The following is a 56,161-nucleotide window of genomic DNA, read 5'->3' as shown; positions in this document are numbered from 1 at the left end:
GCCAACGCCAGGGATATGCCGAGGATGGCGGCACCTTCCCACAAGGAGACCTTGGGCTGACCGCTATAGACCAGCCAGTAGACCAGCAGCGGCCAGTGCCATAGGTAAAGGGAGTAGGCCAGTGATCCCAGCTCGACCAGGGGCCTGGTGGCCAGGAACCGGTTCGCCGCAGGTTGTGGTGTGTCGGTGGGCAGATTCGCCGCCGACAAGATGAGGACGAGTGTGGCGACGACGGGTACGAGGGCCAGCGGGCCCGGGAACTCCCGCACGCCGTTAATGAGCGCGCCACAGGACAGGATCGTCGCCAGCGCCGCGATGCTCAGGACCTGGCGAAGCCACATCGGCCAGCGGGTTCCGGCCACCAGCGCGCCCACCAGCACGCCGAGCAGCAACTCCCACGCCCGCGCGAACGTGTTGTAGTAGGCAATCGACTGGAAGTCGAGATGCGCGTAGATCGCGTACCCGAACGATGCGGCGGTCAGGCTTGCGATCACGGCCACCAGGACGGTGCGGATGTGCCTGCCGAGTGGTTTGCGCAGCAGAACCGCCAGCAGATACACCAACGCCAGGAAACCGACGTAGAACTGGCCCTGAACCGACATCGACCAGAGGTGCTGGAGTGGGCTGACCGACTCGCTGGCTGCCAGATAGTCGGCGGCGGTGTTGGCCAGCTCCCAGTTCTGGTAGTAGCCGAGGCTGGCCAGACTCTGCTCGGCGAACGTCTCCCACCGGGTCTCGGGTTGCACTAAGACGGTGAGTACGGCACAGGCCGCCAGCACCAGAACCAGTGCGGGGAGTAAGCGCCGGACCAGTCGCTTCAGTACCGGTACGGGGTTGAGCGAGGCTCCCTGTGTAGTCGCTGTGCGTAGTAGCTTGCTGCCGTAGAAGAAGCCCGAAAGGGTTAAGAAAACGTCAACTCCACCCGACACCCTGCCGAACCAGACGTGAAACACCGCGACCAGAAAAATCGCGATTCCGCGCAATCCGTCGAGGTCGTGCCGATAAAACGCCTTGCTGCTCTTGGGTTTTGGGGTGGCGTCCATCGCCGCGGTGGGAGGCACCTCGGGATCGGTCACGGGTTTGGTTGCTGAGACGAAGAACATTTTCGCCCCCAATGTACCCATGGTTGCCGAGAGTCTCCGCAGGTGCGCGCCAACGGCGTGTGCGCACGAGGCGAATGGCTCCGTGCCGAGGGTTTGTGACAGGCTCGATGATTGTGCCGAGGTTGACACCCGATGAAGTCGGAGCCGTCGATGCTGCGCATCTGTGGCATCCGTACAGCGGGATCGGTGATCCCGATGCCGCGCAACGGCCGCTGGTGGTGACCAGTGCGAGCGGTCCGAACATCACGGTGGTGCGTGATGGCCGATCGGTCGAGGTGCTCGACGCGATGAGCTCATGGTGGTCGTGCATCCACGGCCACGGCCATCCCGCTCTGGACCGTGCGGTGACCGAACAGTTGGCCTCGATGAGCCATGTCATGTTCGGTGGGCTCACCCACGAACCTGCCGCGCGCCTCGCCCAGCTGCTGGTGGAGCTGACTCCGGCCGGTCTGGAGACGGTGTTCTTCTGCGACTCCGGATCGGTATCGGTGGAAGTGGCGATCAAGATGGCGCTGCAGTACTGGCGCAGCCTGGGGCTGCCCGCCAAACATCGTCTGATGACCTGGCGCGGGGGGTATCACGGCGACACCTTCGCCCCGATGAGCGTGTGCGATCCGGAAGGCGGCATGCACTCGCTGTGGACCGATGTGCTGGTCGAGCAGGTCTTCGCCGAGAAGGTTCCCCACGCGTACGACGACGAGTACACGCGGCGTTTTGAGGCGGAGCTGACCGAGCATGCCGCCGAACTGGCGGCCGTCATCGTCGAGCCGGTGGTTCAGGGTGCCGGCGGAATGCGGTTCCACGATCCGCGCTATTTGGCAGAGCTGCGCGCCATGTGCGACCGGCACGGTGTGCTGCTGATCTTCGACGAGATCGCGACGGGCTTCGGGCGCACCGGTGAGCTGTTCGCAGCCGACCATGCCGGGGTCAGCCCCGACATCATGTGTGTGGGTAAGGCGATGACCGGTGGCTATCTGACCCTGGCCGCGACGCTGTGTACCGCGAAAATCGCGCGCACCATCAGTGACGGTGCGGCGGGCGCGCTCATGCACGGACCGACCTTCATGGCCAACCCGTTGGCCTGCGCGGTAGCGGTCGCTTCGATAGAACTGCTGCAATCAGGGGATTGGAAATCGCGGGTTACGGCGATCTCCGAGGGCCTGCGCAGCGGCCTGGCGCCCGCTGCTGATCTCGATGGAGTTGCCGATGTGCGGGTGTGCGGCGCCATCGGGGTGATTGACATGCAACTGCCCTTGGGTCAGCAGGGCATGCGCATCGCCACCGATGCGGCGCTCGACGCCGGGGTGTGGCTGCGGCCGTTCCGGACCTTGATCTACACGATGCCGCCGTACATCTGCAGCGAGGACGAGATACAGCGGATCGCCGATGCGATGGTGCGTGCGGCGGCGGCGGCGGGGGCCGCGTCGCCAGGCCGAACGCCGTGACGGGGGCTTCCACGTGTGCGCTAACCTGAACACCGTTCAGGAGAGGAGGCGTCGGTGGTCGAGGCATCATCACCGCTTGCCTGGTTGGGTGAGGTGGAGCGTCAACGGGAAGCCGCAGGACTGCGTCGGCGGCTACGTACCCGCAGTGCCGCCGAGCCCGAGATCGACCTGGCGTCCAACGACTACCTGGGCCTGGCGCGACACCCGGAGGTGATCGAGGCCGGCGTCGAAGCCTTGCGGGTGTGGGGTGCGGGCTCCACCGGTTCGCGCCTTGTCACCGGCAACACCGAACTGCATGAAGAGCTTGAGCGGGAGCTCGCCGACCTCATGGGCACACAGTCGGCACTGGTCTTCTCCTCGGGGTACACCGCCAATCTCGGTGCGGTGGTAGCACTTTCCGGTCCGGGAACGCTCATTGTCTCCGATGCGCGCACGCACGCCTCGCTGATCGATGCTTGCCGCCTGTCGAGGGCGCGCGTTGTGGTGACGCCCTATCGCGATACGCAGGCGGTGGCCGCGGCCCTGGCGCAACGCCCCGAGGAACGCGCACTTGTCCTCACCGATGCGGTCTTCAGTGCCGATGGCGCACTCGCACCACTGACCGACCTGTACGGGGTCTGTCGCAGTCACGCAGCGGTGCTGTTGGTCGATGAGGCGCACGGGCTGGGTGTACGCGGAGCCGGTGGTCGCGGGCTGGTCGCCGAAGTAGGTCTTGCCGGACGTGAGGACCTCGTCGTCACCGTCACGCTTTCCAAGGCCCTGGGTAGCCAGGGTGGGGCGGTGTTGGGCTCGGAGGCTGTTCGCGCACATCTGGTCGACGCCGCGCGGCCGTTTATCTTCGACACTGGTCTCGCTCCAGCCGCGGTCGGGTCGGCGCTGGCGGCGTTGCGCCTGATGGCTGCCGAGCCGGAACGGGTTCACGCCGTCCTTGACCACGCGGCCACGCTCGGTCAGTGGTGCGGTTTGGCGGATAGACCTGAGTCCGCTGTGGTGCCGGTGGTGCTGGGAGACCCCACGGTCGCGTTCAACGCCGCCAAGGCATGCCTGGAGCAGGGTGTCCGGGTGGGCTGCTTCCGTCCGCCGTCGGTCCCCGAAGGGCAGTCACTGCTGCGCCTGACGGCGCGCGCTTCCCTCACCGATGCCGATATGGATCGGGTACGTGAGGTGCTCGCCGGAGTATTGGCGCTGGCCCGCCGATGACGGTCCTCCTGGTCACCGGAACATCGACGGGAGTGGGGAAGACGGTGGCCACCGCGGCGCTGGCCGCGGCCGCGGTGAGCCAAGGCGTTGAGGTGACGGTGTGTAAGCCGGTGCAAACCGGCGAGGACCGTGACGCCGACGAGGTTGCCCGGCTGTCCGGGGTGACACGCGTCGAGACCTTGGCGCGTTATCCCGAACCGCTTGCTCCGGTGGCTGCGGCATCGCGGGCGGGCCTTCGCCTGCTGGACCACGTGCAGATGGCCACGGCGATATTCGCCCTCGACCGGCCCGGAGCACTGACGCTGGTCGAAGGCGCGGGTGGCCTGCTGGTGGAGTTGGCCGCTGGGGGGAAGACCCTGCGCGATCTGGCGATTGTTCTGGACGCGCCGGTGCTGGTGGTAACCACCGCTGACCTGGGCACGCTCAACCACACCGCTCTCACGCTGGAGGCGCTGGCGGCGCAGTCAGTGCCCTGTGCCGGCCTGGTGGTGGGGAGTTTCCCGGCAGAGCCGGATCTGGCGCAGCGGCTCAATCGTGAGGACCTGGCGAACCAGTTCCAGACGCCGGTGCGTGCGGTGATTCCCGAGGGGGCCGGACGGCTGATGCCCGCGGTCTTCGCCGAGATGAGCGTCGCGCTCTTCGACCCGCAGTGGGTCAAGGAGCTGGTGGCCTCTAACTGATCGGGCTGGACTGGCGGGCCAGCTGGCCGATGCCGTCCACCAGAAGGCGCACGCCAAATCCGAACTGTGCGGTGGGGTCCGTCAGCCCCGCGCCGTCGGTGAGCAATGACTGGCCGTCTTGCAGCGCACCGGCCGAATCCCACTGCAGCCGGGACTGCTCGTCGGCGACATAACCCAAGACGTAGTAGACGATGCTGCGGGCGGCCAGGGCGGCCGGTACCGCGCCCAGTCCGGAGGTGCCGGCGGCCTCGGCCAAGCGGTTCACCACCGTGATCATGTGGGAGGTCTGGCCGGAGGCGAAGCTCGCCGACACCAGCTCCGCTCCGTCCTTGTGGGATAGCAGAGCGTCACGCAGGGCGGCACACAGGAATTCGATGCGCTGCTGCCAGGGCACATCGCGACAATCAGTTTCGGCCAAGGGCGCCAGCACGTGATCGGCGACCGCGCCGAGCAGCTGCTGTTTGTTCGCGAAATGCCAGTACAGCGCGCTCGGCGCGATATCGAGCTCACGAGCCAGCCGGCGCATCGTGAGATCCGCGATCCCGTAGTCGTCGAGAATCGCGGTGGCCCGGCGCACCAGGTCGTATCGGTTCAGCGGGGCGGCGCGCCCCTTGTTTGGCTCGGTGATGGCCATACTCTAACCTGAACACCGTTCAGGATTGAGTATCAGGTTTGGACCTAGTGAGGAGCGCTGCGTGACTCAGGCAGCCGAAGCAACCACCGCGGGCGATACGGATCGCGACATACTGGCTACCGCCCGTGAGCAGGTGCTCGAGCAGGGGGTGGGCCTGACGCAGGATCAGGTCCTGCGCGTGCTCCAGCTTCCCGACGAGCGCCTCGAGGAGCTGCTCGCACTCGCGCACGAGGTCCGGATGCAGTGGTGTGGCCCCGAGGTTGAGGTCGAGGGCATCATCAGCCTCAAGACGGGTGGCTGCCCCGAGGACTGCCATTTCTGCTCGCAATCCGGTCTCTTCGCTTCTCCGGTACGCAGTGCATGGCTCGATATCCCGAGCCTGGTCGAGGCCGCAAAGCAGACCGCGAAGTCCGGCGCCACCGAGTTCTGCATCGTGGCCGCGGTTCGTGGCCCCGACGAGCGCTTGCTGGCTCAGGTCGCTGCCGGTATCGAGGCCATTCGCAATGAGGTCGACATCCAGATCGCCTGCTCGCTGGGCATGCTGACTCAGGAGCAGGTGGATCGCCTCTCGGCAATGGGCGTGCACCGCTACAACCACAATCTCGAAACAGCCAAATCGCACTTCCCGAACGTGGTCACCACGCACAGCTGGGAGGAGCGCTGGGACACCCTCCGGATGGTTCGCGAGGCGGGCATGGAGGTCTGCTGCGGCGGCATCCTCGGTATGGGTGAGACCCTTGAGCAGCGCGCCGAATTCGCCGCCAACCTGGCCGAGCTGGAACCCGATGAGGTTCCGTTGAACTTCCTGAACCCGCGCCCCGGAACGCCTTTCGGAGATCTAGAGGTGCTCCCGGCCGCTGACGCGCTGCGCGCCGTTGCCGCGTTCCGTCTCGCGCTGCCGCGCACCATGCTGCGCTTCGCCGGCGGTCGTGAGATCACCCTCGGTGATCTGGGTGCCAAGCAGGGCATTCTGGGCGGTATCAACGCCGTCATCGTCGGCAACTACCTGACGACACTGGGCCGTCCGGCCGAGGCAGACCTGGAGCTGCTCGTCGATCTGCAGATGCCGATCAAGGCACTCAACAGCAGCCTGTGACCAATAGCCTGTACGTGATGGGTACAGAACCGGTGGCCGCCGGTAAGTACAACGTGTACACCGGCGAATCAATGGACGGGTCGACTGGTCTGGTCATGCCGACGGCGGCACAGCTGGGCTTGGAGCCGCCGCGATTCTGTGCGGCGTGCGGGCGGCGGATGATCGTGCAGGTGCGCCCGGATGGTTGGCACGCGAAGTGTTCACGTCATGGTGAGGCGGACTCCAAGCAGCTCGAGCAGCGATGAGCGCCGGCGAAGAGCCACGGGTAGCGATGAGCGTCGGCGAAGAGCCCGCGACTGTCACCTCGGCGGTCGTGGATCAGGCTGTCGCGCCGCGTTTTTCACACGTCAAGGCGGCCACGGTGGTTTTCGGTGTCCTGGGCGTTGCAGGGGTATTGGTGGGGGCGCTGTGGAGCGTCCTCGCACCGGGTGTGCACGGCGCCATCGCCGATACCCGGGACAACGGCCGCGTGTTTGTTCATCTGGGCAATCAGGCCGACAACTTCTTCATCGCGACCACGCTGCTGACGGGGATGGCGGCGGTGGTTGCGGTGGTCGTATCGGCCGCGGCCTGGCAGTGGCGGGCGCATCGTGGCCCGGTGATGGTGGGCGGGATCGCCTTGGGCGCCCTGGCAGGCTCGGCGCTCGCGGCCGGTGTCGGGGCCGCACTGGTCCGGTTACGTTACGGGGCGCTGGATATCGCCGGTGCTCAGCTCGACGAGGGACATCGGATCAAGTATGTCGTCGAGGCTCCCGCTGTCTTCTACGGTCACACGCCCGCTCAGATCGCCGTCACCCTGGCGCTGGCTCCGTGTTTGGCGGCGGTCACGTACATGTTCTGTGTAGTGGCTTGTGTGCGTGACGATCTCGATGCCTGGCCACCGGTGACTGGCCCGCTGTACCGGGTGCCCGTGACCGTCCCGCCGGTCGACGGCGTCAACTCGACGGCCTAGTTTCGTCGAGGCCCAGCGCGCGTGCGGTGACCCGTACGGAGTCGGTGACGGCCGCCGTATCCCAGACGGGGCCCGCGGCACCCGGGATCGCGGTGAACATCGTTGTGCGCCACGACGTGTGCCAGCGCTCCGGGAAGCAGCGTTGGAGGGCCTCGAGCATGATCGGAACCGCCGTGGAGGCGCCGGGGGAGGCGCCCAGTAGCCCCGCGATGGTGTGGTCCGCGTTGACCACCAGTTCGGTGCCTTGCTGGAGTACGCCCACGCGCCGGCGATCGGGCCTGATGAGTTGTGCCCGTTGACCTGCCGGGACAAGCGCCCAATCGCCCGGTTCGGCGGTGGGGTAGTAGCGGCGCAACTGAGCGAATCGTTGACGGGGGCCCGCCACCAGCTGTGTGATCAGGTATCCGATCAGTGAAAGATTCTGGACGAGCGCGGCCGCGATCACATGCATGTTGTGCCAGCGCACCGTGGTGAAGAAATCGATCCATCGGCCGTGTTTGAGGAGCTTGGTGCTGAATGTCGCGTAGGGGCCGAACATCAGATACGGCCGCCCGCCAACCAGGCGTTTGTCCAGGTGCGGTACCGACATCGGCGGTGCGCCGACGGGTGCCTGGCCGTAGACCTTGGTCGTGTGCCGGTTCGCCACGCCGGGATCCCCGCATCGCAGGAACGCGGCACCAACGGGAAGGACAGCGTAACCACGCACCTCGGGAAGGCGGGCGCGTTGCAGTATCCTCAGCGCGTGCCCGCCAGCGCCGACGAACACGCTGCGGGCTCGTATGGTGAAGTCGCCATGGGGATTTAGCCCATTCACCATCCATGAGCCGTCGCTGGCCCGGTTGAGTACGCGCACCTCATGTTCCAGGCGCACCTGTGCACCGCGATCGGTGATCATCTGTGTCAGCGCACGCGTGAGGGCGCCAAAATCGACATCGGTCCCGTCGGGATGCAGGGTGGCGGCGACGGGTTCATCGGGTGCGCGGCCACGCATCACCAGCGGCGCCCAGTCCTCGATGGTGGTGGGGCAATCGCTGAACCGAATTCCCGTGAACATCGGCTCGGCAGAAAGTGTTTCGTATCGACGCCGCAGATAGTCGATATCCCGGTGCCCGAACACCACGTCCATGTGTGCTGCCGGGTGGATGAACGCATCGGGCTCGAGCAGACCGTTCTCGGCGAGATAGGACCACCACTGACGGCTGAGATGGAACTGCCGGGCGATCCCGGTGGCTTTCGCGCCGTCCGCGGGATCGGGCATGTAGTTGAGTTCACAGAATCCGCTGTGCCCGGTGCCGGCGTTGTTCCAGGGACCGCTGCTCTCGGTGGCGAGCGCATCGGCGCGTTCCAGCAGCACAATTCGCCATTCGGGCTCCAGGATTGACAGCATCGAACCCAAGGTCGCCGACATGATGCCGCCACCGATCAACACCACATCAGCATCGTCATGGGCACCGGAGGTGCGCGGGACGTTTGTCATGGCATCCACCATCCGCCGCCGATATTCATTCCGTCCAATGAATGATTGGGCAAGTATCATCCGGTAATGGATCAATGGACATCTCAACTGGCTCCCCAGCTGCGGGCGCTCGTGGAGTTGTCCGCGCATGACGGGCATATGACGCAGGCGGCACTGGCGCTGGATATTCCGCAGTCGTCAATGAGCCGGCGAATCCACTCGCTGCAAACGGCGCTGGGGGTGCCACTGCTCATTCGTGACGGAAGGACGGTTCGGCTAACCCCTGAGGCGCGTCGCCTCGCGGCCCGGGCGCGTGAGCCCCTGGCCGAACTCGATCGCACTCTTGGAGAGCTCACCGGAGATGCGGACCCAGAGCATGGGACGGTGCGTTTCGGGTTCCCGCTCACCATGGGGTCGGGCCATATCCCCGATCTTCTCGCTGCGTTCCGGCACCGACACCCGGGTATCCGGGTACTGCTCAAACAGGCGCACGGAACAGAACTCGGTGCAGAGCTGATGACCGGGAATCTCGACCTCGCCGTCGTGATTCCCGCGCCAGAGCGTCTGCACCACTCCACGATCGGTGCGCAGCGGATTCAGGTCGCGGTACCCATGGATCACCGGCTCGCCAGGGAGACCGGGCTACGCCTGGACCAGCTGACCGGCGAGACATTCATCGCCAATCCGCCCAGCTACAACCTTCGGCAGCTCACCGAGACTTGGTGTCGTGCGGCGGGTTACGTCCCGAATATTGCCATCGAAGTCACCGAGTTCGGCACGATCCGTGAACTCATCAGCCGGGGGCTTGGCATCGCACTGCTGCCGCATGACGACCGCACACCACCAGGTATCCGCGAGATACCGCTGGTCGGCGATGGCTACCACCGATCAATTGCGCTGGCGTGGGGCACCTCCACCCGTGCCGCATCTACTCAGCGCCTGAATGACTTTCTGCTGCAGAATTTCTCGCCGACGGCCATCAACAGCGCTGAGACCGCTTAGTCGTGGCCGCCGCCGCTCGACTTAGACCCGTCACTACCTGACTTGGACGAGCCGCTTGCCGATCCGGCGGACTTGCTCGCCGAGTCGTGCGCCGTCGACGTACTCGGCGGCTTGGATCCGGAGCTCTTGGACTCGGATGGCTTGGTGACCGATGACTTGGTTTCCGATGTCTTGGTCTGGGAAGTCTTCGTCTCCGAGGTCTTTGTCTCGGAAGATTTCGACTCCGCACCCTGTGCCTGGGCATCGGAGGTCTTGCCTGCCGGGTTCTGGGAGCCCGCAGGGTGTCCGGTGGTCGACTGCGAGATGGGTCCGCGGACGGTGCCCTGTGCGCTGACGGTGCCGTGCTCGGTGGTGCTGGCGGCGGGAGCCTTCGGTTTGGCCAGCTTGTCGGTGTTGTCCTTGATCACCGCGGCGGTGGGTGCCTTATCTTCCTTAGTCGAATCCTTCAGATTCTCTGCATCTTTGGCTGGCTTAGTACCCGTGAGCGCCTCGCCGGAATCTCCCTGGGTACCGCCGGCAGCGCTGCCGGGCGTGGCGTCTTTAGGAGCGTCCTTGGGCGACTGATTGGTGGCGCCGGGCGCGGTCTCCGTGGTGTCGGAGATTGCCTTCACGTCCGTCTTCGCGTCCTTGTCGACGGCCGCGGTGGCGGCCTTGTCCTTGCCCGGAGTCTTGGTCTCGGTGCGGTCCTTGATGTCCTTGCTATCAACATCCGCAGTGGTTGCTGCCGCGGTCTTGTCGTCTTCCTTAGCAGCGCCGTTGGTGATGTCTGTGGTGGTTTCCGCTGTGATGGCGGTCTTTTCGAGACTTGCGAGTTTCTGATCGGCTTTCGTCAGGCCCAGAGTCTCTGCGAAATGCGCCTGGGCGTCCTTGAAGGCCTTGGTGAACGGCGCCAATGCCTCGTGAATGGAAGTGGGCGTCGCACCGACCGAATCGGCCGTCGCTTGCAGGGCCAAACCGGGCAGCGGCGGCAGTGGTGGCAGGAAGTAGCGTGCCTCCGCCCACGCGAAATTGATGACGGAGTTGACGATGTCACTGCCGAATCGTCCGAACGAGTTGACGATGTTGGAGAAGCTGGGGTCGTTGATGATCGGGTCGACGAGGTTGTAGACAAAGCTGTTGGCGATGGGCCGAACAAGATTGTCGTAGACGATGCCGATCTGCGCGCTGACGAGGCCGCCGATGACGGGAACAAACCCCGCACCCCACTGCGCCAGGTCTACGCCGTAATCCACCCAGTACTGGATGAACTGATAGGCCTGATCGATGCCATTGGTGATGGAGTTCGCGACGGCGGGACCCGCAGCCGCGGCCACGGGAGCACTGGACCGAGACGGCGCGACGGAGGGGGCGGCAGGCGAGGCTGCCGCCGCACGCGGCTGCGCCAGGAGACTGGCGCTGGTGATCGGAGCGAGCGGGAGCGGCCCGGCCGGTGCGTCGGATGCCCCGGGTGCGCTCGACGGCAGCGGGAACTTCAGCCCGGTCAGCGTGCCCAGCGGGCCGTTGTCGGCTTGTGGCGTGAATGCGAATGAGCTCAGACGAACTGCGGCTGATCGGATGTCGGGGAGCGAGATGGCTTGCGGCGTGCGCGGAACGGCCGTTGGCGCGACAACCATGGCGGTTGCGGTGATAGCGGCCATACCCGCCTTGAACAAGGGATTGGCGGTCCGGTCCATCTCACTCCTCTGTCTGGTTCGAAGCGACCCGGATGTCAGCGTACGGGGTGCTCACGCGTGAATTGGCCACCGCAATGAGGTGGTGTCGGCTAGCAACGCGCTAATCGTCATCGCCAATGACGTTCTGGCGCTTCCTGATCCGGACCGTGGTCGATGTGCTATGGGCGGATCATTCCCTGGTAGTCGCGGATGGCGAAGGTATCGTGGATGCTCAGCGCGCGTGCCGCGACAAGCCGGGAGGCGACGCGTGCCAATGACGGCGGCAAATGACCAAGGATTCGTGCGCCGTGAACAAGAGTCCACAGTCCGAAACGGTTCCTGGGCACCAAGGTGTCCGAAGCGGTCAGGGCCAGTTGACGGCTCCGGCGCACATACTCACCCAGGGCTGCTTCGCAGGCGGGGTAGGCGCGAGTGTGATCGCCTGCCGCGGCCGCGATTTCCCCGGCGAGCACATATGCCCCGACCACGGCCAGACTGGTGCTTCCGCCCACCGCCGGACCCGGGCAGTATCCGGCGTCACCGACGAGCGTGATCCGGCCCTTTGACCAGGTGTCCATCCGCAGCTGGGTGATGGAGTCCATGTAGAACGCGTCGGTCGCGTCCACCTGCGCCAACATCCGTGGCACTTCCCAGCCGAAGTCTGCGAACGCCTCGCGCAATAGCTCCTTCTGCCGTGGTACATCGCGGTGGTGGTACTCAAGTGGTGCCGGCGGGCGGAACAGGAAGAACGCGCGCGCATCCGGGAGTAGCGCGGCGCTGTAGATGCCCGCCATCCGATCGACCCGCGGGAACATCAGAGCGCGGTCGTCCAGCTCTAGGTAGTTGGGTATCGATGCGACCGCGAGATATTCGCCCAGCCAATGCGAATAGCCTGCCTCGGGACCGAATACCAGGTTGCGAACATTCGAGTGCAATCCGTCCGCGCCGATGACGAGTTCGAAGCGGCGTTCGGGGCCCGTCTCGAAAGTGGCGTCAACGCCGGTGCCGTCCTGGGTAAGCGTGGTGATCGAGTCGCCGAAGATGTACTCGGCGGTGCAGGAGCTGGTGTCATACAGGATCTCGCTGAGATCGTCGCGCATGATCTCGACGTGGCGCTGCGAGACGGCCGAGAAGATGAGCGCCTCGGGAAGATCCACCAGGTCAGGCTTACCCTCGCGATGGATGGACAGCAGGTCGGTGCCGACCTTACGAGCCTCGATCCTCTCGAGAGCGCCCATCTTCTCCACGATGTCCATCGCGGGTTTGAACAAATCGACGGCATGGCCCCCTGATTTGCGTGGAGCAGGTGAGCGTTCGACCACTGTGACGTCAAATCCATAGTGCGCCAGCCAGTAAGCCAGCGTGGGGCCGGCGACGCTCGCGCCAGAAATGAGCACCCGCATGTCCGCCTCCTTACTTAACGATCGGTAAGTAAATCGAGCATACTGCTTACCGACCGGAAAGTCAGTGACTATTATCGGACGATGACCCCCGAAGCGCCCGTCGCGATCAACACCAGGGAGCGCATCCAAGCGGTCGCGCGAGATCTCTTCGCCGAGCAGGGGCTGCGCAACACCAGCCTGCGGGACATAGCGGCCCGGCTGGATATCACCAAGCCCGCTCTCTACTACCACTTTTCGTCGCGTGACGATCTGGTACGGAGCATCGTGCAGCCGATGGTGGACGACCTGGAGGCGTTTTTGGCCACCGGCGGATCACGGGACGCGCGCCAACTGTTGGAGGACTATTTCGACGTGCTGTGGGCGCATCGCGTGGTGCTGGGCATCATCGTGCGCGACCTGGCTACATTAGGACAGATCGAGCTGGGAGAGTGGATGATCGAATGGCGACGCAAGCTGATCACACTTCTGGCGGGCACCAAACCCTCACCGGTACAGATGATTCGGGCGACAGTGGCCCTCGGCGGATTGTCGGACTGCACCATCGAGTACGCGGGCCGAACACGTACACAGGTCAAGAAGACTGCCGTGGACGCCGCCCTTGCCGCGTTGAACAGCTGACCCTTCTCTAGAGAGGACGGCCGCCCAGCACCTTGGCGCTCACCCAGCCGAGCTTGAACAGGCCCAGGTAGGTCGAGGGCTTCAACGCCAGCGGCCAGCTCGTACGCCGCGGCTCCGTGCCCAGGCCGTCGCCGGCGAATCGTGCGCGCAACCATGCCATCGACATGGGTGCGGACATCGGGTGCAGCAGCAGGTGCTCGTTGAGCAGGTCACGGTGGTAGGCGACGTGGGCGCCACCGCCGCGATAGGTCTCGGCGAGTTCGTCGATGCACGACGTCGAAATGATCTGGTCGTGCACGGCCTGGACGATGAGAACCGGAGGAGTGGGGACGGTCTTTCCGAGCTTGATGCTCTCGAAGACATGCTGCACCTCAGGGGTCTCGAGGAGCTGATCCAGCGGCTGGTCCACCAGATCGTCCATGTCTTTGAAGGCCATGGCGACGATCGCCCGCAAGGTTGGCATGCCTTCGAGCCGACCGAGGAACTCCTTGCCCTGGGGCGTCGCATGCTCCTCGATCACCCGCTCGAGGCCCGGATACACGTGCGAGAGGGCGGCGACGACCAGCCCGGGCAGCGCGGCGAACAGCCCGCCGTTGAGGCGACGGAAGGTGTGCCCCAGGTCGCCCACCGGAGAACCGAGGACCGCACCGGCAATATCGAGCTCGGGTGCGTACTCGGCACTGACTTCCGCCGCCCAGGCGGTGGCAAGTCCTCCGCCGGAGTACCCCCACAGTCCGATGGGCGCACGCCGGGACAACCCGAGGCGCTCACAGTCCAGTACCGCCCGAATTCCGTCGAGCGTCCGATACCCGGGCTCCTCCGGCGCACCCCAGGTCCCGTCGACGCCCTCGTGATCGGGTATGGAGACGGCCCAGCCCTGGGCGAGCAGTGCCGCGATCAGGAGCAGTTCGAGCTGCGTGAAGGAGCCGAGCGCATGGGCACCGCGGCGCAAGGCATAGGAGGGGAAGCACCGGTCGGTGACGGCGTCGATGGCGCATTGGTAGGAGACGATCGGAACGGATGCCGCCGGGTCGGTGCCGGTGGGCGTGAGAACGGTGGTCACCGCCGTTTCAGGGCGGCGATTGAGGTCATTGCTGCGGTACAGCAGCTGCGTCGCGGTGAATCGCTGCGGTATCACGCCCAGGAACCCGATCTCGACATCGCGGGTGCGCAGCACGGTGCCAGGCAGGGCGTGTTCGAATCCGCGGGGTGGCAGATAGAACGGATCCTCGGTGGGCAGCAGCGGGCGCGCGCCGCGCTCGAGCTCCTGATGAGGCGGTTCGCCGATCCACTTGACGTCACCGGATATCGCCAGATCGTGGGGTGCCATGCCCGAGCTCCCTTCAAGGTCCCCGGCATTCATACCCTAAGAAGACTCTAAGAGGCTAGTCCCCGTCAGCCGGGAGGGCGTAGCGCGGCAAATTCATCGGTGACCCGGTACCGGTCGTCGGTGAATCGGTAGAGCGCGGCGGGCCGACCGCCGCTGCGGCCCGATCGCACGGTGGTCCCGGTCGGAGTGAGCACACCACGCCGCACCAACACGCGCTGCAGATTGGTCGCGTCGACGGGATACCCCAGCGTCGCACAGTAGATGTAGCGGAGCATCGAGAGCGTGAATTCCTGTGGCGCCAAGGCGAATCCGATGTTGGTATACGACATCTTGGCTATCAGGCGGGTATGCGCGTGTTCGACCATCACCTGATGGTCGAAGGCCATCGCGGGCAGCTTGCTCACCCGGTGCCACTGGGTGTCGGCGGGAAGCTCGGGCGTGGCAGGGAAGGGGACGAGCCCGAGGAAGGTCGAGGCGATGGTGCGCGGACCCGGAACACGCCCCGGTGCAGAAAACACGGCCAGCTGTTCGAGGTGTGCCAACTCACGCACGTCCACCTTTTCGGCGAGCTGCCGGCGGATGGAGGAGGGGAGATCCTCGTCGGCGCGGACCCGGCCGCCCGGCAGTGCCCAGGCGCCGCGGTGCGGTTCGAGCGCGCGCTGCCAGAGCAACACGGCAAGTTCAGGAGTGGGCGTCGATGCATCTGCGCTGGTTGCGGTGTCTTCGAAGTGACGTACTTGGAACACCACGGCTAACACCTCGTGCTCGGTGCTAGTATGGACCATGTTTTCGATCATAAGTCGAAAACCTCGGTCGGCCAAACGCAGCCCGAAGGCTGACCGAGACCCAAGGGCGCGAGGAGGCGGCCATGACGGCAGCTGACGTCGTACTTGACGGCGTGATCGACGGCCCCGGTGGATACACCGGGGTGGAGGGCGATGCCCGTTGGGCCGAGCAAGTGCGTCGGCTGGCCAAGCAGCGCGGTGCCACATTGCTTGCGCACAATTACCAGCTTCCTGCCATCCAGGACGTCGCGGACCATGTCGGCGACTCCCTGGCGCTCTCCCGTATCGCCGCGGAGGCGCCCGAGGACACCATTGTGTTCTGCGGTGTTCACTTCATGGCCGAGACGGCCAAGATTCTCAGTCCGGACAAGACGGTGCTCATCCCGGATCAGCGGGCCGGGTGCTCGCTGGCCGACTCCATCACCGCCGAGGAGTTGCGCGACTGGAAGGCCGAGTTTCCCGACGCCGTGGTGGTCTCGTACGTCAACACCACCGCGGCCGTGAAGGCGCTCACCGACATCTGCTGCACGTCCTCGAACGCTGTCGACGTCGTCGCGTCGATCGACCCGGACCGCGAGGTGTTGTTTTGTCCTGACCAGTTCCTCGGCGCACACGTCAAGCGAGTGACAGGCCGTCAGAACATGCAGATCTGGGCGGGCGAGTGCCATGTGCACGCCGGAATCAATGGCGACGAACTTGCCGGACAGGCGCGTTCACATCCGGATGCCGAGCTGTTCGTGCATCCCGAATGCGGATGCGCGACATCGGCTCTCTATCTGGCGGGAGAAGGTGCCGTCCCCGACGACCGGGTGAAGATCCTGTCCACGGGCGGCATGCTCGACGCGGCCCGTGAGACTCGGGCGCGAGAGGTATTGGTGGCCACCGAAGTCGGCATGTTGCACCAGCTGCGCAAGGCCGCTCCCGACGTGAACTTCCTGGCGGTCAACGACCGAGCCTCGTGCACGTACATGAAGATGATCACCCCCGCGGCCATGCTGCGCTGCCTCGTCGAGGGCCGCGATGAGGTACATGTGGACTTGGACACCGCGCGGCTGGCCCGGCGCAGTGTGCAGCGGATGATTGAGATCGGACAGCCCGGCGGCGGAGAATGACACTACCGGCGGGGACCACCTGGTCGGCCGAGGCCGATGTGGTTGTCGTCGGCGCGGGTGTAGCCGGATTGGCGGCGGCGCTCGCAGCACACCGCCTCGGCCGAAAGGTCGTGGTGCTCAGCAAGGTCGGAGCCACGGCGACGCATTTCGCCCAGGGCGGTATCGCCGTGGTGCTTCCCGATACGGACGATTCGGTCCAGGCGCACGTCCAGGACACACTGACCGCCGGGGCCGGTCTGTGTGACGTCGACGCGGTGCGCTCCATCGTGTCGGACGGCTACCGCGCAGTGCGTGATCTGGTGGAAGACGGTGCCCGATTCGACGAAACACGTTCCGGGCAATGGGCATTGACGCGTGAAGGCGGACACAGCACCCGTCGGATCATTCACGCCGGCGGCGATGCCACCGGCGCGGAGGTGCAGCGAGCACTCGATCACGCCGCGGCGACGCTAGACATCCGGCGCAGTCACGTGGTGCACGACGTTCTCACGGGGCCCGACGGTGTGGGCGGTGTGCTCGTCAAGAACGGCGACGGTCTGGGCGCGATCCGCACCGGGGCCGTGATTCTCGCCACCGGCGGTCTCGGACATCTGTATTCGGCGACCACCAATCCAGCGGGCTCCACCGGCGACGGGATCGCACTGGCCCTGCGTACGGGTGCTCCGGTGGCCGATATCGAGTTCATCCAGTTTCACCCGACCATGCTGCATAGTCCCGGGGCCACCGGCTGCCGTCCTCTCATCAGTGAGGCAGTCCGCGGCGAAGGTGCCGTTCTTGTTGATAAACAGGGAGATTCGGTGACCGCCGGGGTACATCCGATGGGCGATCTGGCACCACGCGATGTGGTGGCCGGGGCCATCGCCCGGCGGCTGCGCGAGACCGGAGATCCATGCGTCTACCTCGACGCACGCGCGATCGGCAACTTCGCGGGCCGATTCCCGACCATCACCGCTGCATGCGTCGCGGCGGGCATCGATCCCGCGGTCCAGCTCATCCCCGTGGTTCCAGGGGCGCATTACAGCTGCGGCGGCGTTGTCACCGATCCCTACGGCCAGACGGAGATTGCCGGATTATTCGCCGCCGGAGAGGTCGCTCGTACCGGCATGCATGGGGCAAACAGGCTGGCCTCCAACAGCTTGTTGGAAGGACTCGTGGTGGGCAGGCGTGCGGGCGAGGCCGCCGCCCGGGTAGTTGGCCGGTCGGCCATTGCCGCAGATCGTGATCGTGCGCAGACACACCTCGAACGTCGACGACTTCAGGCAGCGATGACTCGCTGGGCGTCAGTGCTGCGTGATGCGGACGGGCTCAAGCTACTGGACGAGCAGTTGCGCTCATGCGTCCCAACATCGTCCGATTCCAGCGGTATGAATCCACGTGATGTGGAGGACGCCGCGCTCACCCTGACCGCCGCCGCTGTGGTCAGTGCGGCCGCTGCCCGCGCCGAATCCCGAGGCTGCCATGCCCGCTCGGATTGGCCGGACACCGATCCCGAGTTTGCCGTGAGTCTTCCGGTGCGCCGCGACGCAGACGGATGCGAAGTTGCGCTACCGTCGGGGGTGCCATGTTGACCGAAACATTGACGGAAACCGAACTCGCCGAGGCGCGTTCGGCAGTTAAGCGTGCTCTTGAAGAAGACCTCCGCTATGGCCCCGACATCACGAGCCAGGCAACTGTGCCCGCCAACGCGGAGTGCAGCGCCTCGATGGTGACACGTTCGGGGGGAGTCGTTGCCGGCATTGACATTGCCCTCATCGTTCTCGACGAGGTTGTCGGCGCAGGGAATTATCGCGTCGAGAATCGCCTCACCGACGGCACGCGCGTGGGTACCGGAACGCCGCTGCTCACCGTCACCGCCCCCACTCGCGATCTGCTTACTGCCGAGCGCACCATGCTGAATCTGGTGTGTCACCTCTCCGGAATCGCGACCACCACCGCTGCCTGGGTGGATGCTGTCGACGGAACCGGCGCGCAGATCCGCGATACCCGCAAAACCCTTCCGGGACTGCGACTCCTGCAGAAGTATGCGGTGCGTGCCGGCGGTGGTGTGAACCACCGCCTCGGCCTCGGCGACGCCGCACTCATCAAGGACAATCACGTGGTGGCCGCCGGTTCGGTGGTGGCCGCGTTGCGGGCGGTCCGCGCGGCCGCTCCGAACATCGAGTGTGAGGTCGAAGTCGACTCTCTCGAACAGCTCGACGAGGTCATCGCCGAGGGGGCAGAACTCGTCCTTCTCGACAACTTTCCTGTCTGGCAGACCCAGGTGGCCGCGCAGCGTCGTGATGCACGCGCTCCGCAACTCAAGCTGGAGTCCTCCGGGGGGCTTTCGCTGGAAACGGCGGCCGCGTACGCCAAGACGGGTGTCGACTATCTTGCGGTGGGTGCGTTGACGCACTCGGCCCGAGTGCTCGACATCGGTTTGGATATGTAGCGTCAATCCCGAAGTGCGGCCCGTGCGAACTCGGTCGTGTAGGTGGCGGTGATGTCGATACGCTGCTTCACGGGCGCCACATTCTTGGAATACATCCCGAGGATGCGTAAGGCATTCTGTGCGCCTTCGGTTTTCATCAACCCGTCACCGTTGAACATTCCGATGGAATCGGCGATCGACTGCAGGTACAGGTCCTTGTTTCCGCCCGCATATTGAGGTGGCATCTTGTCCGCGATCTGTGCGGGGGAGTGCTCTTTGATCCACCGCAGCGTCTGGACGAATGCCGTGACGAGCTTCTGCACGATCTCGGGATGCGCCTTCACCGTGTCGCACCGCATGTAGAGCGCGGTCGACGGATACAGACCGCCGAGAGCCTGGCGTGTTCCCGCCTCGGTGCGCATGTCGACGAGGGCCTTGGCCTGGCCCGCGTTCACCATCTGCGCCACCGTCGGATCCGTGGTCATACCGGCGTCGATGCCGTCATGGTTCATTCCGGCGATGAATGTCTGTCCCGCACCGACCTTGACCCGGTTGTAGTCGGCGGTGTTCAGTCCGGCCTGCCCTGCCAGGGCCTGCGTCAGGAAGTCTGTGGATGACCCCAGCGAAGTGACACCGAGGTTCTTGCCACGGAAGTCGGCAGGAGACGAGACGGTCGCGGTGTCCCTGGCGGATACCAGCTCCACCTCACCCGGAACGTCTGCCATCTGAACCACCGAGGTAATGCATTGCTCCTTGGCCTGCAGGTCGATGGTGTGGTCATAGAAGCCGACAACCGCCTGCACATCGCCGGTGAGCAACGCGGTCTCCGCGGTGGCGCCCGACTGCTCACTGAGCAGTGTCACGTCGATGTCGTTGTTCCTGAAGTGGCCGAGCTGCTGGGTGAGCATCGCCGGTAGATAGATGATCTTCTCCAGGCCGCCCACCATGATGGTGACCTGCGGTCTGCCATTGGCCATCGGGATGTGCCGGGAGTCCCGGCATCCAGCGGTCAACAGCACAGCGGTGATGAGAACGAAGGTGAGTACGTGTCTTCTCATCACTACACTCCGTGACCCGAACTGGATTGTGTGGGACGCCATTTCAGCAGCCGGGATTCGGCGATACCGATGAGCCATTCGGCGAGCAGGGCGACGACCGTGATGATGATCATGCCGGCGTAGATGCCCGCAGAGTCGAATGTGCCCTGGGCGTTGCTGATCAAAAGGCCCAATCCCTTGCTAGCGCCCGCATATTCACCGACGACGGCGCCGATCAGGGCGAATCCGAACGCGGTATGCAGGCTCGACAGAATCCAGCTTGTCGCGCTGGGTAGCACGATCGAGGTGAGGACGCGGGTAGGGCTGGCACCGAGAATCCGGGCATTGTTGATCACGTTTCCATCTACCTCACGGGCACCGGTGAACGCGTTGAAGAACACCGCGAAGAAGACCAGAACCACCACGGTGGCCACCTTGGAACTCAGCCCCAGACCAAACCAGATGATGAACAGTGATGCCAATACGATGCGCGGAACAGCGTTGAGCGCCTTGATGAACGGTGCCAACACCTCCGACCAATAGCGGCTGCGGCCCAGCAGCACACCCAATGTCACTCCCGCGACGGTACCGATCAGGAACCCCAGAACGGCCTCTTGCACAGTGGTGAAGATCTGCAGCCATATCGAGCCGAACTGGGTGCCGACGGTGAACCACTCAATCAATCGGCCCCAGATCAGTGAGGGCTTCGAGTAGAAGAAGGGATCCAGCCATAGCGTGGCGGCCAACTCCCACGAGGCCAGCCACACCACCACCAGCAGGGTCCGCAACCCCCAGACGCGAATCTGGCTGCGACGCTTGTTGCGACGGGCGCGCTCGAGGATGTCCTCGTCGCTTTCGGACACCGGACGAATGAGCAGACTATGCGACACGAGACTCTCCCTTCGCGCGAGCGGCCTCGACCTGATCGCGCAGTGTTTCCCAGATTTCGCGGTAGATCGTCCGGAATTCGTCGGTGAGTCTCACCTCTTCGACATCGCGGGGACGCGGGAGGGTGACAGGAAAGTCACCACAGACGGTGGCAGGGCTTGCGGTCATCACCACCACTCGGTCGGCCAGCACGATCGCCTCCTCGAGGTCGTGGGTGACGAAGATGACCGCCGCTCCGGTGCCTGACCACACCCGCAGCAGTTCGTCCTGCATGAGCTGGCGGGTCTGTACATCGAGGGCGCTGAATGGCTCATCCATGAGCAGAATCTCGGGTTCGTTGACCAGGGTCTGGGCCAGCGCTACACGCTTGCGCATCCCGCCCGAGAGCTGATGCGGGTAGTACTTCTCGAACCCGGCCAGGCCCACGGTCCGGACCCAGGTCGCTGCCCTCTCACGGGCCGCGTCCTTGCTCGCGCCGCGATAGATCGGACCCAGGGCGACGTTGTCGATCACGTTCTTCCACGGCAGGACCGCATCCTGCTGGAACATATAGCCCACCCCTGCGGGGATATCGGATACGTCCTCGCCGCGCACCAGAACACGGCCGGCCGATGGCGGTTCAAGTCCGGACACGAGGGACAAGGTGGTTGACTTACCGCATCCGGTGGGGCCGACGACGGCGACGAATTCCCCGGCGCCGATGTCGATGTTCAGATCTCGGACCGCGGTGTGGATACCGTCGCCTCGATTGGAGGGGAACCGTTTGGTTGCGCCCTGAAGTTCGATGAGTGGAAGCGTCATTGCCTTCTCCTTCGCTAGCCGACGGAGACTGAACATAAGTGGTGGGCGTCACAGATTTCTGCTTGTGCGCACTACCCGCGCAAATCGTGGATTTCGTCAGTTTTGCGCATTCTGCGCACGGCCTGCCTAGGCTCGGGCACATGGGTTCCGGGAAGCGCATCGTGCTGCGATTGCGCACGCAGGTGCTTCTTCTGCAGGTCGCCGTGATTTTTCTGGCATTGGGTTTGGCGTTCGCGGTGCTCGCCGCGGTGGGCGATCGGCGGCTTTCCTCCGAGTACGGCCAGCGGGCGCTGGCGATCGCGGGAACGGTGGCGGCCATGCCGGAGGTACGGGCACGGGTTACCGAGTATGCGCAGGGCACGCTCATTCCGGGACAGGGCCTCACCGATGAGCTCTCCGATGGGCCGCTGCAACACATCGCTGCTGCGGTGCTGGAGCGCAGCGACGCGCTGTTCGTGGTGATCACCGATGAGCATGGGCTCCGGCTGGCGCACCCCACGCAGGAGCGACTGGGCCACCCCGTCAGCACCGATCCGTCGGGCGCTCTTTCCGGACGAGATGTGGTCGTCGAGGAGACGGGGACGCTGGGAGGCTCCGTACGGGCCAAAGTGCCGGTCCGGCAGCCTGGTTCGTCAACCGTGGTGGGGGAGGTCAGTGTCGGCGTATCGACCACCGCTGTGCGCGACAGATTGTTCTCGGATCTGAGGATCGCGGGATGCGTTGTCGGTGTGGCATTTCTGTTCGGAATCGGCGGCTCGGTGTTGTTGGCTCGCCGGTGGCGAAGCCTCACTCTGGGCCTGGAGCCCGCCGAGTTGGCCGAGTTGGTCAGAGAACAAGCGGCGGTTCTCCACGGCATCGGCGAAGGGGTCCTCGCCGTGGATGTCGAGGGGCGCACGACAGTCGTCAACGATGAGGCGAAACGTCTGCTGGGGCTGGATGAGGTGACCGGGCAGCCGGATAGCGATATCGGCTTGACGCCAAGGATTCTCGGGGTGCTTCGGGAGAAGTCGGCGGCGCCGGTTCTGGCAACGGTAGGTGACCGGGTTGTGGTGGTGACCGCACGGCAAGTGACCCGGGCTGGGCGTGAGCTTGGTGCGGTGCTCACCGTGCGCGATCGAACGGACGTCGAATCCCTGACTCGGCAGTTGGATGCGGTCCAGTCGATGAGCGCCGTACTGCGGGCGCAGCGGCATGAGTTCGCTAACCGCTTGCACCTGCTGAGCGGGCTGGTGCATGGAAATCGGACGCAGGAGGCTGCCCGGCTCCTGGACGAGTTGCTCGGTACCGGGCCGCTGGGTGCGGCACTTCCGGATATCGAGACGTTGGGCGATCCCTATCTTCAGGCCTTTGTGGCGGCGAAGACCGCGAACGCGCGCGAGGCAGGCGTCACTCTGACACTGGGCGACAACACCTGGGTATCTGGCACTCTCGTGCATCCCGTTGATGTCACGACTGTGCTGGGCAATTTGATCGACAATGCGATCGATGCGGCACGTACCGGGGCTGACCCGCACCGTCGGGTCGAGGTCGGTGTGGTTCAGGATGGTTCTACGCTGCATATCAGTGTCGCCGACAGCGGTGACGGCGTTGCCGAATGCGTGGCGGATGATCTTTTCGCAGAAGGGATCTCGACCAAGGAGCATGCCGCAGTGCCGGGTGGCCGCGGAGTGGGCCTGGCATTGTCGCGTCAGATCGCCCGGGGGCTGGGCGGCGATGTGTGGCTGGCGACGGCAGCGGGGGCAGGCCCCGGGCTTGCGGGTGCGGAATTCAGTGCGCGGATGCCATCGGTGATGACCGAGACCGACGGGAAGGACCCGGGATGAACGAAACCACGATCAAGGTGCTGATCGTCGACGATGACTTCCGGGTGGCCAACTTGCATGCCGGGATTGTCGATGCGGTACCGGGATTCACGGTTGTGTCGACTGCGAACAGCATCGGTGCCGCTCACGAGGTGACGCGGTCGACCGACGTCGATCTCGCACTGGTCGACGTGTACCTTCCCGACGGATCCGGGATCGACTTCGTGCGCGAGTTGCGCTGTGACGCCATGGTCCTGTCGGCGGCGGTCGACGGCGCCACGATCCGGCAGGGATTGATCGCCGGTGCTGCGAGCTATCTGGTGAAGCCATTCGCCAACGCCTCGCTGGTGGCGCGGCTGACTGCGTACGCCCGGTACCGCAAGATCCTGCACAGTGACGCGCTCAGCCCTGCCGAGGTGGACGCCGCCCTGGAGTCCCTGCGGCCCAGTGTCGGCGTGCCGCGCGCCGCGGCCGCGGCGTCGCCGACCAAGCAGATCGTCCTGCATGCGATTCGGGATGCGCGCTCGCCCATGTCTTCGGCGGAAGTAGCTGTGGCGGTGGGTATCTCACGTGCGACCGCGCAGCGCTACCTGGCCTCACTGGTGGGAAGTTCAGAGTTGCAGATGCGGTTGCGGTACGGCACCACCGGCCGTCCCGAACAGGAGTTCCTCATTCCAGGAACGTGACATTGGCACTGACCGGGTCGCGCGGGGCGCGTACAGCATTCACCGGGGCATCGGGATTCGCGTAGCCAATGGACATCGCGCAGACCAGATTCAGACTCTCGGGCAGCTTGAGCACCGGGCGAATCGCTTCGGGAAACATGGCGGGAGCGACCTGCATGCACGAACTGATCCCGTGCGACTGCAGGGCCAGGGCAAGCGTCTGCAGGTACATGCCGACTCCGGCGATATCGGCCGGACCCAGGCGAGAGTCCACCCCGACAATGGCGGCGGTGGGTGCACCGAAGAACCTGAAGTTCCGCAGCCCGGCCTCCAAACGTGCCTCGGCATCGCCGCGCTGGACACCGAACGCCCCGTAGACCTGGACTCCGACAGCGAACCGCCGAGCGTTGTATTCGTCGGGCAGCTCCATGCGGCCCAGGCCGTTGCTCCGCACGCAGGCCACCAACGACTCGCTCAGGCGCTCGCGTATCGCGCCTTCGGCGATGACGACGCGCCACGGCTGGATGTTCGAGTTCGATGGCGCGTGCTGTGCCGTCTCCAGGGCAGCCAACAGAACATCCCGGGGGACAGGTGTCGACAAGAAATCACGGATCGAGGACCGGTCGCGGACCAGCTGTTCGAAATCAGACACGCCTCAGTATGGGCACGACTCGCCCAGAAATTCAACAGCTGATGAATATCTACTGGGCGATATCGGCGACGAACACTCCCGCGCGCTTGTTCACCTGGCGGGTCGCCCGGGTCAGTCCCGGATCCCCTTGGCCTTGCTCCACGATGCGCGGGTTGATCACATGAATCTGCTTACCGCGGAAGAGCGTGATGTCGGCACCGCCGGCGGCGATCACGTTCTTCGTCCAGTTGGTCTTGCCGTGAATCAGTCCGATGGAGAGGACATTGCCTTTGCGGAATGCATTCACAGTGGTTTCGTACTTGGCGCCCGAGGTGCGGCCGAAGTGCGTAACGGTGGCGAATGAAGGCAGAAAGCGTGCGATAGGGGCCATGATCGGGTTAATGAACTTGATCTGAGCTCGCTCAAGCCAGTCAGGCAGAAGCATGGGCACGCCGGGCTGATGGTTTGCTGACATCGATGATCCGATCGTTGTGGGTCGGTGCGGCTTTTCGTGGACGAGTCTAGTTAGACGTGCGTCACACACAACCGGTGACTGCGTGGTAAATGGTGTTGAGCAGCTCTGGGAGAATGGCGGATGTGATCGACGGACCCACCCCAGCAGATGCTCTTGGTGCAGGCGGCACGACGCTGCTTCGCCGTATCGACATGCGTGGTGCAAGCCTGTCCCCGTCCCATCTGCGCTCTGCCCTCCCGCGGGGCGGGACCGACGTCGACGCCGTGCTCCCGACGGTGCGGCCGGTCGTCGAAGCGGTCCGAGACCGCGGCGCCGAGGCGGCACTTCAGTACTGCGCCGAGTTCGATGGTGTCCGCCCCGAGACCGTTCGCGTGCCCGCGGCCGAGCGGGAGCGCGCCCTCGCCGAACTGGACCCCGCGGTGCGCGACGCACTCGAGGTGGCCATCCTGCGCGCGCGGGCGGTGCACGCCGATCAGCGCCGCCAGGACACGGTGACCACCGTCGCCGATGGTGCCACCGTGACCGAGCGATGGGTGCCCGTGGAACGCGTCGGCTTGTACGTTCCCGGCGGTAACGCCGTGTACCCGTCGAGCGTCGTGATGAATGTCGTGCCGGCGCAGACGGCCGGAGTCGGTTCCCTCGTCATCGCTTCACCGCCGCAGGCGCAGTTCGGCGGGCTGCCCCACCCGACGATTCTCGCGGCGGCGCAGTTGCTTGGAGTTGAGGAGATCTGGGCGGTCGGCGGTGCGCAGGGTATCGCGCTACTGGCCCATGGCGGCGTCGACACCGATGGCGGCGAACTTGCTCCGGTCGACATGATTACCGGGCCCGGCAATATCTACGTGACCGCGGCCAAGCGGTTGTGCAGGTCGCTGGTGGGCATCGATGCCGAGGCAGGCCCCACCGAGATTGCCATCCTCGCCGACGAGACGGCAGATCCGGTGCATGTGGCCGCCGACCTGATCAGCCAAGCTGAACACGACGTGTTAGCGGCAAGCGTGCTCGTCACCACGAGTGAAAAACTGGCCGATGCGGTGGTGAAAGAGACCGCCGCACAGCTGGAGACGACCGTGCATGCCGAACGTGTCACCGCGGCGTTGACCGGCCCCCAGTCGGGAATCGTGCTCGTCGACGATCTCAGCGCTGGAATCAAGGTCGTGAATGCCTATGCGGCCGAGCACCTGGAAATTCAAACTGCCGATCCCGTGCCCGTGGCCGCCCGTGTGCGCAGTGCCGGTGCGATCTTCCTGGGCCCGTGGTCGCCGGTAAGCCTCGGTGACTACTGCGCCGGATCCAATCACGTACTGCCCACCGCCGGGTGTGCACGGCACTCCAGTGGGCTGTCCGTGCAGACCTTCCTGCGCGGCATTCACATCGTGGATTACACCGAGGCCGCCCTCAAAGAGGTTTCCGGGCAAGTGATTACGCTTGCCAACGCAGAGAATCTGCCTGCGCACGGTGAGGCAGTTCGGCGCAGGTTCGAGCGATCATGAGCGATCTGATCGGAGGTGCGGCCCGGCTGGAAGACTTGCCGCTGCGGGATAGCCTGCGTGGCAAGAATCCTTACGGCGCACCGCAGTTGACCGTGCCGGTACGGCTGAATACCAACGAGAATCCGCACGAACCATCGGACGGTCTGATCGAGGACGTCGCCGCGTCGGTTCGCGAGGTGGCCGCGGAATTGCACCGATACCCAGACCGGGACGCGGTGGCCCTGCGCACGGATCTGGCGGCATACCTGACCGGGCAGACCGGGGTGCCCGTCGCTGCCGAGAATGTCTGGGCGGCAAACGGTTCCAACGAGATACTGCAGCAGCTGCTGCAGGCCTTCGGCGGGCCCGGGCGCAGCGCGCTGGGCTTCACGCCGTCTTACTCGATGCACCCGATCATCTCCGATGGAACCCAGACGGAATGGATGCAGGCCCAGCGCCTGGAAGACTTCTCGCTCGATGCCGGTGCGGCGGTCGACGCGATTCGAGCGCGTCAGCCCGATGTCATCTTCGTGACGAGTCCCAACAACCCAACAGGACAGTCGGTTCCGCTGCAGGACTTGCGGCAGATCCTCGACGAGGCTCCGGGCATCGTGATCCTGGACGAGGCATACGGCGAGTTCTCTTCAGCGCCAAGCGGAATCACGTTGATCGACGAGTATCCGACGAAGCTGATCGTGAGCCGCACCATGAGTAAGGCCTTCGCCTTCGCCGGTGGGCGGCTGGGGTACCTCGCTGCGGCACCGGCGGTCATCGATGCGCTGCTGCTGGTGCGACTGCCGTACCACCTCTCCGTGCTCACCCAGGCCGCCGCGCGTGCCGCGGTGAAACATGGCGCCGAGACCCTCGGCAGCGTTGCGACGTTGGTCGCCGAACGTATCCGGGTATCGGAAGCGTTATCGGCCAGCGGATTCAAGGTCATTCCCAGTGACGCGAACTTCGTGCTGTTCGGCCGATTCACCGATTCGGCCGCGAGCTGGCAGCGTTATCTCGACGCGGGTGTTCTCATCCGCGATGTCGGCATTCCGGGATTTCTGCGCGCCACCATCGGGTTGGCGAGCGAGAATGACGTGTTCTTGAAGGTCAGCGACAATCTGGCTGCGACGGACCTAGAGAAAGGTGCGCCCTTATGACGGCATCGGCGTGGAATCGGGTGGCACGCGTGGCGCGCGCCACCCGCGAGTCGGACATTGTGGTGGAACTGAACCTGGACGGCACCGGCCAGGTGCACATCGACACCGGCGTGCCGTTCTTCGACCACATGCTCACGGCCCTCGGTACCCACGCCAGTTTCGATCTGACGATCACGGCCAAGGGCGACACCGAGATCGAGGCGCACCACACTGTGGAGGACACCGCCATCACTCTTGGCCAGGCGCTCGCCGAGGCGCTCGGTGACAAGAAGGGAATTCGCCGGTTCGGTGATGCCTTCATCCCGATGGACGAAACCCTGGCCCACGCAGCGGTGGACGTTTCCGGCCGACCGTACTGTGTGCACACCGGCGAACCGGATCACCTGCTGCACACCACAATCGCAGGTTCTTCGGTTCCCTATCACACCGTCATCAATGCGCACGTGTTCGAGTCGCTGGCGCTCAACGCCCGGATCGCGCTGCATGTGCGCACGCTGTACGGCCGCGACCCGCACCACATCACCGAGGCGCAGTACAAGGCTGTCGCCCGAGCGCTGCGCCAAGCGGTGGAACCCGATCCCCGGGTTACCGGAGTGCCGTCGACCAAGGGCAGCCTGTGACCGGTGCTGGACCTAAAGTCGTTGTCCTCGACTACGGTTCGGGCAATCTGAGATCGGCACAGCGCGCGCTGGAACGGGTCGGTGCCGATGTCACGGTGACCGCCGATGCCAACGCGGCGCTGAACGCCGACGGTCTTGTCGTGCCCGGGGTGGGCGCCTTCGCGGCCTGCATGGAGGGACTGCGCGGTATCGACGGTGAGCGGATCATCGACGTGCGGCTGTCCGGGGGCCGCCCTGTGTTGGGCATCTGCGTCGGCATGCAGATCCTGTTCAGCCACGGCATCGAATTCGGTGTCGACGCCGAGGGCTGCGGTCAGTGGCCCGGCGTGGTCAGCCGCCTGGATGCACCAGTGATCCCGCATATGGGCTGGAACACCGTCGATGCGCCGGCCGAATCGGATCTGTTCGCAGGTCTGGACGCCGACGCGCGTTTTTACTTCGTGCACTCGTACGCCGTACAGAAATGGGAGCTGGAAACGCCCGTCGACTCACCGATCGCGAAGCCGCTGGTGACCTGGGCGACCCATCACGTGCCATTTGTCGCGGCAGTGGAGAATGGGGCACTTGCTGCCACTCAGTTCCATCCGGAGAAGAGTGGCGATGCGGGGGCCGTGTTGTTGAGCAATTGGGTGAAGGGAATCTCTTGAGTCTCGTTCTATTACCGGCGGTCGACGTCGCCGATGGTCAGGCAGTGCGCCTCGTGCAGGGCAAGGCGGGCAGCGAAACCACCTACGGTTCACCCCGCGATGCGGCTTTGGCGTGGCAGAACGACGGTGCCGAGTGGGTGCATCTGGTGGACCTGGATGCGGCCTTCGGTCGTGGTTCCAACCGCGAGCTGCTGGCACAGGTGGTAGGCGAGCTCGATGTGAAAGTAGAGCTCTCGGGTGGCATCCGCGATGACGAGTCTTTGACGGCAGCCCTGGCAACCGGCTGCGCCCGAGTCAATCTCGGTACCGCCGCACTGGAGGATCCGCAGTGGTGTGCCTCCGCGATCGCGCGCCACGGCGAGCGTGTGGCCGTAGGGCTTGACGTGCAGGTCGTGGACGGTGAGCACCGGCTACGGGGCCGCGGCTGGGTCAGCGACGGCGGCGATCTCTGGGAGGTACTGGAACGTCTGCGCGGTCAGGGGTGTTCGCGCTACGTCGTCACCGATGTGACGAAGGATGGCACTCTGACCGGTCCGAACCTTGAGCTGCTTGCGCAGGTCGCAGGTGTGGCGAACGCACCTGTGATCGCCTCGGGCGGGGTGTCGAGCCTGGATGACTTGCGGGCCATCGCGGAGCTGACCGGGGCGGGTATCGAGGGCGCGATCGTCGGAAAGGCCCTCTACGCGGGCCGTTTCACCCTGCCGGATGCACTGGCTGCCGTCTCCTGACATGCCTGATCTGAATGCGCTAGTAGCCGAGGCGTCCTTGATTCTGGACGTGGCGGCGCAGCGCTTCGTGGCCGGGCACGGTGCCGATGGTGTCGTGTTCAAGGGTGGTAAGGACTTCGCCACCGAAGAGGACTTGGCCATCGAGCGGATGGTGGTGGAGGCGCTTACCGACCGCACCGGAATCGGTGTGCACGGCGAGGAATTCGGTGGTCCGGCAGTGGATTCTGGTCTGGTTTGGGTGGTGGATCCCATTGACGGAACCGTCAACTACGCGGCGGGTTCTCCGATGGCTGCGATTCTGCTGGGACTGCTCTCCGATGGGGTGCCAGTCGCCGGATTGACCTGGCTGCCGTTCATGGGGGACAGGTACACCGGTGTCGCAGGTGGTCCATTGGTCCGCAACGGTGTTGCGATGCCGCCCTTGCCACGTGCCGATCTCGCGGATGTTGCGGTGGGCCTGGGCACGTTCAACGTCGACTGGAAGGGGCGGATACCGGGTCGCTACCGCCTGGCAGTGGTGGAGAAGCTGAGCCGCATCACCTCGCGCCTGCGGATGCACGGCAGCACCGGTATCGATCTGGCGTTCACGGCAGGCGGGATACTCGGCGGCGCAGTGAGTTTCGGTGCGCACGTGTGGGATCACGCCGCAGGTATCGCACTGGTTGAGGCCGCGGGCGGTCACGCGACGGATCTGCGCGGCAATCTTTGGACCCCCGAATCGCCATCGGTGCTGGTGGCCGCGCCCGGTGTGCACGAACAGATCCTGGAAGTGCTGGCTGAGGTCGGGGATCCGGAGGACTACCGATGAGTGTTGCTACCCGTGTCATCGCCTGCCTTGACGTCGACGATGGTCGTGTGGTCAAGGGTGTTAACTTCGAAAACCTCCGTGACGCAGGCGATCCGGTCGAGCTCGCGGCCGCATACGACGCCGAGGGCGTCGATGAACTGACCTTTCTCGATGTCACGGCCTCGTCGGCGGGTCGGGCAACCATGTTGGATGTGGTGCGACGCACGGCCGAGCAGGTGTTTATTCCGTTGACGGTGGGCGGCGGTGTGCGATCGGTGGAAGACGTCAATGTGCTGCTGCGAGCGGGCGCGGACAAGGTCAGCGTCAATACGGCGGCGATCGCACGTCCGGAGTTGTTGGCCGAGCTGGCACAGCGGTTCGGCTCACAGTGCATCGTGCTGAGCGTGGATGCGCGCCGGGTCCGTGAGGGTGACGCGCCGACACCGTCCGGGTGGGAGGTCACGACCCATGGTGGCCGCAAGGGCACCGGGATCGATGCCATCGAATGGACCAGGCGGGGAGCCGAATTGGGTGTGGGGGAGATCCTGCTCAATTCCATGGATGCGGACGGCACCAAGGCGGGGTTCGATCTTCCGATGATCGCCGCCGCGCGTACAGCGGTTGACGTACCCGTGATCGCCAGTGGCGGAGCCGGTGCTGTTGAGCACTTCTCACCCGCGGTCAAGGCCGGCGCCGACGCGGTGCTGGCCGCCAGTGTCTTCCACTTTCGGGAACTGACCATCGCCGAGGTGAAGGCGGCGATGGCCGCGGAAGGGATCACGGTGCGATGAGCGAGCTGGATCCCGGGATTGCCGGCCGCCTCAAGCGCGACGCGGCCGGCCTGATCACCGCGGTGGTGCAAGAGCGCGGCACCGGCACGGTGTTGATGGTGGCCTGGATGAACGACGAGGCGTTGGCGCAGACCCTGGCGACCCGACGCGGGACATACTTCTCGCGATCCCGGCAGCGTCTATGGGTCAAGGGCGAGACATCCGGCCACACCCAGTACGTGCACGCGGTGCGGCTCGACTGCGACGGTGACACGCTGGTGCTGGAAGTCGACCAGACCGGGCCGGCGTGCCACACCGGCGCGCACAGTTGCTTTGACGCCGACGTGTTACTTGCGGGCGCGGAGGAACTCTAAAGCCTTGTCGGCGTGCGCGTTCATGTTGAGTTCGCTCGCGAAGACTTCGAGGATCGTCTTGTCGGTGCCGATGATGAACGTGGTCCGCTTGACCGGAGCCAGCTTGCCCAACAGACCGCGCTTGACCCCGAACGCTGACGAGACCTTGCCGCCGGTGTCCGAGAGCAACGGGTAGTCGAACTTGCGCTTATCGGCGAAGTCGGCCTGCTTGTCTACCGAGTCGACGCTGATGCCGACGCGCGAGGCGCCGACTTCCTTGAATTCGCTTGCCAGATCGCGGAAGTGGCACGCCTCGGCGGTGCAGCCGGGGGTATTGGCAGCGGGATAGAAGAACAGCACGACGGGCCCGTCGGCCAGGAGCGCCGAGAGGCTGCGGGGTGTGCCGGTCTGGTCCGGAAGTTCGAAGTCGGCGACGCGATCACCAGGTTTCATGACTCGAACGCTACGCCAGCGCGTTGGACAGCCGGTTTCCCAGGGCGGAGATGGTCAAGGCGTCACCGCGTATGCCCGGTGCCCACGGCAGACCGAGCCGGTCTTTGGACTTGTCGACATATCGTGGAATCACGTGCAGATGGAAGTGGAACTCCGTCTGCCATGCGTGGGCGCCGCAGCAATTCAGCAGATTCACCCCATCGGCGCCGAGCTCGGAAACGACCGCTTTCGCTATCCGCTGGGCCGCCACCGCGACGGCACTCAGATCCTCGGCCGGGATCTCGAGGAGGTCCTTGCTGTGCCGCTTCGGAACGACCAGCAGATGGCCGTCCGAACCCGGATTGATATCCATGAAGGCGTATGTGTCGGCATCCTCTGCCACCCGCACACCAGGAACTACACCGGAGACGATTCCGCAGAACAAGCATTCATCGGCCACCGCCTCAGGCTAAAGGCGTTGACGTATCGAATGTATGTTCGATACCGTCGAACGGTCTGGATGCCTTCGACGTGATGAGGTGCGGCATGCCATCGAAGAATGTGACGGTGTTCCTGCCCGGTGGTGTGGTGTGGGAGATTAGCTGGAACGTGTATCGGCGAGCCAGGTCAATGAGTGGCAACAGTCGTTCCCCTGTACTGGGCAGGTGCTGGACGCGAACGGATGATGCGCGGCCACCAGAACAGCGGACCGAGAAGCCGGGCGATCGCGGGAGTGATGAACGATCGCACGATGAGCGTGTCCAGCAGCAGGCCAAGCCCGATAATGGACCCCAGCTGGCCGACCGACAACAGGTCGCTGGAGAGCATGGCCATCATCGTCGTCGCGAACACGATGCCCGCGGTGGTGACCACCTTGCCCGAGTTGGCCACCGCTCTGATCAAACCTGTATTCAGCCCGGCTTTGCTTTCCTCCAGATAGCGGGCGATGAGTAGCAGGTTGTAGTCCGATCCCACGGCCACCAGGATGATGAAGGTGATGGGCAGGTTCAACCAGCTCAGCGGTATGCCCAGGAAGTGCTGCCAGACCAGAACCGAAAGGCCGAAGGCGCCCGAGTACGAGAACGCGACCGTGCCGATGATGACCAGTGCCGCCACCACACTGCGGGTGATCAACAGCATCACCAGGAAGATCAGCGCGAATGCCGCGATCGCCGCGATCAGGAGGTCGGTCTTGGTGGCGTCCTGGATATCCCAGTACGTTGCGGCCGCACCCCCCAGATAAACCCGCGAACCGGCCAGCGTCGTTCCCTTCAGCGCTTCCTTGGCTGCCGGCAGGTAAGCCTGAGCGTGGTCGATGCCTTCCTCGCTGAGCGCTTCACCGTCGTGATAGATCATGTAGCGCGCGGACTTCCCGTCCGGTGACACGAAGTACTTCAGATCGATCTGGAAGTACGGATTGTCGAAGGCTTCGGGCGGCAGGTAGAAGAACTCGTCGTTCTTGGAACTGTCGAAGGCGTGCCCGAGATCCATCATCTGGCGGCCCAGCTCGTTCAGCTGAGTCAGCATCGGCCGCATGGTGCTCTGCTCGGTCAGCACCACTTTGCGCATGTTGTCCAGTTCGGCGGCACTCTTGCCGATGACCTGGACCAGCTGTGGCGTGACGGCGTCCTGGATCATCGCGGCTTTGAGGCTGTCATCGACCGCGTCGGTCATCGAATCGACCTGGTCGGTCATGTCGAACAGCGATCTCATCGCCCAGCACATCGGGATGTCGGCGCAATGCGGTTCCCAGTAGAAGTAGTTCCGCAGCGGCCTGAACTGGTCGTCGAAGTTGGCCAGGGTGTCCCGCATATTGACGGTGACGTCCTTCAACTCCTGTGCGCCCTTGAGCGAGATATGCGCCGAATTGGCCTGCTGCCCAGTCAGGTCCTGCTGCTGGCGCATCAGGGCGGCCATGCGATCGGTGATATCGGCCATCTGGGTGAACCGGTCGGTGAGATCGGTAAGGAACGGGATCAGCTCGTTGATCTTGGTTCCCATCGTCCCCATCGTGTAGGTGAAGGACGAATGCTCCAGTGGTGTGCCCAATGGCCTGGTGACACTCTGGATCATCGCGACGCCCGGCGTGTGGAACACCTCGCGCGCCACCTTGTCCAAGGCGATCATGTCCGTCGAATTGCGCATGTCGTGGTCGGATTCGATCATGAGCATGTCGCTGTTGAGCTTGCTCACCGGGAAATGCCGGTCGGCGGCCGCATATCCCTGGTTCGCCGGCACGTCGTCGGCTATGTAGATGCGGTCGTTGTAGTTGGGCCGATACGACGGAAGCGTGATCGAACCGATCATCACCACGACACTGCTCACGACGAGAATACGTCCGGGCCACCGCACGGTGACGGTACCCACCTTGCGCCAAATGCCGGCGCTGGCCTTGACTTTGGGTTCGAATACCCCGAAGCGGCTGCCGAGTGCCAGCACCGCGGGCCCGAAGGTAAGGGATGCCGCGACCGCCACGAGAGTCGCGGCCGCACACGGCAGGCCCATCGTGTTGAAGTAATTGAGGCGGGTGAATTGCAGGCAGAACGTCGCGCCGGCAATCGCCAGGCCCGAGCCCAGGATGACGTGGGAGACGCCTCTGACCGCGGAGTAGTACGCGGTCTCCCGATCCTCGCCGGCGTGACGCGCCTCCTGGTATCTACCGATCAGGAAGATTGCATAGTCGGTTCCGGCACCCAGAATCAACGACACCAGGATGTTCGACGCGAACACAGAGATGCCGATCAGCTTGTGATAGGCGAGGAAAGCGACAACGCCTCGCCCGCACGACAGTTCCACCATCACGATCAGTAGCGTCAGCAAAGCCGTTGCGACAGAACGATAGACGATGAGCAACATCACCGTGATGATGACGATGGTCACGTACATCAGGCGGATCATGCTTTGGTTGCCCACCTGGAGCATGTCCGTGGACAACGGGGCCGAACCGGACACATAGACCTTGACCCCATCGGGGGGCTGGACTTCGGCGACCAACTCGCGGACCGCACGGATCGATTCGTCTGAGACTGTCGAACCTTGATCACCTGCGACGCGCACGAGCGTGTACGCAGCCTGGCCGTCGGAACTCTGCACACCCGCGGCAGTGGTGCCCTGACCCCACAGATTCATGACGTACTGGACGTGCTTTTTGTCGTTTTCCAGCTTGCTTGCCAGCACGTCGTAGAACTTGTGGTCGTCGTCATTCAGCTTGTGATCACCCTCCAGGATGACCATCGCCAGGCTGTTGCTGTCGGATTCCTTGAACGATTCCCCGATGTGAATCAAGGCCCTGGAGGACGGCGCATCGAGCGGCACCAACGGACCCTGATTTGCGTCGGTTACCGGTTCGAGCTGCGGCACCACCGTATTGATCACGATGGTGAACGCCAACCACGCGAGCACGACCAGTATCGAGTACTTGCGAATTGCCTTGGCGAAGCGCGGTTTCTGGGCGGAGTGTGCGCTCATGCGGAAAGCACCTGGCACCAGACACCAGCGTGCTCACCGGTCGCGGTGTGTTCCGAGCGCACCAATCCGTCAACGGTGATGCGGCAGCCCACGTTTCGCCCGGCGACCTGCGCTGTGATGTCTCCGGTCGCGGTCGTCAAGACGGTTGTTTCGGTGTGTGTCCAGGGCAGTCCGGTGAGTTCGATATCGACGGGTCTGTTGTCGGTATCCCAATAGCTCACCCGCGCCCAGCCGCCGTAATCGCCGTACACCTCGTAAACGATGTTCTTGGGATTGAACTGGACAACGGCGAAATTGCCCCCGGGGCTGTGTGTTCGGTCCTGCGATCCGAAGACCCCGTGCGCGAACTTGATGGCCAACCCGGCGACAAGAAGTATGACGATCGCTACTGCGGGTAACCAGATCTTGCTGACCACACGACGGCTTCTGGAAATGCTCATGGCTGCACCTTTCGAGGATCAAGACCAGCGGGGACCCGCAACATCCGGGGGCATCGGCCTGCCTCATTGCCTGCCGAGCGGTGTGGAACGTGGTCGTCACGAGTGACGGCCGATGAGCCTCGCGCTCGATTCGTCCCGGCCATGTGACGGATGGTGAGAGTGGGGGAACGCGCTCATGCGTGACAGATACTATACAAGTTATGTATTAGGTGTGGATCTCGCCGATGAGATCCTTGTCTCAGCAGCTGGTGCGAGTCATTGAGGAATAAAATCGCCGCATCACGGGCGCATGTTGCCGAGCTCGCCGATGGTGACGCCCCGATTTCGATAGCCTGGGCCCGATCCGCGTTTATCTGGCACACCTGGACCGAGAGGCATGATGGCTGTCCACGAGAGTTCGATCACCACCCGTGACTGGACGCTGAACAGGCCGGAGCTCGACACATCGCCGATGGAGGTCATCGGCTCTCTGAAGCGCGCGTCGGGATTGCTCGCCCGGTTGCTCGAGCCTCTCTATGCGACCGCGGCCATCGCCGAGCCCGAGCACGACGTTCTGGTGGTGCTCCGGCACCGCAAGGGTCCGGTGATCGCGCGCCATGTCGCAGAAGAGCTCGGTGTATCGCAAGCCTGGGTGAGCAGAATGCTGCGCAAGCTGGAGGAGCGTGGATACGTACGCCGGGAAGCCAACGCCAACGACCGCCGTGCCGCAATCATCAGCATGACTGACAGCGGGCGGTCGGTCGTGGACGAATTGTTCCCCGAGAGGCTGCGTATCGAGGCCGAGGCCCTGGCCGGACTCGGGGACGAGCGCGCCTCGGTCGTCGCGGGCCTGGAGCGACTCGTCGCGACCCTCAAGGCATACGAGGGTTAGGTTCGCACCGCTGACGCTGGTGGCATGGCCGAATCCGTTGGCGGGGGTCTGGGAGAATGGCACGTATGCATAGCACCGTCAGTGGCGCCGCGACCACGACCAGGGAAGAGTTCAACGCCCTGGCGGCGGTGCATCGGGTGGTGCCGGTGACCCGAAAAGTGTTGGCAGACAGCGAGACACCGCTCTCCGCCTACCGCAAGCTGGGCGCCAACCGGCCCGGCACCTTTCTGCTTGAATCGGCGGAGAATGGGCGGTCGTGGTCGCGCTGGTCCTTCATCGGCGCGGGATCGCCCTCTGCCCTGACGGTGCGCGACGGCCATGCCGCCTGGCTCGGAGCCGCCCCGGAGGGGGCGCCCGGCGGGGGCGATCCGCTCGATGCATTGCGGGCCACGATGGACCTGCTGGCAGGCGAGGCGCTGTCGGACCTCCCGCCACTGTCCGGCGGCATGGTTGGTTTCCTGTCCTATGACATCGTCCGGCGGCTGGAGCGCCTTCCAGAGCAGACAGTCGATGATCTGGGGCTGCCGGATCTGCTGCTCCTGCTCGCCACCGATATGGCGGCCGTCGATCACCACGAAGGCACCATCACGCTCATCGCCAACGCGGTGAACTGGGATGACACCCCGGAGCGTGTGGCCGAGGCCTATGACGGCGCGGTCGCGCGACTCGACGTGATGACGGCGGCGCTGGGGCAACCGTTGCCCTCGACTGTTGCCCATTTCGACCGCCCGGCACCGGCGTATCGCAGCCAGCGCACGGTGGAGGAATACAGCGCGATCGTCGACAAACTCGTCGGCGAGATCGAAGCCGGCGAGGCATTTCAGGTGGTGCCGAGCATGCGCTTCGAAATGGAGACCGATGTCGACCCGCTGGAGGTGTACCGCATCCTGCGGGTCACCAACCCGAGCCCGTACATGTATTTACTGCATGCGCCGGATGCCGATGGCGGGACAGCTTTTTCGATCGTGGGATCGAGTCCGGAGGCGCTCGTCACCGTCAAGGACGGAGTGGCCACCACCCACCCGATCGCAGGAACGCGCTGGCGGGGCGCCACCGATGAGGAAGACACCTTGCTCGCCAAGGATCTACTTGCCGACGAGAAGGAGCTCTCCGAACACCTCATGCTGGTTGATTTGGGCCGCAACGATCTCGGACGCGTGTGTACGCCCGGCACGGTGCGGGTCAGCGATTACAGCCATATCGAGCGCTACAGCCACGTCATGCACTTGGTCTCGACAGTGTCGGGATCGCTGGCGGACGGTAAGACAGCGCTTGACGCCATCACCGCATGTTTCCCCGCGGGAACGCTGTCGGGGGCGCCGAAGGTACGCGCCATGGAACTCATCGAGGAAGTCGAGCTGACTCGTCGCGGACTGTACGGGGGGGTGCTGGGATACCTGGACTTCGCCGGAAACGCCGATTTCGCCATCGCGATCCGAACCGCGCTGTTCAAAGACGGGCGTGCCTACGTGCAAGCCGGTGGGGGTGTGGTCGCCGACTCCACGGGCGAGTACGAGTACAACGAGGCCAGGAACAAGGCCACCGCGGTGCTCAATGCGATCGCCGCTGCCGAAACCCTCACGGGCGCCGCGGATGTCTAATCCGGCTCCGCCGCAGTCGGGCCGCAAGCGGCTGGTCACCGGCGCCGGATTGCTCCTGATCGCAGCGGGTGGACTGTGGGGAGCCTCAAAGTTCACGTGGGTGCGCCTGCGTTCCTTCGACGGTTTGGGTGAGCCGCGAACGATTCTGGTTTCCGGCGCCGACTGGTCGGCGGCCTTGGTTCCGTTGGCGGTCGCCTTGGTGGCGGCGGCGATCGCGACTCTGGCCATCCGCGGATGGGCCCTGCGGATCCTGGCGGTTCTCGTCGCGGTGATCGGAGCGGGCGCGGCCTATCTGGGGGTCAGCCTATGGGCCGTTCGTGATGTCGGGCCCCGCGCCGCGGACGTCAAGAACGTCCCGGTGTCCACCCTGATCGGCGCCGACCGGCTCTCCGGTGGAGCCACCACCGCCGTGGTGGCCGCGGTGGTGGTCGTATTGGCCGCCATTACGCTTCTGCGGGCCGCACGGGGTGTCGTGGACACCAAGTATCAGACTCCGGCCGCGCGACGCTCAGACAGTGCGGATCTGGGAGAAAAGACGCAGAGCGAGCGGGTGATGTGGGACAGCCTGGACGATGGACAGGACCCCACCGTCGGTCCGCCCGAGCGTTCGTCGGGCCCTACCTGACCCGGTTTTCTTGTGTGAGCCTCGAACGGCTACCCTTCTGTGAAGTTCGAGCGTGTAGGCGCGGGGGCGTCGCAAGAAGGGAATCATCGAGGTCATGAGTTCGGGAACCGTACTCGATTCGATCCTCGATGGCGTGCGCGCTGATGTCGCGGCTCGCGAAGCCGTTGTTGATCTGGCCACCGTGAAGGCGGCCGCCAAAGCAGCACCCAAGCCACTCGATGTCATGGCCGCGCTGCGCGAGCCGGGAATCGCCGTGATCGCCGAGGTGAAGCGGGCCAGCCCATCGCGTGGTGCACTGGCCGATATCAGCGATCCCGCAGAGCTTGCCAAGGCTTACGAGGATGGGGGAGCACGGATTATCAGCGTGCTCACCGAGGGCCGGCGATTCCACGGAAGTCTCGACGATCTGGACTCGGTGCGCGCCGCCGTATCAGTTCCCGTGTTGCGCAAAGACTTTGTCATCAGTCCGTACCAGATCCACGAGGCGCGGGCACATGGCGCCGACCTGATCCTGCTGATCGTTGCGGCGCTGGAACAGACCGCACTCGTCTCGCTGCTCGACCGCACCGAGTCGCTCGGGATGACCGCGCTGGTGGAAGTACACACCGAGGAAGAAGCAGATCGTGCGCTGTCCGCCGGCGCATCCGTTATCGGTGTCAATGCCCGCGACCTGAAAACTCTTGAAATCGACCGCGATTGCTTCTCGCGTATTGCGCCGGGGCTGCCCAGCGGCATCATCCGCATCGCCGAGTCCGGCATTCGCGGGACGGCCGACCTGCTGGCGTATGCCGGTGCAGGTGCCGACGCCGTACTGGTCGGTGAGGGATTGGTTACCAGTGGCGATCCGCGCGGAGCCGTCGCCGATTTGGTGACCGCGGGCACGCATCCGTCCTGCCCCAAACCGGCTCGCTAGACAATTATGAAGAACACCGGCCTGCCGCAGATGAGTGCTGCGATTGCCGAGCCAACCGCGCATGATCCCGATGGCCGCGGGCACTTTGGTCCCTACGGCGGCCGATATGTGGCCGAGGCTCTGATGGCCGTCATCGAAGAAGTGACCGCCGCGTACGAGAAGGTCAGGTCCGACCGGTCCTTCCTCGACGAGCTCGACCGGTTGCAGACGCACTATGTGGGCCGGCCCTCGCCGCTGTACGAGGCCGAGCGCCTCAGTGCCCACGCGGGCGGTGCACGTCTGCTGCTCAAGCGAGAAGACCTTAACCACACCGGTTCCCACAAGATCAACAACGTTCTTGGCCAGGTCCTTCTGGCCAAGAGGATGGGCAAGACACGCGTCATCGCGGAGACCGGCGCGGGACAGCACGGAGTCGCCACTGCCACCGCGTGTGCACTTCTGGGGCTCGAGTGCGTCATCTACATGGGCGCCGTCGATACCGCACGCCAGGCACTCAATGTCGCGCGAATGCGGTTGTTGGGATCGACCGTGGTGTCCGTGGAATCGGGATCGAAGACCCTCAAGGACGCGATCAACGACGCCATGCGCGACTGGGTGACCAACGCGCACAACACCTACTACTGCTTCGGTACCGCTGCCGGCCCACATCCCTTCCCGGTGATGGTTCGCGATTTTCAGCGCATCATCGGCATGGAAGCGCGGGCTCAGGTACAGGACCAGGTCGGCAGATTGCCAGATGCGGTGGTGGCCTGTGTCGGCGGCGGCTCGAACGCGATCGGTATTTTCCACGCGTTCATCGACGATCCACAGGTGCGGCTGGTCGGGTACGAAGCCGCCGGCGACGGTGTCGAAACCGGAAGGCACGCCGCCACATTCACCGGTGGCACGCCCGGGGCTTTCCAGGGCTCCTACTCGTATCTGTTGCAGGACGAAGATGGTCAAACTATCGAGTCTCATTCAATCTCAGCGGGTTTGGATTACCCCGGAGTGGGCCCCGAGCATGCCTGGCTGCGTGAGACCGGGCGCGCCGATTACCGCCCGGTGACCGACAGCGAGGCCATGGACGCCTTCCTGCTGCTTTCTCGCGCCGAGGGCATCATCCCGGCCATCGAATCGGCACACGCCGTCGCGGGCGCACTCAAGCTCGGAACGGAGCTGGGCGAAGGCGCGGTGATCGTGGTCAACCTGTCCGGACGTGGCGACAAGGACGTCGAGACCGCGGCCAAGTGGTTCGACCTCTTGGACAAGAACGACGCGGATCAGAACGGGGCCGGGGCATGACGCAGTCAGGCCGCCTGACCGAGGTCTTCGACAAGTGCCGCGCCGAGGGGCGTGCCGCGCTGATCGGTTATCTGCCCAACGGGTATCCGGACCTGGACACCTCGATCGAACTGATGACCACGCTGGTGCAGGGCGGGTGCGACATCATCGAAGTCGGAATCGCCTACTCGGATCCGATGATGGACGGCCCGATGATCGCCGCGGCGGCGGAAACCGCGCTGAGTAACGGGATTCGGGTGGCTGACGTTTTCACGACGGTCCGCGCCATCACCGATGCCGGCGGACAGGCCGTCGTGATGTCGTACTGGAATCCGGTGCTGCGGTATGGAGTTGACGCGTTCTCACGTGACCTCGCCGCGGCTGGAGGCCTCGGAATCATCACCCCCGATCTGATCCCCGACGAGGCCGACGACTGGATCGCGGCCTCCGATGCTCATGACCTCGATCGCATCTTCCTGGTCGCGCCCTCATCCACGCCGGAGAGACTCGAAAAGACGATCGGCGCATGCCGGGGCTTCGTGTACGCGGCGTCCACCATGGGTGTCACTGGCGCTCGCGACGCGGTGTCGAATGCCGCTCCCGCGCTGGTGAGCAGGGTTCGCGAGGTCTCCGATATCCCGGTGGGGGTCGGTCTTGGCGTGCGATCCGGTGCTCAGGCAGCCGAGATCGCCGCATATGCCGACGGCGTCATCGTGGGCTCGGCGCTGGTGGCGGCCGCCCCCCAAGGTGCGACCGCCGTGCGTAGCCTGACTGAAGAGTTGGCGACCGGAGTCCGAAGGGCCTAAGCCCAGGGATGACAGGAAAAGCAGGGACAACACCGTGACAGTCGTGAATCTGGCATATATCCCCAGCCCGCCCCAAGGGGTTTGGCATCTGGGGCCCATCCCGATCCGCGCCTACGCACTGTGCATCATCGCGGGCATCATCGTCGCGCTGGTCATCGGCGATCGTCGATGGGAGCAGCGCGGCGGCGAGCGCGGTGTCATCTATGACATCGCGTTGTGGGCGGTGCCGTTCGGACTGGTCGGTGGACGTCTTTACCACGTGATGACCGACTGGCAGACGTACTTCGGCCCGCACGGCAAGGGGCTGGGCAAGGCGATCGCGGTCTGGGAAGGCGGCCTCGGTATCTGGGGAGCCGTCGCCCTCGGTGGTGTCGGCGCCTGGATCGCGTGCCGCCGGCGAGGTATTTCGTTGCCCGCCTTCGGCGACGCGATCGCTCCCGGCATCGTGCTGGCGCAGGCGATCGGCCGGTTGGGCAACTACTTCAATCAGGAACTCACCGGTGGTCCCACTACGCTGCCGTGGGGGCTAGAGCTGTTCTACCGGCGCTCGGCCGACGGCACGGTAGACGTTCTCAATCTCAACGGTGTGTCCACCGGAGAGGTCGCACAGGTCGTCCACCCGACCTTTCTCTACGAATTGTTATGGAACGTCCTTGTTTTCGCGCTGTTGATCTTCGTCGATCGACGCTTCAAGATCGGGCATGGACGCCTGTTCGCGATGTACGTCGCGGCGTACTGCGTGGGGCGCTTCTGGGTCGAATTGATGCGGGTGGACCCGGCCACACAGTTTGGTGGAATTCGCGTCAACTCCTTCACTTCGACACTGGTGTTCCTCGGTGCGATCGCCTACATTCTGCTGGCCCCCAAGGGACGTGAGGATCCGGCGACCCTGGGTGGTACCCCAGCGCAGACCGAAGAGGCCGCGAGCGCGGACGGTGAGGCTGCCGCTCAGGAACCCGCGGACTCTAGTGATGTCGCGGACGCGGGGGAGGAAGACGTCACGAAACCCCCGGTGGACGACCCCGCTGAGGAATCGGCCGACGAGACCGGTGAGAATTCTGGCATTGTGGAGAAATGACCGAGAGCACGCCGCCTCCTTTCGGAACACCTCCGCCGGTGCCGCCATCGCCAGGCGTCCCGTATCCACCCCCATATGTGGACCCCGCCGCACCGTACGGGCGTGACCCGGCCACCGGGGCACCGTACTCAGATAAGTCGAAGCTGATCGCCGGCCTGCTGCAACTGTTGGGCCTGGTCGGATTTCTGGGCTTCGGTCGGATCTATCTGGGACAGACGCTGCTCGGCGTTGTCCAGCTGCTGATCGGCCTGGTGACGTTCGGAATCGTCGCTGTCATCTGGGCGGTCGTCGATGCGGTCCTGATCTTCGGCGGCAAGGTCAGCGATAAAGCGGGTCGGCAGCTTCGCGATTGACATGTGAGAGAATGAAGATGACCGGGACGACCCGGTAATTCTTCGCCAGGGGACGGCCTCACCGAAATGTGGAGGTATCTCTCATGGTTTGGCTGGTCCTTCTTCTTGCGGGTCTGCTCGAGGTGGGCTGGGCCATCGGCCTGAAATACACCGAGGGATTCACTCGGCTGTGGCCGACCGTCGGCACTGTCGGATCGATGATCATCAGCATCGCGATGCTGGGCATTGCGATGAAAAGCTTGCCGGTCGGCACCGCCTACGCGATCTGGGTGGGTGTTGGTGCTGTCGGTACCGCAATCCTGGGCATCGTGCTGTTCGGCGATTCGGCCAACGCCTGGCGGCTATTGAGCCTGGGGTTGATCGTTGCCGGCATCATCGGTCTGAAATTGGCCTCCTGACAACGCAAACCGGTGAAGGTAACCGCTTGGTGAATCGTGTCCGCGCTGACTCGTGAGTAGGTATCAGCACGACTATGCTCAAAAGTCGTGACGAGACGCGGAAAGATTGTTTGTACCCTTGGTCCTGCGACCGGTTCCGCCGAGCTTGTACGTGAGCTTGTCGAATCCGGGATGGACGTCGCGCGACTCAACTTCAGCCACGGCGAGCACGCCGACCATGAGCAGAACTATCGCTGGGTGCGTAAGGCATCCGACGAGACCGGGCGCGCGGTCGGCGTGCTCGCGGACCTGCAGGGTCCCAAGATCCGGCTGGGCCGGTTCGCCACCGGGGCCACCCATTGGGCGACAGGCGAACAGGTCAGGATCACCGTCGAGGATGTCGTGGGAACCCCGGACCGGGTGTCGACCACATACAAGCAGTTGGCTAACGATGCTGCCGTGGGCGACAGGCTTCTGGTGGACGACGGCAAGGTCGGCTTGACCGTCGAGGCGATCGAAGGCAACGACGTGGTCTGCCGGGTCACCGAGGGAGGTCCGGTCAGCAACAACAAGGGGCTCTCCCTTCCGGGGATGAATGTCTCGGTGCCGGCCCTGTCCGAAAAGGACATCGCGGATCTCGAGTTCGCACTGCGCCTCGGGGTGGACCTCATCGCACTGTCGTTTGTGCGGTCGCCCGGCGATGTGGAACTGGTGCACGCCATCATGGACCGCGTCGGACGTCGGGTGCCGGTGATCGCCAAGCTCGAGAAGCCCGAGGCGGTCGCCAACCTTGAGGCGATCGTGCTCGCATTCGACGCGATCATGGTCGCTCGCGGCGATCTGGGGGTCGAACTTCCGCTCGAAGATGTGCCGATTGTGCAGAAGCGCGCTATCCAGATCGCGCGTGAGAACGCGCGTCCGGTCATCGTGGCGACTCAGATGCTCGAGTCGATGATCGAAAACTCACGCCCGACGCGCGCCGAGGCTTCGGATGTCGCCAACGCGGTCCTGGACGGGGCAGATGCCGTGATGTTGTCGGGGGAGACCTCGGTGGGCAAGTACCCCATGGAGGCCGTGCGGACAATGGCCCGCATCGTGTCCGCGGTCGAGAGCCATTCGGTGAGCGCGCCGCCGCTGACCCACGTGCCGCGAACCAAACGCGGTGTCATCTCGTATGCGGCGCGCGATATCGGCGAACGGCTCAACGCCAAGGCCCTGGTGGCGTTCACACAGTCGGGCGACACGGTGCGACGGCTGGCCCGGTTGCACACTCCACTGCCGGTGCTGGCCTTCACCCCGCTGCCCGAGGTACGTAGCCAGTTGGCGCTGACCTGGGGAACTGAAACCTTCATCGTCCCGGTCATGGACACCACCGACGGCATGATCCAACAAGTGGATACGGCGTTGCTGGCTATGGAGCGCTATCAACGGGGAGATCTGGTGGTGATCGTCGCGGGCGCTCCACCCGGGACAGTAGGCTCGACCAATCTGATCCACGTACACCGGATCGGCGAGGACGACCACTAGAGACGAGGATCGAGCATCAGCAACGCACCTGATTTCGCACAGCTACTCGCGCTGCTGGAGCTGAAGAACCCCGAGACCGACCTGTTCATCGGCGGTCACCCGACGGTCAATCCGCCCCGGACCTTCGGCGGTCAGCTGATGGCACAGTCCGTGGTTGCCTCGGGGCGCACCGTGTCCGAGAAGCTCTCGCTGGCGGCCGTCTCCACCCATTTCATCAACGGTGGCGACCCCGAGCAAGACATCGAGTTCCGGGTCCTGCGATTGCGGGACGAGCGCAATTTCGCCAATCGCCGCGTCGACGCAGTCCAGGGTGACCTGTTGCTGTCCTCCGCGTTGGTGTCGTACCTGAAGGATTCACCCGGGCTGGAACATGCGGTGAAACCGCCGACGGTGGCCGATCCTGAAACGCTGCCGACCATCGACGAGCACCTGGTCGGCTACGAGGAGACCGTGCCGATGTTCGTGGCCGCCCTCAAACCCATCGAATGGCGCTACGACAACGATCCGGCCTGGGTTCTCAAGGCGAAATCCGAACGGCTGGAACATAATAGGGTGTGGATGAAGACCCACTCCGCACTGCCCGACGATCCGGTTCTGCACAGCGCGGCACTGGTTTACGCATCGGACACCACGGTGCTGGATTCGATCATCACCACCCATGGCCTGTCGTGGGGTTACGACCGGATTTTCGCCGCCACCATCAACCACAGCGTCTGGTTTCATCGCCCGGTGCGCTTCGATGACTGGGTGCTCTACGCAACCGAGTCGCCGGTTGCCTCGGCGGGCCGGGGAACGGGGGCCGGGCGTTTTTTCGATCGCGAAGGGGCGTTGCTGGCCAGTACTATCCAGGAAGGTATTGTCAAACACTTCCCGGGGCGGTCATGATTCGAATTCTTTCTCTACTGGTGCTGGTTCTTACTGTCGTCACCATCATTTCCATCATCAAAGACCCGGTCAAGCCCAATGGCGAGAAGCTTCCCTGGGCCATCATCGTGCTCGTCTTCCCGATCTTCGGTCCCATCCTCTGGTTTGCGATCGGAAAGAGCGATCCCTCCGACCGCTGGTAGCTGCGGGAGTATTCTTGAAGGTCGGTATTGGGAGACCGTGGGAGGTGGCTGAATGCTGGAACCATCGGCCGCAACCACCCACGTGCGTATTGCCGAACGCATTGCAGTCCACAGCGATTCGAGGCCCGCGCGGTTGGTGAGTGCCGCCGCGGTGCTGGTGGTCGCGGGATGGCTGGTGTTGTTGGTCGCCCACTCCGGATACCCGAAGCAACCCGATTTCGATGAAATCCTCTGGCCGCTCACCGTTCTGTTGTGCGTCGGATTCATCGCTCGCGGAATCTTTCTGGGGCGACCGGTCACCTACGGTCATGCGGCGTGGGCGGGAGTATCCGTGCTGGTCGCGTTGGGAGCCGGAGTCCTGCAGTTCGAGCACGCCGGCGATGCGTTGGTCGTCGCGGCCGGGCTCATCCTCATGTGGCCGACATCGGCGCCGGCGCAGCCCGAGGCGCTGGCCGAGGTCGGTGCACTGGTGGACAGAACCGGTGACGACCCGTTGGCAGCCTTCGCGATGCACTCGCTCAAGTCGTATTACTTCAACGCCGATCGCACCGCAGCCATCGCGTACCGGACACGCGCCGGTTTTGCCGTGGTCGGTGGAGATCCGATCGGTGACGAATCCCGGTTCCCGTCCCTGGTTCAGGAATTCGCGGCCATGTGTCGCTCGCATGGCTGGCGCATCGCGATATTGGGGTGCAGCGAGCGTCGGCTATCGCTGTGGAGTGACCCGCATTCCCTGGGGCATTCACTCCGCGCCATCGCGGTGGGTCGTGATGTCGTGGTCGATGTGCAAGCCTTCGACATGGTGGGCCGCAAGTATCGGAATCTGCGCCAGGGCATGCAGCGCACCCACAACGCGGGGGTCACCACAGAGATCGTCGACGAGCGCGGTCTCGATGACGGGCTGCGCGCCGAACTGCAACAGGTGATGGAACTTTCGCATGGAGGCCGCTTCGAGCGCGGATTCTCGATGATCCTCGACGGTGCGCTACTCGGGCGCTATCCCGGCATTCGGCTGATCGTCGCCCGGGATGATCGCGGTGTGGTGCAAGGGTTTCACCGCTACGCCACCACTGGGGGCGGCACCGATGTCTCTCTCGATGTGCCGTGGCGGCGCCCGGGTGCACCGAACGGGATCGACGAACGACTGACCATCGACATGATCGCACTCGCCAAGACCGAAGGCGCCCGTCGCTTGTCGCTGGCGTTCGCGGCATTCCCGGAGATCTTCGCCGAGCAGGACCGCACTCGCGTGCAGGAGCTCTGCTACTCGGCGATTCACGTACTCGATCCGCTGATCGCCCTAGAGTCTTTGTACCGTTACCTGCGCAAATTCCACGCGCTGGGGGATCGGCGCTACGTGCTTGTGCAGATGTCCACGGTGCCGCTGGTCGCATTCGCGTTGCTGAGCCTGGAGTTCACCCCACGGTTGCGCCCGAAAACACCGGCTGGAGCGCCTGCGTAACAGGACATTAACGTCCGGAAAATGCGCACGACTTGGGCGCTCGACAGGCTGTCCGCGTGACCGACACTCTCGATACGACTGCATCCGCACCCGTTTCGTCTGCTCCGTCCACCCACGATGCCGCCGAAAGCGCGGCACTGCGGGAGACCTTGGAGGACTACACCCTCCGATTTGCGCCCAGGCGATTTCGACGGTGGAGCCCGGCTGTTGTCGGTGTGACCGCCCTGGGTGGCATCGCCTACCTGGCCGACTTCGCGATCGGCGCCAACATCGGAATCTCCTATGGCACCGGAAATGCCCTGTGGGGGATCGGGTTGTTCGCGGTCATCATCATCCTGACCGGAATCCCGGTCTCGTACTACGCCGCCCGTTACAACATCGATCTCGACTTGATCACGCGCGGAAGCGGATTCGGTTACTACGGCAGCATCGTCACGAACATCATCTACGCGACGTTCACATTCATATTCTTCGCGCTCGAAGGCTCGATCATGGCCCAGGGCCTGAAGCTCGGGCTTGGCGTGCCGCTACCCATCGGATATGCGGCCTCCACCATCATCATCATTCCGCTGGTCATCTACGGGATGAAGGCGCTCTCGGTGCTGCAGGTCTGGACCACTCCGCTGTGGCTCGTCATGATGGTCATCCCGTTCGTCTATCTCGTGGTGCGTCACCCGGATTCGATCGGAAGCTTCTTCGCCTACGGTGGCAAGGAGGCACAAGGCGTCAATCTGGGGTCGATCATGCTCGCCGCGGGCGTGTGCCTGTCCCTGATCGCCCAGATCGCCGAGCAGATCGACTACCTGCGGTTCATGCCGCCCAAGACGCCCGAAAACAGCCGCCGCTGGTGGACCGCGATGCTGCTGGCGGGGCCGGGCTGGGTGCTGTTCGGAGCCATCAAACAGGTGATCGGGCTGTTCCTGGCGGTGTATCTGATCGCCAATGTGGCCGGCGGCGCTGCCGTGGCCAATCAGCCGGTGCACCAGTTCCTGGAGATCTACCAGAACATGATGCCGCACTGGCTCGCCATCACGCTGGCCGTGATTCTGGTGGTGATCAGCCAGATCAAGATCAATGTCACCAACGCCTACTCGGGTTCGCTGGCCTGGACGAACTCTTTCACCCGTATCACCAAGCACTACCCGGGCCGGTTGGTCTTCGTGCTGTTCAACCTGGTGATCGCCCTGGTGCTGATGGAAGCCAACATGTTCGACTTCCTCAATACCATTCTCGGGTTCTACGCCAACTGCGGTATGGCCTGGGTGGTCACGGTGGCCACCGATATCGCGATCAACAAGTACGTCCTGAAGCTCTCGCCCATGAAGCCGGAATTCCGGCGCGGCATGCTCTACGACGTGAATCCGGTTGGATTCGTCTCGATGCTGCTGTCGGCGGGCATCTCGATCCTGGTCTTCTTCGGAGTGTTCGGCGAGGCGATCCGGCCCTACTCGCCGATTGTGGCCGTCGTCATCGCCTTCGTGTTGCCGCCCATTCTCGCGGTCGCGACACGCGGAAAGTACTACCTGCGTCGCACCGACGACGGTATCGACCTGCCGATGTACGACGAGTACGGGAACCCGTCGGATGAGTTACTTCGTTGTGCCGTCAGCGGAATCGAGTTTGAGCGCCCCGATATGCTCGCCTCCGCCAAGCCCGGTCCCGACGGCGAGAAGCAGTACATCTCCTCGCTCAGCCTGGCCACCGATCGTGTCGGCGAGCACGTGCTGCCCGCCGATCCACCCGCGCGGTAAACGTCAGGGCGCGGGAGTACCGGCCTTCTGATTCATCCGCTTCTCGAAGTCGTTCTGGCATTGGGTTGCCTTGACTTGGTCACCCTGGGCATTGGAGACGCACGTGAGGAAGTCGGTCAGACCGGCTGACTTCATGAAAACCAGCGTGAACACCAGGATCGCCGTGGACAACAGCACGGCAAGGGTTCCGAGCACGATGCCGGAGATCGCCACACCGCGATTGTTGGCTTCCCCGCGCGTGACCCTTCGCACGCCGACGATCCCGAGGATCACCGCAACAAGGCCTCCGATAAACCCGCCAAAGACTGTGCAGGAGAACAGAACGGCGATGATGCCCACCACCAGCGCGCCTACCCCGAGACCATTCTTTGGGGCGGGCGGGGGCACCGGCGCACCGTACTGATACGGGTAGTGAGGCGGGTACCCGCCGGGCGGCTGATACGGGTAGTACGGCGGGGGTGGTGGCGGCGGCGTTTCCGTCATACCTGCACTGTATCGCCGAGCCGGATACGTGGGCAGGACACCGAATCGGGCAGATGGTGGGTTGCGACTATGACGGTTCGGCCAGCCAGCAGTGGACCCGCGGGGTCCAGTAGCTCTCGTAGGAACGTCTCGGCGGCCTGCCCATCGAGATGTTCGGTGGGTTCGTCCAGCAGCACCACCGGCACTTCGGAGAGCAGTGCCCGGGCGAGAAGCAGCCTGCGGCGTTGCCCGCCCGATACCGAGGCCGCACCTGCTGTCAGCACCGTGTCCAGTGCGTGTGGCAATGCCTCGATCCAGGAGTCCAGGCCGACGTCGGACAGCACGTCGAACAGCTCTCCATCGGTCGCATCACCGCGCGCGACGAGCAGGTTGTCGCGCACCGTGGTGGCGAAGATGTGCGCGTCCTCGCCGAAAAACCTGATGAGCGAGGGCAGTTCGGTGGCGGGTAGGTCCGTGATATCTGTGCCGCCGATCCGGATGGCACCGGACGCCGGCGGCGTGAGGCCGGCAAGCGTTGTGAACAGGGATGTCTTGCCGATGCCGCTGGACCCGGTGATCGCCATCCGCGCGCCTGCAGCCAGCCGAAAGGACAACGGACCCGATGCGGAAGGGCCGGTCCGCCACGTTAGGTCAACGCATTCAAGCGGGACGCCTGCCCTGCCGTTGGCAGGCATCACATCGACCGGTGCGGACGTGTCGTCCCCTGCCATCACGAGTTCTTGCAGGTTCCGCGCCGATGCGCGGGAGCGGGCTATGCCGATGGCTGCGGCGGGTAACGCGGCGGAGGCCTCGAATGCGGCCAGAGGCAGCAGCACCAGGACGGCAAGCGTCGTGGGTTCGACGTGTCCGGCCAGATGGACCGCTGCGGCGAACGCCCCGACGACTGCGGCGCCCACGGCGAGAGTCGGAACCGCCGCTGACCATGCGGCGGGAACGGCGGCGGCGTCTTGAGCTGCGGCCCAGTCTCTGCGGCGTTGGCGCGCCAGTTCAAGCTGACGGGGGAGAAGTCCTCGAACTCGCAGTTCGGGGGCATGATCCAGGATCTCGACCGTCGTCTCGGTCTGCAGGGCGCGGGCCCGGGCGCCGCGTGTCTCTCGTGTACTGGCGGCGCGCGACGCCAACGCGGGTGCCGCCACGTCGGCGACCAACAAGGCACACGCCAAAATGGCGGCGGCAGGTATCGATATGAACGCAACTGTCGCGGTCGCTGCCACTCCGAGCACCCCGGCCACCGCGACGGGTATGACGCTGCGGACCACCGTCTCGGCGAGCTCGTCGATATCGGTGCCGATCCGATCGAGCACCACGCCCTTGCGGACCTCGCCGGCTGCGCCGCCGACCAGTCGCGCGTACACGTGTGCCCGGACGGTGGCGGCGCCGCGCAGCGCGATATCGTGACCAGCCAGCCGTTCGCAGTATCGCCAGATGCCTCGCGAAATGCCCAGTGCGCGTACCGCAACCACGGCCACAGACAGATCGAGCACCGGAGGCATCTGCCATGCCCTGGTGATCAACCATGCCGACAGACCCGCCAGCGCCAGTGCGCTCCCCAGCGCCAAGGCACCGCATGTAACGGCCACGGCCAGTCGCACCGGCCGCACCCGCAAGGCGATCAGCCAATGCCGCAGCGGATCAGAGGTGTGCGACATGTCTTGCCTGCACGGTGAACACATCGTCGGCGGCGGCCAGAACAGGCGCCCGATGGCCCACCAGCACCACCGTCGCACCCCTGCGGGCACGAGAAACCAATGCGGCAAGCACACCGGCCTCGGTATCGGCGTCGAGGTGCGCTGTGGGCTCATCGAGCAGCAGGATCGACCGATTGGTGCCGAGCACACGGGCCAGGCACAGCCGTTGGCGTTCTCCCAGTGAAAGCCCGCTGCCGCCCGCACCGAGGCGGGTATCCAATCCGTCGCGCAGCGTCTCCAGTGTGCTGTCGAACCTGCTGTCGATCAGCGCGGATTCGAGATCGTCCAGCGGCCCGAACATCTCGAGGTTCTCGCGCACGGTGCCGGGTACCAGCACCGGGCGCTGTGGCAGCCATCCGAGCATTGACCACCAGCTGTCGCGCTGGATCCGCTCCAGTGGTACCCCGTCCACAAGAACCCGGCCCTGAGCGGGCGTGGTCAGCCCAGTAATGGTGTGCAATACCGTCGACTTCCCGGCGCCATTGTGCCCGGTAAGAACCGTCACGGCGCGGGGGCGGATTGTTGCGGTCAATTCCCATGGTGCGTAACCACTTCGGTCCGTCACGCTGATGGCGTCGAGTTCGATGACCGGATTCCTGCGTGGAGTCTGCGTTCCGCCGGCCGCCGCCGGGGGCCCGAGGGCATCGAGGAGTTCGAAGGCCTTGTCCGCGGCAGCTGTGCCATCGGCAGCGCTGTGGAACTGGATTCCGACGCGTCGTAACGGCCAGTACACCTCAGGTGCCAGGATCAGGACCGTCAGCGCGGTGGTCAGGTCGAGGTGCCCGAAAACCAAACGCATGCCGATCCCCACCGCGATGAGCGCGACGCTGAGGGTCGCGATCATTTCGAGCACCATCGCGGACAGAAACGCCACCCGCAACGTAGCCATTACCGAACGGCGCTGAGAATTACCGAGTTCGGTGATTCGGCGCAGCGGAGTCGCGGTGCGCCCGAGCGCACGCAGCGTCGGGATACCCGCTATCAGATCGAGAATCTGACCGGTGGCCGCAGTCGATGCCTGCAGTGCGGCCTCCGCTCGATCGCGGGTGAGCAGGCCGATGAGAACCATGAATATGGGAATCAGCGGCAGAGTGATCGCGACGATGACGGCGGATCGGATATCGGACAGTGCGATCACCAATGCGGCGGCAGGTGTCACGATTGCCGCGCTGAGGACCGCGGGGAGATATCCGGCGAAGTAGGGGCGCAGGTCTTCCAGTCCCCGGGTCAATACCGTCGTGGCCGAATCTCGGAACTGCTCGAGGTCACGTGGCTGCGCCTCGGCGATGGCCGACAGCAGCTGGTCGTCGAGGTCGGCGATCACCCCGGTTGCGCCGCGTTCGCTGAACCGGGTCTGTACACCCTGAGCAGCCGCCCGGAGCGTCCAGAGCACCACGAGGATGGTCATCGGCTGCCCCATATGGGCCATATCGCGGCTCGCCGGATCGGTGATCAGTAGCGCGAGGGCACGTGCCAGGACCACCGCGATCGTCAGGGTGCAGGCCGTCATCACCAGCTCGCAGAGCACCGTCAGGATCAGGTAGCGGCGGGCAGGAGCGCTGCGGCGCCACAGTCGGGGATCGACCGGGGCACTGCGCGAGCTCGTCATCGCACGGGTAGCCCGACCGGGTCGGGAATCTGGTCGGCCGAGATGCGCTGCCGGAACACCCAATATGTCCAGCCTTGGTAGATCAGCACCACGGGAGCGGTGACCGCGGCGGCCCAGCTCATCACCCTGAGCGTATAGGGGCTTGACGATGCGTTTGTCACGGTCAGGTTATAGGCCGGATCAAGGCTGGAGACAATCAGATTCGGATAAAGAGAGCCGAAAAGCAACGCGACGACCGCGACCACTGTCAGGCAGGTGCAGGCAAAAGCCCATCCGTCACGGGAGACTCGCGAGAAGGTTGCCGCGCCGATCAGCGATAACGCGGCAATCACGAGTGCGATCCACGTCCAGCTCTTGCCGTAGGCAAGCTGAGTCCACAGTCCGTATCCACCCGCGGCGACGATCACGGGAACCGCCAGCTTGCGTGCCGTGGAGACGGCGTCCTCTCGCACCGCACCGGCGGTCTTGAGCGATATGAACAGTGCACCGTGAAAGGCGAAGAGCCCCACGAAAACTACGCCGCCTAGCAGCACATATGGTCTGAGCACGTCGCCGACGGTGAGGGTGAGCTGCTTAGCACTGTCGACCGGAAGCCCGGCGAGCATCGCCGAGAATGCCACACCCCACAGCAGCGCCGGAATCCAGGATCCGATCGCTATCCCGAGATCGCACCGGGCACGCCAGCGGGGGTCATCGATCTTTCCCCGCCATTCGATGGCGACGATCCGGACGATCATGGCCACCAAGATGAGCAGCAGTGGAAGATACAGCCCGGAGAACACCGTTGCATACCAGTGCGGAAAGGCTGCGAACATCGCGCCCCCCGCGGTGATGAGCCAGACCTCGTTGCCGTCCCATACCGGCCCGATGGTGTTCAAGACGGCCCGTCGCCGGCGGTCGTCACCGCGGCCGAGGGGATGCATGAGCATCCCGACGCCGAAGTCGAACCCTTCGAGCACGAGGAAGCCGAGGAACAACACCGCCACGACGATGAACCAGAACTGTTGCAATGCTGTGGGATTCATATCCGGAACCTCCTTACGCGGCTGGTTGGGCTAGTAGGCGAAGGACAGCGGTTTGACACTGTCGTCATCGGTCACGGGCGAAGCTGGTTCGGTGTCGTGCTCGAGGGGCCCCTCGATGGTGTATCGGCGGATCAGCCAGAACCACACCACACCCAGTGCGCCGTACAGGAGAGTGAACGTAATGAGGGATAGCCATACCGTGGCCGCGGAATGGTGGGAGACCGCCAGATCTACGGTGAGCCGGATCTGCTCCACCCCAGTCGGATTGGGCGCCACCACCCACGGTTGCCGGCCCATCTCGGTGAACACCCACCCGGCGCTGTTAGCAAGGAACGGGGTAGGGATGGCCAGGATCGAGAGCCAGGCGAACCAACGCTGACTGGGGATGCGCCCACCACGGGTGACCCATAATCCTGCCAGCGCCAGCAGGGCTGATCCGGCAGCCAGCCCGATCATCGCGCGGAAGGACCAGTAGGTGACAAAGAGATTGGGCCGGTAGTTGCGCGGTCCGAACTTCTGCTCGTATTCCTTCTGAAGGTCTTCCACACCCTTGAGAGTGACGTCGGTGAACTTGCCCTCGGCCAGGAACGGCAGCACATACGGCACCGAGATGGCGTGTGCCACGCTGGCGCAGTTGTTGTGCGTACCGACCGTCAACACCGAGAACTTCGGGTCCTTCTCGGTGTAACAGAGGGATTCTGCCGACGCCATTTTCATGGGCTGCTGCTGGAACATCAGCTTGCCCTGGACGTCCCCGGTAGCCGCCAGCGCACCACCGGACAGGATCATCACGGCGCACGCACCGATGGCGGCGGGCCGGTACATCGTGCGTGCATCGTCGAGCGTGCCGACCTTGTGGGAGCGGACCATCCACCAACCACAGATCCCCGCGACGAAGGTGCTTGCGGTGAGCAGGGATCCGGCGACGGTGTGGGGGAACGCGGCCAGCGCGGTGTTGTTGGTCAGGAGTTCGGTAATGCTGATCAGTTCGGCACGGCCGGTCTCCGGGTTGTAGACGGCACCGACCGGATGCTGCATGAACGAGTTGGCGGCAATGATGAAGAACGCCGAGGCGTTGACGCCGATCGCCACCATCCAGATACACGCCAGGTGCACCAGCTTGGGCAGCCGCGTCCATCCAAATATCCATAAACCCAGGAAGGTTGACTCCAAGAAGAAGGCCACCAGCCCTTCGAGGGCAAGGGGAGCGCCGAATACGTCTCCGACGAAGCGTGAGTACTCGCTCCAGTTCATTCCGAACTGGAATTCCTGCACGATGCCGGTGGCCACACCCAGGGCGAAGTTGATGAGAAACAGCTTGCCGAAGAACCGGGTCAGCCGGTACCAGGAGTTGTTGCCGGTGACCACCCATGCGGTTTGCATGATGGCCAGAAGCGGAGCGAGCCCAATGGTCAACGGCACCAGAACGAAGTGGTACACGGTGGTGATGCCGAACTGCCATCGGGATACGTCCAGGGCGTTCATCGCCACCTCCTACGACGCAGCGTAGTAGTAGTTGCTATCCAAGATCAACGCGATACGGGCCACATTTACTAATACGCCAACGAGGCGAACGTGGGGCGGTAAACGCGTGAACCCACAAGAAGGACGACGTTAGGGGAT

General features: G+C 64.4%; 57 protein-coding genes (2 of these 57 only partly in view). 35 read left to right on the top strand and 22 right to left on the bottom strand.

What is annotated here, in order from left to right:
- Positions 1–1,103, bottom strand: partial view of an acyltransferase family protein gene (locus HBA99_RS13500; protein ID WP_070952551.1) — the 5' portion only. The gene continues 1,078 nt to the left of window position 1, outside the view; only the first 1,103 of its 2,181 coding nucleotides appear in the window; it begins with the start codon at positions 1,101–1,103; its stop codon lies beyond the left edge, outside the window.
- A gap of 122 nt (positions 1,104–1,225) precedes the next feature.
- Here HBA99_RS13500 and HBA99_RS13495 point away from each other — a divergent pair, with 122 nt between their 5' ends.
- From HBA99_RS13495 to bioD, 3 genes are read left to right on the top strand one after another with little or no spacing between them, the layout of a single operon-like run.
- Entirely contained in the window at positions 1,226–2,548 is a 1,323-nt protein-coding gene (locus HBA99_RS13495; RefSeq protein WP_081347761.1) for an adenosylmethionine--8-amino-7-oxononanoate transaminase, read from the top strand.
- 54 nt (positions 2,549–2,602) lie between these two features.
- On the top strand, positions 2,603–3,748 hold the full coding sequence (locus HBA99_RS13490; protein ID WP_057969067.1) for an 8-amino-7-oxononanoate synthase: 1,146 nt from the start codon (positions 2,603–2,605) through the stop codon (positions 3,746–3,748).
- Positions 3,745–4,428: a dethiobiotin synthase gene (gene bioD, locus HBA99_RS13485; RefSeq protein WP_057969066.1), complete on the top strand. Its 684-nt coding sequence runs from the start codon at positions 3,745–3,747 to the stop codon at positions 4,426–4,428. The genes HBA99_RS13490 and bioD overlap by 4 nt, the downstream gene beginning before the upstream one ends.
- Here the strand turns inward: bioD and HBA99_RS13480 are convergent.
- Positions 4,421–5,062, bottom strand: a complete 642-nt coding sequence (locus tag HBA99_RS13480) for a TetR family transcriptional regulator (protein ID WP_070952549.1) — start codon at positions 5,060–5,062, stop codon at positions 4,421–4,423. The two genes, bioD and HBA99_RS13480, sit on opposite strands and share 8 nt — an antisense overlap.
- A 61-nt stretch (positions 5,063–5,123) precedes the next feature.
- Here HBA99_RS13480 and bioB point away from each other — a divergent pair, with 61 nt between their 5' ends.
- From bioB to HBA99_RS13465, 3 genes are read left to right on the top strand one after another with little or no spacing between them, the layout of a single operon-like run.
- Positions 5,124–6,158 carry a biotin synthase BioB gene (gene bioB / locus HBA99_RS13475; RefSeq protein WP_030093407.1) on the top strand — a complete coding sequence of 345 codons (1,035 nt, stop codon included), beginning with the start codon at positions 5,124–5,126 and terminating at the stop codon, positions 6,156–6,158.
- Positions 6,155–6,403, top strand: coding sequence for a biotin synthase auxiliary protein BsaP (gene bsaP, locus HBA99_RS13470; protein ID WP_057969064.1), 249 nt, complete (start codon positions 6,155–6,157; stop codon positions 6,401–6,403). Before bioB ends, bsaP begins: the two co-directional genes overlap by 4 nt.
- Positions 6,400–7,110 carry a DUF2567 domain-containing protein gene (locus HBA99_RS13465; protein WP_070952548.1) on the top strand — a complete coding sequence of 237 codons (711 nt, stop codon included), beginning with the start codon at positions 6,400–6,402 and terminating at the stop codon, positions 7,108–7,110. Before bsaP ends, HBA99_RS13465 begins: the two co-directional genes overlap by 4 nt.
- Here the strand turns inward: HBA99_RS13465 and HBA99_RS13460 are convergent.
- Complete coding sequence (locus HBA99_RS13460; RefSeq protein ID WP_109398737.1) at positions 7,094–8,587, bottom strand: malate:quinone oxidoreductase; 1,494 nt, start codon at positions 8,585–8,587, stop codon at positions 7,094–7,096. The genes HBA99_RS13465 and HBA99_RS13460 overlap by 17 nt on opposite strands.
- Positions 8,588–8,653: 66 nt before the next feature.
- Here HBA99_RS13460 and HBA99_RS13455 point away from each other — a divergent pair, with 66 nt between their 5' ends.
- A complete protein-coding gene (locus tag HBA99_RS13455) occupies positions 8,654–9,568 on the top strand; it encodes a LysR family transcriptional regulator (protein WP_057969061.1) in 915 nt (304 codons plus the stop codon).
- Here HBA99_RS13455 and HBA99_RS13450 read toward each other — a convergent pair.
- Together HBA99_RS13450 and HBA99_RS13445 are read right to left on the bottom strand one after the other, a co-directional pair.
- Entirely contained in the window at positions 9,565–11,241 is a 1,677-nt protein-coding gene (locus tag HBA99_RS13450; RefSeq protein ID WP_057969060.1) for a prolipoprotein diacylglyceryl transferase, read from the bottom strand. The genes HBA99_RS13455 and HBA99_RS13450 overlap by 4 nt on opposite strands.
- Before the next feature lie 158 nt (positions 11,242–11,399).
- The gene (locus tag HBA99_RS13445) at positions 11,400–12,623 is read right to left on the bottom strand and encodes an FAD-dependent monooxygenase (protein ID WP_070952547.1); all 1,224 of its coding nucleotides are present in this window, start codon (positions 12,621–12,623) and stop codon (positions 11,400–11,402) included.
- An 81-nt stretch (positions 12,624–12,704) separates the two neighbouring features.
- On the opposite strand from HBA99_RS13445, the gene HBA99_RS13440 reads away from it, so the two are divergent.
- Positions 12,705–13,241, top strand: a complete 537-nt coding sequence (locus tag HBA99_RS13440; protein WP_030093400.1) for a TetR/AcrR family transcriptional regulator — start codon at positions 12,705–12,707, stop codon at positions 13,239–13,241.
- Between the two features lie 7 nt (positions 13,242–13,248).
- On the opposite strand, the gene HBA99_RS13435 is transcribed toward HBA99_RS13440, so the two are convergent.
- Both HBA99_RS13435 and HBA99_RS13430 read right to left on the bottom strand, forming a co-directional pair.
- On the bottom strand, positions 13,249–14,571 hold the full coding sequence (locus tag HBA99_RS13435; RefSeq protein WP_070952546.1) for a lipase family protein: 1,323 nt from the start codon (positions 14,569–14,571) through the stop codon (positions 13,249–13,251).
- A 65-nt stretch (positions 14,572–14,636) separates the two neighbouring features.
- Complete coding sequence (locus tag HBA99_RS13430; protein WP_057969100.1) at positions 14,637–15,356, bottom strand: NUDIX hydrolase; 720 nt, start codon at positions 15,354–15,356, stop codon at positions 14,637–14,639.
- 83 nt (positions 15,357–15,439) lie between these two features.
- Here HBA99_RS13430 and nadA point away from each other — a divergent pair, with 83 nt between their 5' ends.
- The 3 genes from nadA to nadC are packed head-to-tail and all read left to right on the top strand — an operon-like array spanning position 15,440 to position 18,896.
- A complete protein-coding gene (nadA, locus tag HBA99_RS13425) occupies positions 15,440–16,468 on the top strand; it encodes a quinolinate synthase NadA (protein ID WP_046253784.1) in 1,029 nt (342 codons plus the stop codon).
- The gene (locus HBA99_RS13420) at positions 16,465–18,036 is read left to right on the top strand and encodes an L-aspartate oxidase (protein WP_057969057.1); all 1,572 of its coding nucleotides are present in this window, start codon (positions 16,465–16,467) and stop codon (positions 18,034–18,036) included. The genes nadA and HBA99_RS13420 overlap by 4 nt, the downstream gene beginning before the upstream one ends.
- On the top strand, positions 18,030–18,896 hold the full coding sequence (nadC, locus tag HBA99_RS13415; protein WP_057969056.1) for a carboxylating nicotinate-nucleotide diphosphorylase: 867 nt from the start codon (positions 18,030–18,032) through the stop codon (positions 18,894–18,896). The genes HBA99_RS13420 and nadC overlap by 7 nt, the downstream gene beginning before the upstream one ends.
- Before the next feature lie 2 nt (positions 18,897–18,898).
- Here nadC and HBA99_RS13410 read toward each other — a convergent pair whose 3' ends face one another.
- From HBA99_RS13410 to HBA99_RS13400, 3 genes are read right to left on the bottom strand one after another with little or no spacing between them, the layout of a single operon-like run.
- Positions 18,899–19,933, bottom strand: coding sequence for an ABC transporter substrate-binding protein (locus HBA99_RS13410; RefSeq protein WP_070952545.1), 1,035 nt, complete (start codon positions 19,931–19,933; stop codon positions 18,899–18,901).
- Positions 19,934–19,935: 2 nt separating this feature from the next.
- Complete coding sequence (locus tag HBA99_RS13405) at positions 19,936–20,802, bottom strand: ABC transporter permease (RefSeq protein WP_070952544.1); 867 nt, start codon at positions 20,800–20,802, stop codon at positions 19,936–19,938.
- Positions 20,792–21,601, bottom strand: coding sequence for an ABC transporter ATP-binding protein (locus HBA99_RS13400; RefSeq protein ID WP_030093392.1), 810 nt, complete (start codon positions 21,599–21,601; stop codon positions 20,792–20,794). Before HBA99_RS13400 ends, HBA99_RS13405 begins: the two co-directional genes overlap by 11 nt.
- A 140-nt stretch (positions 21,602–21,741) precedes the next feature.
- Here HBA99_RS13400 and HBA99_RS13395 point away from each other — a divergent pair, with 140 nt between their 5' ends.
- Together HBA99_RS13395 and HBA99_RS13390 are read left to right on the top strand one after the other, a co-directional pair.
- On the top strand, positions 21,742–23,424 hold the full coding sequence (locus tag HBA99_RS13395) for a sensor histidine kinase (RefSeq protein ID WP_234798110.1): 1,683 nt from the start codon (positions 21,742–21,744) through the stop codon (positions 23,422–23,424).
- Positions 23,421–24,089, top strand: a complete 669-nt coding sequence (locus HBA99_RS13390) for a response regulator (RefSeq protein ID WP_070952543.1) — start codon at positions 23,421–23,423, stop codon at positions 24,087–24,089. The genes HBA99_RS13395 and HBA99_RS13390 overlap by 4 nt, the downstream gene beginning before the upstream one ends.
- Here HBA99_RS13390 and HBA99_RS13385 read toward each other — a convergent pair.
- Positions 24,073–24,720, bottom strand: a complete 648-nt coding sequence (locus HBA99_RS13385) for a nitroreductase (protein ID WP_070952542.1) — start codon at positions 24,718–24,720, stop codon at positions 24,073–24,075. The two genes, HBA99_RS13390 and HBA99_RS13385, sit on opposite strands and share 17 nt — an antisense overlap.
- A gap of 49 nt (positions 24,721–24,769) precedes the next feature.
- Complete coding sequence (locus HBA99_RS13380; RefSeq protein ID WP_057969052.1) at positions 24,770–25,144, bottom strand: nitroreductase family deazaflavin-dependent oxidoreductase; 375 nt, start codon at positions 25,142–25,144, stop codon at positions 24,770–24,772.
- Between the two features lie 221 nt (positions 25,145–25,365).
- Here HBA99_RS13380 and hisD point away from each other — a divergent pair, with 221 nt between their 5' ends.
- From hisD to hisI, 8 genes are read left to right on the top strand one after another with little or no spacing between them, the layout of a single operon-like run.
- The gene (gene hisD, locus HBA99_RS13375; protein WP_070952636.1) at positions 25,366–26,667 is read left to right on the top strand and encodes a histidinol dehydrogenase; all 1,302 of its coding nucleotides are present in this window, start codon (positions 25,366–25,368) and stop codon (positions 26,665–26,667) included.
- A complete protein-coding gene (locus HBA99_RS13370) occupies positions 26,664–27,797 on the top strand; it encodes a histidinol-phosphate transaminase (RefSeq protein WP_070930741.1) in 1,134 nt (377 codons plus the stop codon). The genes hisD and HBA99_RS13370 overlap by 4 nt, the downstream gene beginning before the upstream one ends.
- Entirely contained in the window at positions 27,794–28,417 is a 624-nt protein-coding gene (gene hisB / locus HBA99_RS13365; protein WP_057969050.1) for an imidazoleglycerol-phosphate dehydratase HisB, read from the top strand. The genes HBA99_RS13370 and hisB overlap by 4 nt, the downstream gene beginning before the upstream one ends.
- Complete coding sequence (hisH, locus tag HBA99_RS13360) at positions 28,414–29,064, top strand: imidazole glycerol phosphate synthase subunit HisH (RefSeq protein WP_070924248.1); 651 nt, start codon at positions 28,414–28,416, stop codon at positions 29,062–29,064. Before hisB ends, hisH begins: the two co-directional genes overlap by 4 nt.
- Complete coding sequence (gene priA, locus HBA99_RS13355) at positions 29,061–29,792, top strand: bifunctional 1-(5-phosphoribosyl)-5-((5-phosphoribosylamino)methylideneamino)imidazole-4-carboxamide isomerase/phosphoribosylanthranilate isomerase PriA (protein ID WP_070924247.1); 732 nt, start codon at positions 29,061–29,063, stop codon at positions 29,790–29,792. Before hisH ends, priA begins: the two co-directional genes overlap by 4 nt.
- Before the next feature lies 1 nt (position 29,793).
- Positions 29,794–30,600: an inositol monophosphatase family protein gene (locus HBA99_RS13350; protein WP_109494435.1), complete on the top strand. Its 807-nt coding sequence runs from the start codon at positions 29,794–29,796 to the stop codon at positions 30,598–30,600.
- On the top strand, positions 30,597–31,370 hold the full coding sequence (gene hisF, locus HBA99_RS13345; protein ID WP_070952540.1) for an imidazole glycerol phosphate synthase subunit HisF: 774 nt from the start codon (positions 30,597–30,599) through the stop codon (positions 31,368–31,370). Before HBA99_RS13350 ends, hisF begins: the two co-directional genes overlap by 4 nt.
- Positions 31,367–31,723: a phosphoribosyl-AMP cyclohydrolase gene (gene hisI, locus HBA99_RS13340; protein ID WP_030093380.1), complete on the top strand. Its 357-nt coding sequence runs from the start codon at positions 31,367–31,369 to the stop codon at positions 31,721–31,723. The genes hisF and hisI overlap by 4 nt, the downstream gene beginning before the upstream one ends.
- On the opposite strand, the gene HBA99_RS13335 is transcribed toward hisI, so the two are convergent.
- The 4 genes from HBA99_RS13335 to HBA99_RS13320 all read right to left on the bottom strand — a co-directional run bounded on the left by HBA99_RS13335 (position 31,697) and on the right by HBA99_RS13320 (position 36,042).
- The gene (locus HBA99_RS13335; protein WP_070949577.1) at positions 31,697–32,155 is read right to left on the bottom strand and encodes a peroxiredoxin; all 459 of its coding nucleotides are present in this window, start codon (positions 32,153–32,155) and stop codon (positions 31,697–31,699) included. The two genes, hisI and HBA99_RS13335, sit on opposite strands and share 27 nt — an antisense overlap.
- A gap of 10 nt (positions 32,156–32,165) precedes the next feature.
- Complete coding sequence (locus HBA99_RS13330; protein WP_057965865.1) at positions 32,166–32,594, bottom strand: HIT family protein; 429 nt, start codon at positions 32,592–32,594, stop codon at positions 32,166–32,168.
- Between the two features lie 167 nt (positions 32,595–32,761).
- Entirely contained in the window at positions 32,762–35,602 is a 2,841-nt protein-coding gene (locus tag HBA99_RS13325; protein ID WP_070924245.1) for an MMPL/RND family transporter, read from the bottom strand.
- Entirely contained in the window at positions 35,599–36,042 is a 444-nt protein-coding gene (locus tag HBA99_RS13320) for an MmpS family transport accessory protein (protein WP_057969046.1), read from the bottom strand. The genes HBA99_RS13325 and HBA99_RS13320 overlap by 4 nt, the downstream gene beginning before the upstream one ends.
- A 379-nt stretch (positions 36,043–36,421) precedes the next feature.
- Here HBA99_RS13320 and HBA99_RS13315 point away from each other — a divergent pair, with 379 nt between their 5' ends.
- The 14 genes from HBA99_RS13315 (at position 36,422) to HBA99_RS13250 (ending at position 49,733) form a co-directional block, all read left to right on the top strand.
- A complete protein-coding gene (locus HBA99_RS13315) occupies positions 36,422–36,913 on the top strand; it encodes a MarR family winged helix-turn-helix transcriptional regulator (protein ID WP_057969098.1) in 492 nt (163 codons plus the stop codon).
- Positions 36,914–36,978: 65 nt separating this feature from the next.
- Positions 36,979–38,514, top strand: coding sequence for an anthranilate synthase component I (locus tag HBA99_RS13310; protein ID WP_057969045.1), 1,536 nt, complete (start codon positions 36,979–36,981; stop codon positions 38,512–38,514).
- Complete coding sequence (locus HBA99_RS13305; RefSeq protein ID WP_044105637.1) at positions 38,507–39,139, top strand: TIGR02234 family membrane protein; 633 nt, start codon at positions 38,507–38,509, stop codon at positions 39,137–39,139. Before HBA99_RS13310 ends, HBA99_RS13305 begins: the two co-directional genes overlap by 8 nt.
- Before the next feature lie 94 nt (positions 39,140–39,233).
- Entirely contained in the window at positions 39,234–40,052 is an 819-nt protein-coding gene (gene trpC / locus HBA99_RS13300; protein ID WP_030097721.1) for an indole-3-glycerol phosphate synthase TrpC, read from the top strand.
- A 6-nt stretch (positions 40,053–40,058) separates the two neighbouring features.
- Entirely contained in the window at positions 40,059–41,333 is a 1,275-nt protein-coding gene (gene trpB, locus HBA99_RS13295; protein WP_057965864.1) for a tryptophan synthase subunit beta, read from the top strand.
- Positions 41,330–42,118, top strand: coding sequence for a tryptophan synthase subunit alpha (gene trpA / locus HBA99_RS13290; RefSeq protein WP_070924244.1), 789 nt, complete (start codon positions 41,330–41,332; stop codon positions 42,116–42,118). The genes trpB and trpA overlap by 4 nt, the downstream gene beginning before the upstream one ends.
- Before the next feature lie 34 nt (positions 42,119–42,152).
- A complete protein-coding gene (gene lgt, locus HBA99_RS13285) occupies positions 42,153–43,196 on the top strand; it encodes a prolipoprotein diacylglyceryl transferase (RefSeq protein ID WP_070924243.1) in 1,044 nt (347 codons plus the stop codon).
- Positions 43,193–43,549: an NINE protein gene (locus HBA99_RS13280; protein ID WP_046253764.1), complete on the top strand. Its 357-nt coding sequence runs from the start codon at positions 43,193–43,195 to the stop codon at positions 43,547–43,549. The genes lgt and HBA99_RS13280 overlap by 4 nt, the downstream gene beginning before the upstream one ends.
- An 83-nt stretch (positions 43,550–43,632) precedes the next feature.
- A complete protein-coding gene (sugE, locus tag HBA99_RS13275) occupies positions 43,633–43,947 on the top strand; it encodes a quaternary ammonium compound efflux SMR transporter SugE (RefSeq protein WP_030097726.1) in 315 nt (104 codons plus the stop codon).
- A gap of 87 nt (positions 43,948–44,034) precedes the next feature.
- Positions 44,035–45,453: a pyruvate kinase gene (gene pyk / locus HBA99_RS13270; protein WP_081342888.1), complete on the top strand. Its 1,419-nt coding sequence runs from the start codon at positions 44,035–44,037 to the stop codon at positions 45,451–45,453.
- 15 nt (positions 45,454–45,468) lie between these two features.
- Positions 45,469–46,338 (top strand): acyl-CoA thioesterase II, encoded by an 870-nt coding sequence (locus HBA99_RS13265; protein ID WP_196325719.1) that lies wholly within the window; start codon positions 45,469–45,471, stop codon positions 46,336–46,338.
- Positions 46,335–46,520 (top strand): PLD nuclease N-terminal domain-containing protein, encoded by a 186-nt coding sequence (locus HBA99_RS13260; protein WP_030097729.1) that lies wholly within the window; start codon positions 46,335–46,337, stop codon positions 46,518–46,520. The genes HBA99_RS13265 and HBA99_RS13260 overlap by 4 nt, the downstream gene beginning before the upstream one ends.
- A gap of 52 nt (positions 46,521–46,572) precedes the next feature.
- On the top strand, positions 46,573–47,982 hold the full coding sequence (locus HBA99_RS13255) for a bifunctional lysylphosphatidylglycerol flippase/synthetase MprF (RefSeq protein WP_057969041.1): 1,410 nt from the start codon (positions 46,573–46,575) through the stop codon (positions 47,980–47,982).
- Positions 47,983–48,038: 56 nt separating this feature from the next.
- A complete protein-coding gene (locus HBA99_RS13250) occupies positions 48,039–49,733 on the top strand; it encodes a purine-cytosine permease family protein (protein WP_057965859.1) in 1,695 nt (564 codons plus the stop codon).
- A gap of 3 nt (positions 49,734–49,736) precedes the next feature.
- Here the strand turns inward: HBA99_RS13250 and HBA99_RS13245 are convergent, their stop codons facing one another.
- The 6 genes from HBA99_RS13245 to HBA99_RS13220 form a co-directional block, all read right to left on the bottom strand.
- Positions 49,737–50,216: a DUF4190 domain-containing protein gene (locus HBA99_RS13245; protein WP_070924240.1), complete on the bottom strand. Its 480-nt coding sequence runs from the start codon at positions 50,214–50,216 to the stop codon at positions 49,737–49,739.
- A complete protein-coding gene (gene cydC / locus HBA99_RS13240) occupies positions 50,213–51,865 on the bottom strand; it encodes a thiol reductant ABC exporter subunit CydC (protein ID WP_070930747.1) in 1,653 nt (550 codons plus the stop codon). Before cydC ends, HBA99_RS13245 begins: the two co-directional genes overlap by 4 nt.
- On the bottom strand, positions 51,849–53,513 hold the full coding sequence (cydD, locus tag HBA99_RS13235) for a thiol reductant ABC exporter subunit CydD (protein ID WP_070949580.1): 1,665 nt from the start codon (positions 53,511–53,513) through the stop codon (positions 51,849–51,851). The genes cydC and cydD overlap by 17 nt, the downstream gene beginning before the upstream one ends.
- Positions 53,510–54,538, bottom strand: a complete 1,029-nt coding sequence (gene cydB / locus HBA99_RS13230; protein WP_070930748.1) for a cytochrome d ubiquinol oxidase subunit II — start codon at positions 54,536–54,538, stop codon at positions 53,510–53,512. The genes cydD and cydB overlap by 4 nt, the downstream gene beginning before the upstream one ends.
- 30 nt (positions 54,539–54,568) lie before the next feature.
- The gene (locus HBA99_RS13225) at positions 54,569–56,023 is read right to left on the bottom strand and encodes a cytochrome ubiquinol oxidase subunit I (protein ID WP_030097736.1); all 1,455 of its coding nucleotides are present in this window, start codon (positions 56,021–56,023) and stop codon (positions 54,569–54,571) included.
- Positions 56,024–56,152: 129 nt separating this feature from the next.
- Positions 56,153–56,161: the end of a glutamate-1-semialdehyde 2,1-aminomutase gene (locus HBA99_RS13220; protein ID WP_070952539.1), read on the bottom strand. 1,329 nt of this gene lie beyond the right edge of the window; only the last 9 of its 1,338 coding nucleotides appear in the window; its start codon lies beyond the right edge, outside the window; it ends in the stop codon at positions 56,153–56,155.

It is taken from the genome of Mycobacteroides chelonae (genome assembly GCF_016767715.1).
Classification (GTDB): Bacteria; Actinomycetota; Actinomycetes; order Mycobacteriales; family Mycobacteriaceae; genus Mycobacterium; species Mycobacterium gwanakae.
Note: the sequence above shows the minus strand (reverse complement) of the source record. Positions and strands in the feature narration are given on the sequence as shown.

Excerpts from the sequence above, each read along its gene's own strand:
- bioD (WP_057969066.1), top strand. The coding sequence starts at position 3,745 with ATGACGGTCCTCCTGGTCACCGGAACATCGACGGGAGTGGGGAAGACG.
- HBA99_RS13480 (WP_070952549.1), bottom strand. The coding sequence starts at position 5,062 with ATGGCCATCACCGAGCCAAACAAGGGGCGCGCCGCCCCGCTGAACCGA.
- HBA99_RS13465 (WP_070952548.1), top strand. The coding sequence starts at position 6,400 with ATGAGCGCCGGCGAAGAGCCACGGGTAGCGATGAGCGTCGGCGAAGAG.
- HBA99_RS13460 (WP_109398737.1), bottom strand. The coding sequence starts at position 8,587 with ATGACAAACGTCCCGCGCACCTCCGGTGCCCATGACGATGCTGATGTG.
- HBA99_RS13455 (WP_057969061.1), top strand. The coding sequence starts at position 8,654 with ATGGATCAATGGACATCTCAACTGGCTCCCCAGCTGCGGGCGCTCGTG.
- HBA99_RS13450 (WP_057969060.1), bottom strand. The coding sequence starts at position 11,241 with ATGGACCGGACCGCCAATCCCTTGTTCAAGGCGGGTATGGCCGCTATC.
- HBA99_RS13445 (WP_070952547.1), bottom strand. The coding sequence starts at position 12,623 with ATGCGGGTGCTCATTTCTGGCGCGAGCGTCGCCGGCCCCACGCTGGCT.
- HBA99_RS13440 (WP_030093400.1), top strand. The coding sequence starts at position 12,705 with ATGACCCCCGAAGCGCCCGTCGCGATCAACACCAGGGAGCGCATCCAA.
- HBA99_RS13435 (WP_070952546.1), bottom strand. The coding sequence starts at position 14,571 with ATGGCACCCCACGATCTGGCGATATCCGGTGACGTCAAGTGGATCGGC.
- HBA99_RS13430 (WP_057969100.1), bottom strand. The coding sequence starts at position 15,356 with ATGGTCCATACTAGCACCGAGCACGAGGTGTTAGCCGTGGTGTTCCAA.
- nadA (WP_046253784.1), top strand. The coding sequence starts at position 15,440 with ATGACGGCAGCTGACGTCGTACTTGACGGCGTGATCGACGGCCCCGGT.
- HBA99_RS13420 (WP_057969057.1), top strand. The coding sequence starts at position 16,465 with ATGACACTACCGGCGGGGACCACCTGGTCGGCCGAGGCCGATGTGGTT.
- nadC (WP_057969056.1), top strand. The coding sequence starts at position 18,030 with ATGTTGACCGAAACATTGACGGAAACCGAACTCGCCGAGGCGCGTTCG.
- HBA99_RS13410 (WP_070952545.1), bottom strand. The coding sequence starts at position 19,933 with ATGAGAAGACACGTACTCACCTTCGTTCTCATCACCGCTGTGCTGTTG.
- HBA99_RS13400 (WP_030093392.1), bottom strand. The coding sequence starts at position 21,601 with ATGACGCTTCCACTCATCGAACTTCAGGGCGCAACCAAACGGTTCCCC.
- HBA99_RS13395 (WP_234798110.1), top strand. The coding sequence starts at position 21,742 with ATGGGTTCCGGGAAGCGCATCGTGCTGCGATTGCGCACGCAGGTGCTT.
- HBA99_RS13390 (WP_070952543.1), top strand. The coding sequence starts at position 23,421 with ATGAACGAAACCACGATCAAGGTGCTGATCGTCGACGATGACTTCCGG.
- HBA99_RS13380 (WP_057969052.1), bottom strand. The coding sequence starts at position 25,144 with ATGCTTCTGCCTGACTGGCTTGAGCGAGCTCAGATCAAGTTCATTAAC.
- hisD (WP_070952636.1), top strand. The coding sequence starts at position 25,366 with ATGCGTGGTGCAAGCCTGTCCCCGTCCCATCTGCGCTCTGCCCTCCCG.
- HBA99_RS13370 (WP_070930741.1), top strand. The coding sequence starts at position 26,664 with ATGAGCGATCTGATCGGAGGTGCGGCCCGGCTGGAAGACTTGCCGCTG.
- hisB (WP_057969050.1), top strand. The coding sequence starts at position 27,794 with ATGACGGCATCGGCGTGGAATCGGGTGGCACGCGTGGCGCGCGCCACC.
- HBA99_RS13350 (WP_109494435.1), top strand. The coding sequence starts at position 29,794 with ATGCCTGATCTGAATGCGCTAGTAGCCGAGGCGTCCTTGATTCTGGAC.
- hisF (WP_070952540.1), top strand. The coding sequence starts at position 30,597 with ATGAGTGTTGCTACCCGTGTCATCGCCTGCCTTGACGTCGACGATGGT.
- hisI (WP_030093380.1), top strand. The coding sequence starts at position 31,367 with ATGAGCGAGCTGGATCCCGGGATTGCCGGCCGCCTCAAGCGCGACGCG.
- HBA99_RS13335 (WP_070949577.1), bottom strand. The coding sequence starts at position 32,155 with ATGAAACCTGGTGATCGCGTCGCCGACTTCGAACTTCCGGACCAGACC.
- HBA99_RS13325 (WP_070924245.1), bottom strand. The coding sequence starts at position 35,602 with ATGAGCGCACACTCCGCCCAGAAACCGCGCTTCGCCAAGGCAATTCGC.
- HBA99_RS13320 (WP_057969046.1), bottom strand. The coding sequence starts at position 36,042 with ATGAGCATTTCCAGAAGCCGTCGTGTGGTCAGCAAGATCTGGTTACCC.
- HBA99_RS13315 (WP_057969098.1), top strand. The coding sequence starts at position 36,422 with ATGGCTGTCCACGAGAGTTCGATCACCACCCGTGACTGGACGCTGAAC.
- HBA99_RS13310 (WP_057969045.1), top strand. The coding sequence starts at position 36,979 with ATGCATAGCACCGTCAGTGGCGCCGCGACCACGACCAGGGAAGAGTTC.
- HBA99_RS13305 (WP_044105637.1), top strand. The coding sequence starts at position 38,507 with ATGTCTAATCCGGCTCCGCCGCAGTCGGGCCGCAAGCGGCTGGTCACC.
- trpC (WP_030097721.1), top strand. The coding sequence starts at position 39,234 with ATGAGTTCGGGAACCGTACTCGATTCGATCCTCGATGGCGTGCGCGCT.
- trpB (WP_057965864.1), top strand. The coding sequence starts at position 40,059 with ATGAAGAACACCGGCCTGCCGCAGATGAGTGCTGCGATTGCCGAGCCA.
- trpA (WP_070924244.1), top strand. The coding sequence starts at position 41,330 with ATGACGCAGTCAGGCCGCCTGACCGAGGTCTTCGACAAGTGCCGCGCC.
- HBA99_RS13280 (WP_046253764.1), top strand. The coding sequence starts at position 43,193 with ATGACCGAGAGCACGCCGCCTCCTTTCGGAACACCTCCGCCGGTGCCG.
- sugE (WP_030097726.1), top strand. The coding sequence starts at position 43,633 with ATGGTTTGGCTGGTCCTTCTTCTTGCGGGTCTGCTCGAGGTGGGCTGG.
- HBA99_RS13260 (WP_030097729.1), top strand. The coding sequence starts at position 46,335 with ATGATTCGAATTCTTTCTCTACTGGTGCTGGTTCTTACTGTCGTCACC.
- HBA99_RS13255 (WP_057969041.1), top strand. The coding sequence starts at position 46,573 with ATGCTGGAACCATCGGCCGCAACCACCCACGTGCGTATTGCCGAACGC.
- HBA99_RS13245 (WP_070924240.1), bottom strand. The coding sequence starts at position 50,216 with ATGACGGAAACGCCGCCGCCACCACCCCCGCCGTACTACCCGTATCAG.
- cydC (WP_070930747.1), bottom strand. The coding sequence starts at position 51,865 with ATGTCGCACACCTCTGATCCGCTGCGGCATTGGCTGATCGCCTTGCGG.
- cydD (WP_070949580.1), bottom strand. The coding sequence starts at position 53,513 with ATGACGAGCTCGCGCAGTGCCCCGGTCGATCCCCGACTGTGGCGCCGC.
- cydB (WP_070930748.1), bottom strand. The coding sequence starts at position 54,538 with ATGAATCCCACAGCATTGCAACAGTTCTGGTTCATCGTCGTGGCGGTG.
- HBA99_RS13225 (WP_030097736.1), bottom strand. The coding sequence starts at position 56,023 with ATGAACGCCCTGGACGTATCCCGATGGCAGTTCGGCATCACCACCGTG.